Raw genomic sequence first — 56,890 nt, 5'->3', positions numbered from 1 at the left:
TCGATCCGCAGACCATGCAGGTCGTCAAGGACGACGGCGAAGTGATCCATGTCACCGGCGCCAGCATCCTGCTCGCGGTCGGCACCAAGCCCTTCCGTCCGGATTACATGCCCTTCGACGGCAGGACCGTTCTCGACAGCGACGAGCTGCTGGAGATCGAGGAGCTGCCACGTTCGATGGTCGTCATCGGCGCCGGCGTCATCGGCATCGAATATGCGACGATCTTCAGTGCGCTCGACACGCAGGTGACGCTGATCGATCCGAAATCGACGATGCTCGACTTCATCGACAAGGAAATCGTCGAGGACTTCATCTATCAGCTACGCGACCGCAACATGAAACTGCTGCTGGGGCAAAAGGCCGAAAAGGTCACCCGGCAGGACGGCAAAGTGGAGCTGTTGCTGGACAATGGCCGCCACATCGTCACCGACATGGTGTTGTTTGCGGCCGGCCGCATGGGTGCTACCGATACGCTCAATCTGGCGGCGGCCGGTCTGGAGGCGGACAATCGCGGCCGCCTCAGCGTCAATCCCGAGACCTTTGCCACCAACGTCCCCCACATCTTCGCGGCCGGCGATGTCGTCGGTTTTCCGAGCCTTGCCTCGACGTCGATGGAACAGGGCCGTATCGCTGCGCGCGTCGCCGTCGGCGCCATCGCCAAGGAGCCGCCGAAATACTTTCCCTACGGCATCTACGCCGTGCCGGAAATCTCCACCTGCGGCCTTACCGAGGAAGAGGTCAAGGAACGCCATATTCCCTATGAATGCGGCATCGCCCGTTTTCGCGAAACGTCCCGCGGCCATATCATGGGCCTCGATACCGGCCTCTTGAAGATGATCTTCTCGCTAAAGACCCGCCGCCTGCTCGGCGTTCACATCGTCGGCGAAGGCGCGACCGAACTCGTCCACATCGGCCAGGCGGTGTTGAACCTCAAAGGCACGGTCGAATATTTCGTCGAAAACACCTTCAACTACCCGACGCTCGCCGAAGCCTACAAAATCGCAGGCCTCGATGCGTGGAACCGGATGGGCGATATCAAGTCGGAGCTTTGAGGGGTCTCCGCAGTTGTCGAGACAGTCCCCTCTCCCCGCCTGCGGGGAGAGGGTTAGGGTGAGGGGCATTTCTCGGGGACACTCAGTTTGCGTGGCCCTAAATCGGAAACGACACAGATAGCCCAAAGCTTTGGTCCGAACCGCGCGACCGTCAACGGCTTTATGTTCGTTCGGCAATATCCCACTGGACCATACTTTGCCGATTTCGCCCCAGGGAGAAACGTCTCGCTGTGGAACTCGATGGAAGCCAGCATCTCGATAGTTCTCGGGATCTACGGCGCGATGCCTTTATGAATGAGGAAGACTGGTCGTCGTTAGCTTTTGGAATGTCGATGTCCTTATCGCGATATCGAAACAGACCATAGGTCTCCAGCAAGCCTATAGCTCTGCCCCTCACCCCAGCCCTCTCCCCGCAGGCGGGGAGAGGGAGCTTTTCTTTTCTCCAACCAACAAAAAAGGCCCCGCCGCGAACGGCAGGGCCTGATTTCGTTACGGAAGAGAACCGAGTTATTCGGCGCTGTCTTCAGCAGCCTTCTTCTTCGGAGCGGCCTTCTTCTTTGGAGCAGCGGCAACTTCTTCGCCTTCGGCGGCAGCTTCGGTTGCTTCAGCCTTGGCAGCAGCCTTCTTCTTCGGAGCAGCTTTCTTTGCTGCCGGCTTGTCTTCGGTTTCGGCTTCGTCGTCAGCCAGCAGCGCTTCCTTGGAAACGGTCTTGTCGGTGACGTCGACTTCGGTCAGCAGGTGGTCGATGACCTTTTCTTCGAAGATCGGCGCGCGCAGGTTGGCGGAAGCGCCGGGCGTGTTGCGGAAGAATTCCAGGATTTCCTTTTCCTGGCCCGGGAACTGCTGAAGCTGCGAATAGAGCGCGCGCTGCATTTCGTCTTCGCTCACTTCAACGCCGGCCTTTTCGCCGATTTCGGAAAGAACGAGGCCCAGGCGAACGCGGCGTTCAGCGAGCTTGCGATATTCTTCGCGTGCCTTTTCTTCCGTCGTGTCTTCGTCTTCGAAGGTCTTGCCCGATTCATCCAGATCGGTCTGGATCTGGCGCCAGATGCTGGCGAATTCGGCGTCAACCAGCTTCTGCGGGGTGTCGAACTGGTACATCTCGTCGAGCTGGTCGAGGATCTGGCGCTTGACCTTCTGGCGGGTAACAGAGCCGTACTGGCTTTCGATCTGGCCGCGGACGATTTCCTTCAGGCGGTCGGCGGATTCGAGGCCGAGCTTGGAGGCGAGTTCGTCGTTGATTTCGATATCGCCGGGAGCAGCAACTTCCTTCACCTTGATGTCGAAGGTGGCTTCCTTGCCGGCAAGGTTCTTGGCCGGGTATTCGGCCGGGAACGTTACGGTGATGGTCTTCTCGTCGCCAGCCTTGAAGCCAACGAGCTGCTCTTCGAAGCCCGGGATGAAGCGGTTGGAGCCGAGGACGAGCTGAGCGTCTTCGTCCTTGCCGCCGTCGAAGGCAACGCCGTCAACCTTGCCGAGATAGTCGATGGTAACGCGGTCGCCATTGGCGGCCTTGCCCTTCTTCGTCTCGTAGCTACGCGCGCTTTCGGCGATCTTGAGGATCTGTTCGGTGACTTCGTCCTCAGCGATTTCAGCGACTTCGCGGGTAACCTTGATGCCCTTGACGGACTTCAGTTCGATCGCCGGGATGACTTCATAGGAGAGCGTGAATTCGAAATCGGCCTGAGCGGCGAGGATCTTTTCAGCCTCGTCCTTGTCCTCGGTCATTGCGATTTCCGGCTGGGTTGCCGACTTTTCGCCGCGCTCAGTCAGGATTGCCGGCGGCTGGTCACGAACGATCTCGTTGACGAGGTCGGCCATGATCGACTTGCCATAGACCTTCTTCAGATGCGCAACCGGCACCTTGCCCGGACGGAAACCGTTGATACGGACCTTGTCCTTGACCTCGGCCAGGCGCTCGTTCATGCGAACTTCCATGTCCTTGGCCGGGATGACCACCTTGATTTCGCGCTTCAGCCCTTCAGCGAGCGTTTCGATAACCTGCATTGTCCTACCTTCATTCATGGCGGCCGTGCCCAGACAGCCGTTCGTTTCGATGAGCACGACGCCGGAAAATCCCGAGCGTGGCTTGCATGCAATTCCTCATCATTCTGCTAGAGCGCCGCGCGTTCGAACGAACGCGCAAAAGGTCGCTCTCCCCTCTCGGAATCTAGGGCATCTTGTCCACTTTCCACTAGAAAGCGGGATGCTCTAGGCAAAATGGCGCCTCCAACAGCGGGTCAGGAGACAGGCCGTTAAGCCTCTCCCGTCCACAAGGCAGCCTTGGTGCGGGTAGAGAGACTTGAACTCCCACGCCTTGCGGCACCAGAACCTAAATCTGGCGTGTCTACCAATTTCACCATACCCGCGTTCCCAAAAGCATACGGCAATGCCTGCCCATGAGGCCTTCCGGAGCGCGGCGTCTCTATATCACCCGTTTTAAACCACGCAAAGGAAAAATGACGGTTCCACGACCGTCCATGGACCTTGTTTGGTTTTCTGCGGAAACCCGGTCAGTAAAGCGGCTCTTCGTAGACGGATTTACCGTCCAGGAGCAGGCTTCTGATATGCGCTTCGCCATCCGCCGAGACGCGGGCGGCAATGGCGACGCGGTCCTGATTGCGCGCATCCTCGATGGTGCGGCCCTCGCCTTCCGGCACATAATAGCGCTCGATGCCGTATGTGACTGGGATCGTCGCCGGCGGGGGCGCGCTATCGCCATAGGAAAAATAGTCGAAAGGCAGGGTTTTGAGAACGACGGTGTCCGGTTTCGGTTCCAATGGTCCAAAGGACGATTCGACAATGCCCCAATAGCCGTCATCCTGCTTTTTCAGGCGGACGGACAGAACCTGGTTTTGTCGGCTCTCCGGCGGCGCCCCGCCGATCAGGGTCGATACCGGCACCCGTGAAATATCGTAATTCAGCGTCACATAGTCGCCGCGCAGCAAATCGCGGGGATCGATCGGTGCGGTTTTCAACAGGACTTCGACGCCGCTCCTCAGGCCCCAAGCCCGTTCGCCAACCATATAGCCGAGGATGGCCGTCTGCAGCGCTGCGACAATAATGGCGGCGATCCACATGCGTCGGCTGAGATCGCGTGCAACGGTGCCCGTCTCGGCTGTCATCGTCATGCCTGCACCTCCTGACTCTCACTCCGCGGGCCATCATGATGGGAAAATCGCCGCTCAAGGCGAATGACCAGCCAGGCGGCGATGGCGACCAACACGCCGCAGATCAGGAAGAAGCCAGACGTGCCGATGATCGAACCGACAGTTTCGCTCGCGAGATAGAGGATCTCCCAGGCAAAAACAGCGTAGGCGAGATAGCGTACCGCACCGTTGTCGCGGCCGCTCAGAATGATCGCAACGACGGCACTTGCCAGCGTCGCGAAGGCGATCGCGATGAGAGGCAGCTTGTTTTCAACCCATATATTATTCTCAAAAATACCACTACCGATCTCCCCGTGGATTGCGAAGAGGCCGATGGCGGCGATGAGGAAGGAATAAAAGGCCGGCGCAGCACCGGCGGTCCGGGCGATCCGCATCAGGGGCGAAACCGGCAGGCTGACAGCCAGGAAGGCAATCATGCCGGCGGCGGCGAGCACGATAGCCGCGTGCAGGCTCTCATACTGCGCGAAAATCCATGTCAGCCAGCCGACAAGCATCAGATAGGCAAGATGCCGGGACCTCGGCGCATCGACGTATCTGACGAGAGCGATCAGCACGGCCGCCATAACCGGCGGCGCCCAGGGCATGAGGCCGTACCACTGGTCATAATGATCCCAAAGATAGAAGCCGCAAAAGCCCCAAGCCAGGAACCCGGCAAGAGCGACCTGCGCGCTTGAGCGGAACAACGCGGCGGCGATGCTGGCGATGGCGAACCAGACGATCATCATCATCAGTTCATCGCCGGACATATTATACATCTGGCCGACCAGCGACATGGCGCCGCCGAAACTCATCGTACCGAGAATCAGCACCGCCGAGGCCAGAATCGAGTGCCCGCGCACGAATGAATAGGCGCCGCCGAGATAAAAGGCCCAGATCATTGCTATAAGCCCGAAGAGCCTGATGATCCTTGGAATCGCCTCCCAATTCGACGCGACGAAAAGCAGGATCGCGACGCCGACCAGCAGCGCCGCCATGACGGCCAGCACGCGGCCGAGGCTGAAGCTTGCAGGACGGCTGTCATATTCGCTGAGAATCGCTGCCGCTGTCGGTGCGTCAACCAGCCCCTTGTCCACCCAGATCTTTATATCGCGTTCCAGCCTAGCCCGGTACATCGCGCGCCCCTGACAGCGATTCCCTCATCCCAGAGTGTCTTATCACATATTGAGGACCTTCGAGGTCGCTCTTTCGTGTCTCAGATCAGGGCGAGTTTTCAGCAAAGCCGCACCCCGTTAATGCGGGATTAAGGCTTCATGCCCTAGACTCACGGATTGCCCAAAGATACCGTCTCAAGCTATGCGCAATTGACATATCTCCCATGAAATTATTGCGCTGCACAAAAATCAAAAGTCATACTATTTTATAAGCATTGAAGGACGGCGGTGCCGCGCCGCTTCGGCGAAAGCCGGAAAGAGCCTGAGGATGTATTCCTCATACAGAATTCGGAGCCGCACACTCCTCCTCCCAGTGCGCTCCGATGGATTGACGACACTCCTCCTCCCAGTCGTCAATCACCACAAATGACGCCCACCGCATCCTCCTCCCGCGGTGGGCGTTATTTTTTTATCCAGTTAAATCGCTTAACTCCCGGAGAATCGCCCGACACAGTCGGCACGCTCCTTTTCTGCCGTCTAGGACATTGGAAGAGCGTAGAGAGTGCGGCGACGGGATTTTTTCGCTCACTGAATGCCCCGGCAAATGCTCCAAACCAGCAAGGCTTACGGGATGGCACGAATTGCCCCCGACGGCTGACAATATTGAGCAATTGCTCACGATCTACGCACAAGATCACAATCTCGACCGATATCCCGTCGAATGCTTGCTTTCATACTATTGCGATGTGCACATAAAGCAGTCACCCATTTAACCAAATCACCATAGTGAATTGCATCATACGCATAGGTGGCATGATGCATTCGCTCTTTTAGTTCTTGCAGCGCAGCATATATTCACAATCATCAGATCAAGGACGGAACCAATCGCGGAACCGGCGAGATCTCCAGACCCTCGAAAGGGATTTAAAATGAACCTGACCCGCTCTTTCAATAACTGGCGCAAGTATCGTCAGACCGTTAACGAACTCGGCCGCATGAGCACCCGCGAACTGCACGACCTCGGTATCGATCGTTCGGACATCCGTCGCGTAGCTCGCGAAGCCACCGGCCTCTAACTACCGGATTGGCTTCGCTAAATAGCGACAGCCTACACAACGCCCGTTGCGGACAACCGCGGCGGGCGTTCTTTTTTGCGTTGTTTTTTTGCCGTCATTCGCGCCTGCAGTAACCCTCAAGCTGCTTCAAGCCATGCGCCTCGCACAGGTCACATAAATTTTGGGCACTGATGGCTTTTTGGGCGTCATATTGCACAAATGCATAGCAGACGCATTTTATTTGCACTGCAAAATATTCGTGCGCGCGCCTATATAAGTGCCAAGCGCTGAGGCGGCAATCGTGCCGCTCGCAACTAGAATGACTAAGGACAAAACAATGAACCCGCTTCGTATCGCCAAGAACTGGATCAGCTACCGCCGCACCCTGAACGAGCTCGGCAACCTTTCCAGCCAGACCCTGTCGGATATCGGCGTTAGCCGCTACGAAATCCGCAATATCGCTTCCCGCTCTTTCCGTTAATACAACGGACCAAGTGGACTGCCTCAAGACGGCGCCCTTCGGCGCCGTTTTTGATTCCGGCGACTAAAGCGCACTGCGATCTTTCAGATTCGCTCTTTGCGCTTTAAGTTTTTGATCTTGCGCATGTCGTATCGCAAAACCGCAGCACACTTTTGCGCGAGATGCTCTAGCAAAGCAATTGGATCACCGGCGTGCCCGTGGTAATGACGCGCGCATGACAAATAGCAGCTCTTTTTCTCCCATCCATGTCATCGGCGGCGGTCTTGCCGGCTCGGAAGCCGCATGGCAGATCGCCAGCGCCGGCGTGCCCGTCATCCTGCACGAAATGCGCGGCGTGCGCGGCACCGAGGCACACAAGACCGACGAACTGGCGGAACTCGTCTGTTCCAACTCCTTCCGCTCCGATGATGCGACCAGCAATGCGGTCGGCGTCATCCATGCGGAAATGCGCTTGGCCGGCTCGCTGATCATGGCTTCGGCGGATAAGCATCAGGTTCCTGCCGGCGGCGCGCTGGCGGTGGATCGTGATGGATTTTCGGCGGCAGTCACACAGGCGATCGAAAGCCACCCGCTCATCACGATCGTGCGCGAAGAAATTCAAGGCCTGCCGCCGAAAGAGTGGGATCAGGCGATCATCGCCACCGGGCCGTTGACCGCACCGTCGCTTGCCGGCGCCATTCAGGCCGAGACCGGCGCGGACGCGCTTGCCTTTTTCGACGCCATCGCGCCGATCGTCTATCGCGACAGCATCAATATGGATATTTGCTGGTATCAGTCTCGCTACGACAAAGTCGGGCCGGGCGGCACGGGCAAGGACTATATCAACTGCCCCATGGACGAAGCCCAATATAACGCCTTCGTCGACGCCCTGATCGCCGGCGATGCCGTTGGCTTCAAGGAATGGGAAGGCACGCCCTATTTCGACGGCTGCCTGCCGATCGAAGTCATGGCCGAGCGCGGGCGCGAGACGCTGCGCCACGGACCGATGAAGCCGATGGGCCTGACCAATGCTCACAACCCCGGCGTCAAAGCCTATGCAGTCGTCCAGCTACGCCAGGACAATGCGCTCGGCACGCTCTACAACATAGTCGGTTTCCAGACGAAGCTGAAATATGGTGCGCAGGCCGAGATTTTCCGGCTGATCCCAGGCCTGGAGAATGCCGAATTCGCGCGGCTTGGCGGTCTGCACCGCAACACCTACATCAATTCGCCGACCCTGCTCGACCGCTCGCTGACGCTGAAATCGCGGCCGGGCCTGCGCTTTGCCGGCCAGATCACCGGCTGTGAGGGTTATGTCGAAAGCGCTAGCATCGGCCTGCTCGCCGGTCGCTTCGCCGCTGCCGAGCGCAAGGGCGAGTCACCGTCCCTGCCGCCGCACACGACGGCGCTGGGTTCGCTGCTCAATCACATTACCGGCGGCCATATCGTTTCCGATGAAGAGCCGGGCAAGCGCTCCTTCCAGCCGATGAATATCAATTTCGGGCTGTTTCCGGAATTGGAGCCGGGTTCGATCGTCAAGCCGGAGGGCGTCAAACGCTTTCGTGGCAAGGACAAGACGATCATGAAACGGCAACTGATCGCCAAGCGGGCGCTGGCGGATTGCGCCGGGTGGCTGGGCGTTCAGGCGCCGGCGATCACCAAAAGCGCCTGAGCCTTTCTCAGGCCTTTGCAGCCGGCTTGGTTGCCGAGGACTTGGGATCATCGCTCGCAACATAATTGCCGAGCAGCCAGAGCGAGACCTCGGCGGCGTCCGCGGGCGTGGCGAATTCGAATGTGCCGTTATGGTGTGGAGCGTCTAGGAAATCGACGGTCAAGCCGCGGCCAGTCCCCGAATCCTTGGCACGCGCCCTGCCCGGCTCGATCAGATGAACGGCAAAATGATTGCGCAGGCTCCGCATGAAGCCGGCCTTGTCATCATGCAGACGCACGAAAACCGCCTGGCCGTTGGCCGTGGTCTGCAATTGCCGGATCGCCTCCGTCGGAAAAGCGCGGCCGAATTCAAGAATGGCAAGACCGGTATCGTGCAAACCGTCCTCCTTGTTCTGCGACGCCATGCGCGTTGCGAAGAAGGCAAAGAAAACGACGATCGCAAAGAGTATACACCAGACGATGATGCCCATAGCGGCTCTCCTGGGATGCGGGCAGATGTTCAGCGGTCTCTATAGACCCCGAGACTTGCGCGAGCGTGGTCGATTTCAGATTTTCCGGGTCATGGAGGCGAGCGCCATGCGCATCTGCCGGCGCCATTGCGGCTGTAGGAAAGATTGCTCGAACACCTTGGCGCCCAGCGCCTGCGCGCGCTTCAGCACCGGCTCCGCCAAAACGACCGGCAGGAAAGCCGGAAACACCGCCGGCGAAATACCACCGGCAGCTCTCACCTTCGCCAGATGTTCGCGGCCGAGGCCGGCGAAAGCCTCAATGGCGGCGGAAATGCGTGCCTTGTCCTCGCCAGCGAGGAAGGCATTACGATCAAGGCCCGTTGCCGTCAAGATTTCCAACGGCAGATAGAGCTGCCCGCGGCGGCGGTGCAGCGGCATCAGCAACAGCAGCCCGGCAATCGCCTGTGCCACGCCGGCATGACCGGCGGCTTCCGCCGAGCGACGGGCATCCTCCGGCGACAGCACCAGGCTCGCGAGCTGAATCAGCGCCGACGCCGTCTCGCCGGCATAGCCTTCCAATATGCCGCGCGTTTCCATCGGGTCGTCGTAGAGATCGAAGATGCGCGCATCGATCATATCGATCAACGTTTGACGCGGCAGGCGATGCAGTTCGATCGCGGCAAGCAGCTCGGCTGCCACGGGATTGGCCGCGCTCGACCCATGCGCCTGCCCCTCGAGCAAATCGCGCCAATATTGCATGCGCACTTCGCCCGGCAATGGCTCGTGCACGAGATCGCGGATGCGCGCCAGCTCGGCATTGAAGGCGTAGAGTGCGGCGAGTGCGCCACGCTTATCCTCCGGTGCCAGCAGGCAAGCGAGATAACGATCACGATCGGTGTCGCGAAGCGTCGCCAGGCAAAGATCCTGGTTGCTACGGGGCGCAGCTAATGTCGTCATGCCCAGTCTGATCCTCGTCAAACGGCGATCAGCGCCGCGGCCACGGCGCGCGACTCGGACAGCATGATGTTGAATGTGCGCACCGCCGCTCCCGTATTCATCGAGTCGGAAGAAATCTGCTTGGCGCGCAACACCGCCCTCAGTTCTGAAGGCAAGGGCCGCAATTCCATGCCGGTGCCGACCAGCAGCACTTCGATCTCGGCAGCTTCATCGAGCACTTTCTGGAAATGCGCCGGCGTCAGTGCATCCTCCGACGTCATGTCCCAGCCATAGATGCCCGAGGGCAGGCAGAGCAGCGATCCGCGATGTGACATATCGGCAAACCGGAAGCCGCCATTGCCATAAGCGTCGATCGGTGCGCGGCCGGGAAAATGCGCGTTCCGTATTTCTATGCCTTTTGCCACTCTGTCACACCGCTGGTTTGCCTGATTGCACGTCGTTTCCTGCCTGTCCCTTGTTTTCACCGCCAGCCTGGAATTTGTCCGGGCGCAGCTTGAAGACGATCAGGACCGGGGCCGCAATATAGATCGACGAGAAGGTGCCGACCGCGACGCCGAAGAGTAAGACGAAGGTGAAGGAGCGGATCACCTCGCCGCCGAACATAGAGAGTGCAAGCAGCGCCAGCAAAGTCGTCGCCGAGGTCAGAACCGTGCGTGACAGCGTCTGATTGATCGAGGCGTCGATGAGAATCGGTAATGGCATCTGCGAATAGCGCCTCAGATTCTCACGCATCCGGTCATAGACCACGACCGTATCGTTCAACGAATAGCCGACGATGGTCAAAAGCGCGGCAATGCCCGTCATGTTGAATTCCATGCCGGTCAGCACGAAAAGGCCGAGCGTCAGGATGACGTCATGCAGTGTGGCGACGATCGCGCCAACCGCAAACTGCCATTCGAAACGCAGCCATATATAGACGAGGATCGCAGCCAGTGCCGCTAAAACCGCAAGCGAAGCCTTCGTGCTGATTTCGCCGGAGACGGCGGGGCCGACGACCTCGACACGGGAGAAATCGTAATCCTTGCCCAGTTCGTCGCGCACGAGGGTTACGGCCGATTGTTCGGCATTCTCGCCGCCCTGCTGCGCATGCACCCGGATCACTGCACTCAGCCGATCGTCCAGCCGTTCGACCTGCACATCGCCCGGAACCACGTTCTGCAGGCGCGATTGAATATTGGCCGGATCGACAACACCCTGCTTGGCGCGAACTTCGATGATCGACCCGCCGGTAAAATCGATGCCGAGATGCATGCCGATCGTTGCGAAGGCAAGCAGGGTTGCGACCGACAGCGCCGCCGACACCGTGAATGAATAGCGGCGGATACCCATGAAGCGAATGTTCGCGCCATCGAAGATGCCGCTTCGCACACCCGCCAGCAACACGCGCGGCTTGCGATGCGAAATCCAGGCGTCGACGAGGGAGCGCGTGACGAAACAGGCGGTGAAGAAGGTGGTGAAAACGCCGGTTATCAACGTTGCGGCAAAGCCGCGAACCGCGCCGCTGCTGACATAAAAGAGGATGGCGGCGACGATGAGCACCGTGAGATTGGCGTCGGCTACGGTGGCGGCCGCCCGGTTGAAGCCATGGCGCAACGCATCGACGAGAAGATGGGTCTTCTTTTCTTCTTCCCGGACGCGCTCGTAGATCAACACATTGGCGTCAAGCGCAATGCCGATGACGAGAACGATGGCGGCAATTCCAGGCAGGGTCAGCGTGATGCCGAAAAGCCCCATGATCGCCAGAACCATGATGATGTTGATGACAAGCGCAATCGTCGCGGCAACACCGAGCAAGCCATAGAAGCCGATCATCAGCGCGGCAACGAAAATACCGGCGGCAATGCAGGCGGTGATGCCAGAGCGCATCGTTTCATTGCCGAGGCCGGGCTTGATGGTCCGCTCTTCGACCGTGGTGAGCGTCGCGGGCAAAGGCCCGGACTTCAGCATGACGGCGAGATCCTGAGCGCCCTGCGCCGTGAAATCGCCGGGTATATCGATATCGCCCGTGGTGATTGCCGTCTTCAATGCGGCCGCCGAAATGACTTGATCGTCAAGCACGACAACGACATTCTTGCCGAGATTGGCAGCCGTCGCCTGCGCAAAACGGCTGGTCGCTTCCGCCGTCAATTTGACGGAGATATTGCCGTCATTGTTCTGGGTATTGGATACCGCAACGGCATCGGCAAAGTCGATATTCGAAAGGAGGGGCTGCTTCTGGACGAGATAGCCGACCGGCGGATCATCATCGGAAAACAGCACTTCCGAACCGGCAGGCGGTCGGCCATTGATGGCATCCTGCACCTGCATGGATTGATCGACCAGACGGAAACTGAGCTGGGCAGGCTGGTTTAGAAGGTTCTTCAGGCGCTGCGGATCGGCAAGGCCAGGCACCTGAATGATGACGCGATCCGCGCCCTGCCGGCGGATCATCGGCTCGCCGACGCCCAACTGAGCGATGCGATTGCGGATGACGTTGAGCGAGCGCGTCATGGATGCGGAGACACGCTCATTGATGCCGGCATCGGTGATATCGATGGTAAGGGCACCATTGTCGCCTTGCGACAAGGTCGCTTCCGCCTTGCCGCTGGTGATTGGCTTCAGGGCGTTAACCGCCGCCTGAACCTGAGCGGGATCATTGATGCGGAGCTGGATCTTCTGGCCGGTACCGGTCAGACCGGAATAGCTGATATTGACCGTGCGCAGCCTGGCGCTGATATCGCCGACCACAGTCTCCAGTCGATTCCGGACGACATCGCCACGCTCGATCTTCAGCATGATATGCGAGCCGCCCTGAAGATCGAGTCCGAGCCCGACTTTCCGTTGCGCGAACCATGCCGGAAAAGAAGAAAGCTGCTGATCACCGAGCAGATTGGGCACGGCAAGGAGAACGCTCAAGAGAACGGCGAACCAGATCAGGACGGTCTTCCACCAGGAGACGTGCAGCATCGCTCTCTCGAGTTTTGGCTTCTTACTGCGCCCCACAACCACCGGGGCACATAAAGGCGCAGTAACACTTTGAATTTGCGCACAGTTCTCTACGAAAGTCGAATCCGATTTTCGAAACTGCGCGCTAACGTGGCAAGCCGCTTCGGCCCGCCTACCCGCCAAGCTTACGCAGCGTCAGCCTTGACAGGCTCGCCCTTGACGCGGACTTCCGAGATAGCGCTGCGGACAACGCGGATGCGGACGCCTTCGGCGATTTCGACTTCCAGTTCCTTGTCGTCGACGACCTTGGTGACCTTGCCGACGATGCCGCTCGTGACGATCTGGTCGCCGCGGCGGATATTCTTCAGGACTTCCTCACGCTTCTTCTGCTGCGCGCGTTGCGGGCGGATAAGAAGGAAATACCAAACCACCATCAGCGGCACAAACAGGATGATCATTTCAAAGCCGGAACCGCCGAAGACGCCTGCGGCTGAATCTGTCGCGCTCTGCGCATATGCGTTGGTGATAAACATCGAGAACTCCCTTGAACTCCTTGCGGGAACAGGCCCCGCGTCAGGTGGCCGGAATATAGTTGTGATCATTGCGAATGCAACAAAAACAGCCGCGAACCGTACTGTTTTCCAGGCCTCTTAGCCTTTCGGGGCCAGAAGGAGCATGGTACCCGGCAGCACAGGGAGCATTTTACTCTTTTCCCGACTAACGTTCTGGAGGAAAAACGGTGACCGAAGATCAAAACACGCTGATCCTTGCAGAAGTCCGCCGTCTCGCCGACGCGCTTGAACGCCTCGCCGGCCCGGCGCCGGCTGTCAACGATTGGAACGCCGCCGATTGCTTCGTCTGGGTACCTGCCCGGCTCTATCTGCAGCCCGTTGCCCGGCCGAACCGCGTGGCACTGACCCTTATCCGAGGCGTCGACCATGTGCGCGATATTCTACACGAGAACACGCTGCGCTTCACCGAAGGCTTCGCCGCCAACAACGTGTTGCTTTGGGGCGCGCGCGGAATGGGCAAGTCGTCGCTCGTCAAGGCCGTGCATGAGGATGTACGCCGCGCCACCGGCGTCTCGCTGAAGCTGGTCGAAGTGCATCGCGAGGACATCTCCTCATTGCCGGTGCTGCTCGATATCCTAAAAGCCGCGCCACATCGCGTCATCGTCTTCTGCGACGACCTTTCCTTCGATCACGATGATACCGCCTACAAGTCGCTGAAGGCGGCGCTGGACGGCGGTGTCGAAGGCCGGCCGGACAATGTGCTGTTCTACGCCACATCGAACCGCCGTCACCTGCTGCCTCGGCATATGATGGAAAACGAGCAATCGACGGCTATCAACCCTTCGGAGGCCGTCGAGGAAAAGGTATCGCTCTCCGATCGCTTTGGCCTCTGGCTCGGTTTCCACAAATGCAGCCAGGAAGATTATCTACAGATGATCGACGGCTATGCCGACTACTTCAAGCTCACCCTCGACCGCGCCCAGATGCACCACGAGGCGCTGGAATGGGCAACGACACGCGGCGCCCGCTCCGGGCGCGTGGCGTGGCAGTATATCCAGGATCTCGCCGGCCGGCAGCGGATCATGCTGGAGCGGGATTGACCTCCGCCTTCCAAGGCTCAGAACGACAAAAAGCCCGGTGGTAGCCGGGCTTTTTGCAGACTCCTTGAGACGCACTACCTATTCAAGGAACGTCATTGGGTTGACCGGGGCCGAATTCTTGCGGACTTCGAAGTGAAGCTGCGGCTGCTTGACATCACCGCTCATGCCGGAGGTGGCGAGCGTCTGGCCACGCTGAACCTTCTGGCCACGGGCGACGCTGAGCGCATCGGCATGGCCGTAGACCGTGACCGTACCGTCGTCGTGACGGACGAGGACGGTGTTTCCAAGTTCCTTCAGGCCGTTGCCGGCATAGATGACGACGCCGTTTTCGGCGGCCTTGATCGGCGTACCTTCCGGAACCGAGATGTCGATACCATCGTTGCGGCTGCCGTTGACGTTGGAGCCATAGCCGGCGATGACCGCGCCACGGACCGGCCAGCGATATTTGCCGATGCCGGTCGCTTCCGGTGCATCAGCCTGCACGTCGGCCTTGGCGGCGGCGTCGCCGACGGACTGGGTCGGCGCTGCGGATGCAATCGCCTGCGGCTTGGCGGCATCGGATGCCGGCGCTGCGGCCATGGCCTTGGGCGCTGCCTTTGCTGCCGGTTCTGCGGCTGCGGTCTTCGCAGCGGCGGTTTTCGCACCCGGCTTTGCGGTCGGCTCAGCAGCGGCCTGCTTCGGCTCCATAGCCGGAACGGCAACCGACTTGACAGCGGACTTCTGCGGCTCGATCGAGGCGGTTTTCACCGGATCGGGCTTGACCGGCGCGGCTTCGGCGATCGCGCCACCATGCGGCAGCTTCAGCGTCTGGCCGATACGAATGCCGCCGCCCTGCTGCATGTGATTTGCTTGCTTGAGCTCATCGACGCTGACGCCAGCGCTCTTGGCGATCCTGGCGAGCGAGTCACCCGGCTTGACGATATAGGTACCGTCGCCCTTCGGCAGCGGACCCTTGCCGTTGCCGGCAGCGAGCTTGCTGGGATCGGCGAGGCCAGCCTGTGACTTGCCGCGCATCTGGCCGTTGGAAGGTAGCACGACGGCGTCCTGCTCCGGAGTCTTGACCGGCGCCGGCATCTTGCCGCCCTTAGAAAGGTCGGTCGCTTCCGAGGCCATTTTGGCCGGGCTCGGGGCGCCTGCGCCGTTCATGGTCGGGATGATGATCTGCTGACCCGGCTGGGCGCTGGCGCTGTTCTTCAGGCCATTGGCGCGCAGGATTTCCTTTTCCGGAACGCCATAGCGGCGCGACAGCAGGTTTATGTTTTCGCCCGGACGCAGCGTGACGCTCGGCGCATTGACCGCTGTCCAGCCGGATGAAGATGCCGCGGCGGGCGCAGCCTTGATCGTGCCGGTCGGCATCGCATCAGGAGGCAGAGCCGGCTCAGCGCGGGAAACTGCTGCCTTGCCACGCGATGCGGGGAACGGCTGCGCCAGCGCTTCGGCTTCCCCCTTGGAGGCGACATGCGTGCGCACCGGCGCTGCGGAGGCAGTCGGGGCTGCAAGCTCGGTACGCTGGATCGCAACGGGAGCGGTCGATACGCGAGCACTCGAATAGGATGGATTGTACCGGGCCGGAGAATTCGGATAAGGCCGCGTAACCGGTGCGTTCTGCTGCGAGTAATCCTGCTGCTGATAGCCGCTGCCCTGAGCGAGATCGACACGCGGCACGGGATCGCCGTCCGGCCCATTCAAGCCGCGACGGTTGATCGAACCGGTCGTCACCTGATCAGGAGAGCCCGCAAAGAGCCCGCTGAAGCGCGTCGTGTCCGAACTACAAGCTGTCGCGGTGCTCGCCAGGAGAATGGCCACCAGGACTTTCCCTGCCGATTTACCGAAGTTTGACGAAAGACTGAAACCCATGACTCGACCCACTTGAGACGCAACCGATTTGTGGGTCAATTAAAGCGCGTTAATCTTACCATGCGGTTAAAGCACTGGTGCCGCATGTGTTTTTTTGAGGAATTGCTAACCATAGAAGATGAATCCCGCATTCGCAGGGATCCTTCGAAGGATTTCAATCTAAATTAGGCCTCAAAGATAAGAGGCGAGCATCGGCACGATCGGCTGATAGGGAACGTCGAACAGTTCCTCGCGCTCAAAGCGGCTGCCGGTCTTGGTGAGACGCACCATACGGCAAACATTGTCTGAAAGTATCAACGGCGCAATCATCGACCCGCCGGAAACCAGTTGCTCCGCAAAGAAGCGTGGCATGGTGGTGAAGGCCGAGGTCACCAGGATACGATCGAAGGTACCCTCACCCGGCATGCCGACGCTGCCGTCAGCCTGGCGGATGATGACGTTGCGCAGGCCGAGCGTATCCATGCGCTGCTGCGCTGCCGTCGTCAGGGTCTTGTAGCGATCGACCGTCAGTACCCGCTCGACGATGCGGCCCATGACGGCGGCAGTGAAGCCGCTGCCGGTGCCGACCTCGAGAACGCGATGGCCGGGCTTGACCTTCAGACTATGCAGAATGCGGACGACGAGATCGATGCCTTCCATGAAGGCACCGCATTCGATCGGAATCGTTCGGCTGGAATAGGCATCATCGGAAAATTGCGGCGGCACAAAAGGAAGGCGCGGCGTCTGTTCGACGGCCGTCATCAGATCGATGTCCAAAATGCCTTCGGCTCGCAGCCGCAGCACAACGGCTGCAAAGCCTTCCTTCTCGAGCAAACGAGCTGTCAATCCGCTACTCCGTACCCGAGCGCCCGCGCCACGCGGTCTTGCGCTGAATAATCCGTCAAATCGAGTTTCAAAGGAGTTACCGAAATACGATTTTGTTTCAAGGCATGGATATCGGTGCCCGGCCGAAAGATGCCGCTGCGTTCGCCGAAGCGCAACCAGTAATAGGGGAAACCACGGCCGTCTGCCCGTTCCTCGACCTGGAGGTTGAAGGCAAGATTGCCCTGCGCAGTGACCTCGGTGCCCGAAACTTCGTCCGGCCGGCAGTTCGGGAAGTTCAGATTGAGAAAGGTACTATCGGGCAAATCAATATCGATGAGCTTGCCGAGAAGCGCCGGCGCATACGCCTCGACCACTTCCCAGGGAACGACGCGTGTCCCATTCTCGTACACATAGGCCTGGCTTAGCGCGAAGGAGCGCACGCCCTGCAACGTGCCTTCGATGGCGCCGGCAATAGTGCCCGAATAGGTGACGTCGTCGGCAACATTGGAGCCGGAATTGACGCCCGAGAGCACCAGGTCCGGCTTGATATCCATAACCTGACGGATGCCCATGATGACGCAATCCGTCGGCGTACCGCGCAAAGCATATTGCTTGTCGGAGACTTTGCGCAAGCGCAACGGTTCGGAAAGGCTCAGCGAATGGGCAAGGCCGCTTTGATCCGTCTCCGGCGCAACGATCCAGACGTCATCGGACATGGTGCGGGCGATGCGCTCCAACACGGCCAATCCTTCGGCATGAATGCCGTCGTCATTGGTCAGAAGTATCCGCATTGCCCCCACCGCTCAAAACATGACCTCGAAAAGTGCGAAGCGGTTTTCGGACAAGATCATGTCACGTCAAATCAGGCTGCGCGCTCGATTCTCTTCAGACCACCCATATATGGCAGCAGTGCGTCCGGAACAGTGACCGAACCATCCTCGTTGAGATAATTCTCGACGACTGCGATCAGGCAGCGGCCGACGGCGGTGCCGGAACCGTTCAGCGTGTGCACGAATTTCGTGCCCTTGTCGTCCTTACCGCGATAGCGGGCGTTCATACGTCGCGCCTGGAAATCGCCGCAGACCGAGCAGGAGGAAATCTCGCGATAGGTGTCCTGCCCCGGCAGCCAGACTTCCAGGTCGTAGGTCTTGCGGGCGCCGAAACCCATATCGCCGGTCGAGAGCGTCATGACACGGTAATGCAGGCCAAGGCGCTTCAGCACTTCCTCGGCGCAGGCGGTCATGCGCTCGTGTTCGGCAATCGAGCTTTCGGCATCGGTGATGGAGACGAGTTCGCATTTCCAGAACTGGTGCTGACGCAGCATGCCGCGTGTATCGCGGCCGGCCGAACCCGCTTCTGACCGGAAGGACGGGGTCAGCGCGGTGAAGCGCAATGGCAGCTTCTCCTGATCGAGGATTTCGCCGGAGACGAGATTGGTCAGCGTCACTTCGGCGGTCGGAATCAACCAGCGGCCATCCGTGGTCTTGAACAGGTCTTCGGCGAATTTCGGCAATTGGCCGGTGCCGAACATGGCCTCGTCGCGCACCATCAGTGGAGAGCTGACTTCGGTGTAGCCGTGTTCACCCGTATGAAGATCCAGCATGAATTGGCCGAGCGCCCGTTCCAGGCGCGCAAGCTGCGAGGTCAGCACAGTGAAACGTGAGCCGGAGAGCTTGGCAGCGCGCTCGAAATCCATGTAGCCGAGCTCTTCGCCGATCTCGAAGTGTTCCTTCGGCTTGTGATTCCAGGTCGGCTTGGCGCCCCAGGCATGCTTGACGACATTGTCATGTTCGTCCTTGCCGACCGGCACGTCATCGAGCGGAATATTGGGAATGCGCGACAGGGCGTCGTTGAGTTCGGCCGTCAGAACGCGCTCTTCTTCTTCCGCTGCCGGCAGCAACGTCTTGATCTCGGCGACTTCGGCCTTCAGCTTTTCGGCAAGCTCGGTGTTCTTCTGCGCCATGGCCGCGCCGATTTCCTTCGAAGCGGCGTTGCGGCGAGACTGCATATCCTGGACGGATTGAATGACGGAGCGGCGCTTCTCGTCGAGCGCAATGAGGCTTTGCGACAAAGGCTCGGCCCCGCGCTTGGCAAGCGCTGCATCCAAAGCCTCGGCATTCTCACGAATCCATTTGATATCAAGCATCGTCGTTCCAGGTCGTTGCACATGAGCATAGCTCCGACCGAGATTTCGGTCGGAGATCGAACCGGCAAAACCCTATGAAAAGACGATGCAGACCTGCCGCTCAGACACTATCCGTCTTGGCGACATCGGACCTTTCGCCACTCTCCTCGAGAGCTTGCCGGGCACGCTGGCGTTCCACGAGTCGCGCCGCGTAGATGGAAATCTCGTAGAGAAGGATTGTCGGCAGTGCAAGGCCGATCTGGGACATCGGATCCGGCGGCGTCAGCACCGCGGCAACGATGAAGGCGAAGACGATCGCGAACTTGCGCTTTTGCGCCAGCCACTGCGAGGTCAGCAGGCCAACGCGCGCCAGCAGCGTGGTGATGACCGGAAGCTGGAAGACGAGACCGAAGGAGAAAACCAGCGTCATAATGAGGCTGAGGTATTCCGAGACCTTCGGCAACAGCGCAATGCCCACCTGACCCTCGGCCGGCGCCTGCTGCATCTTCAGGAAGAACCACATCACCATCGGGGTGAAGAAGAAGTAGACGAGCGCTGCGCCCATCAGAAACAGAATCGGCGATGCGATCAGGAACGGCAGGAAGGCAGAACGCTCATTCTTGTAGAGCCCGGGCGCAACGAACTTATAGATCTGTGCGGCGATGATCGGGAAAGAGATCACTAGCGCACCGAACATGGCGACCTTCACCTGCGTGAAGAAAAACTCCTGCGGCGCGGTATAGATCAGCTCGGCCTTGGTGACATCGAGATGCGCCCAGACGACAGCCCATTTATAGGGGTAGACCAGATAGTTGAAGAGATGCTTGGCAAAGGCAAAACATCCGATGAAGGCAATGAAAAACGCCACCAGCGACCAGATCAGCCGCGTGCGCAATTCCATGAGGTGTTCGATAAGCGGCTGCGGCTTATCGTCGATATCACCCGTCATGCCTGGTCCTTCTTCTTAGGCGTTGTTTTGCTCGCCGTCGGGCGCTTCCTGGGAGCTACAGCGGCGGCAGCAGGAGCATCGACAGTGGCCGCCGCGACCACCTTGCGGGGCGCACGCTTCGGCTTTTCCGCGACAACCGAGGTGTCCACCACCGCAGCGGCGACCTCGTCGGTCTTGCCCGGCGCTTTTGCCCGAGGCTTGCGAACGGTTTTCGGCTTGGCAGGTGCTTGTTCAGCAACGACGACCGGTTGCGGCGGCGTCACCGAAGCTGGCGAAGCAACCGGCGCTGCCTCACTGGCTGCGGGAATGATCGGAGGCATTTCCGGCAGCCCCATTGATGGCTCGGAAACGGGCTCCCCCGGCGTCGATGTTGCCGCAGCAGGCGTCGAACGCTGCAGGTCGGCCTTGATCTCGTTGCCCATCTGCCGCAGCGGGTTCATTGCTTCCCGCAATGAATTGACCGGATTGAGCTTTTGAGCATCGGAGATCGTCTGGCGCACATCGTCCAGCTCCGCCTCGCGCATGGCCTCATCGAATTGTGCACGGAACTCGCCCGCCACTTTTCGCGCCCGCGACGTCATCTTGCCGATTGTCCGCAGCGTTGTCGGCAGTTCCTTAGGGCCAATGACCACAAGCGCCACGACAGCGATAACCAGCAGCTCAGACCAGCCTACGTCGAACATGAAAAGGCTCCTGGGCCGACAGCGAGCATTTCAGCTCCCTGCGTGCCCGACATGATTATTTCGATTCGTCGGCCTTGTGTTCAACCGTGCGGGACGTCGTCTGAGTTGGCGTCTCATCCTCGTCGCTCATGCCTTTTTTGAAGCTCTTGATGCCCTTGGCTACGTCACCCATCAGCTCCGGGATCTTTCCACGGCCGAACAACAACAGCGCGATGGCCAGGACAATCAGCCAGTGCCATATGCTTAGAGAACCCATTGCGATAACTCCCAATTTCAACGTCTTCCCGATGTAAGACGTTTACAGATGTTTTTCAAACACCAAAATGTACTGCATCGGCGCATATGGGGATAGCGAACGCCAAAGCCACGGCCGAGCATCCCCAACTGAAGAGAACGACTTTCATATTAGTCTCTTCTAATGGCAAAACCGAGACTTGACATTACTGCCTGGAAAAAAGCTTTACCGCAGCCGATCGGCCCGTGGATGTGCTGGCAATGCCCGCTTCAGTCGTCCGAAGCGCCGCCTGGCGCCAGGAGACCGAGTTCCTCCAGATCCAGTTGCGTGATCGGATCTTCGTCCTCGGTCAATTCGTCGCTCATCAATGGCGACGGAATATTGAAATTGGCGGGAATACGGCCCGAAAGCAGCCCTGCCCCCTTCAATTCCTCGAGACCCGGCAGGTCGCGCAGCTCTTCCAGACCGAAATGATCGAGAAAATCTCGTGTCGTACCCAGCGTCACCGGCCGGCCCGGCGTGCGCCGCCGGCCGCGAAAGCGCACCCAGCCGGATTCCATCAGCACGTCCAGCGTCCCCTTTGACGTCTGGACGCCTCTGATATCTTCGATCTCGGCGCGCGTCACCGGCTGGTGATAGGCAATGATGGCCAGGACTTCGAGCGCGGCACGCGAGAGCTTCCGCACCTCATTGTCATCGCGGCGGATGACGAAGGAAAGATCGGCGGCGGTGCGAAACGCCCAGGCGCCGTCGATCTGTATCAGATTGACGCCACGGCTCGCGTAATCAGCCTTCAGACGCTGCATGATGGAGTGGACATCGACGCCGCGCGGGACGCGATCAGCGATGAAGCCTTCGGACACCGGCTGGGCGGACGCGAAGACAAGGGCCTCTGCGATGCGTTCGGCCTCACGGAAAAGGCCGGTGTCATCGTCCCGCACTGCCGGTGCAGCCGGTTCATCGTCCATGCGGTGATCGTCGTCCGGGCCGCTCACATTCGCTCCTGTTTTATTCCGCCGCCTCGAGTTCAGCATGGTTCGGTCCGCGCCGCATATAAAGCGGCTGAAACGCGCCGTCCTGGCGAATTTCCAGCTTACCCTCGCGCACGAGCTCCAGAGAGGCCGCAAAGGCGCTCGCGATGGCGGTAACCCGCTCGCTCGCGCTGGTCATATAGCGCAGCAGATAGTGTTCCAAGGCCGTCCAATCGGTGATCTCACCGATCATGCGGCTGAGAATCGTGCGGGCATCGACCAGCGACCAGACGCGGCGGCGCTCGATCGTCACCTGCGTGATCGCCTGACGCTGGCGCAGGCCAGCATAGGCGGTCAGCAGATCGTAGAGGCTGGCGTCATAGGCCGATTGGCGACGGTCGGGGATATGTTCGGGCGCTCCGCGGGCGAAGACGTCGCGGCCGAGACGATTGCGGTTGACGAGGCCAGTCGCCGCATCCCGCATGGCTTCGAGACGCTTCAGCCGGAAAGCGAGCGTCGCGGCCATTTCTTCGCCGGTCGGACCGTCTTCCTTGCTCTGCTGCGGAATGAGCAGCTTCGACTTGAGATAGGCGAGCCAGGCAGCCATGACGAGATAATCGGCCGCAAGCTCAATCCGGATCCGGCGGGCACGTTCAATGAACAACAGATATTGCTCGGCAAGCGCCAGCACGGAGATGCGCGACAGATCGACCTTTTGATTGCGGGCAAGATGCAGCAGAAGGTCGAGCGGGCCTTCGAAGCCGGCAATATCGACCACCAGCGCCGGCTCATGCATGCCGCGCTCGGTGCCATTGTCCTGCCACAGCTTGTCCATCGGCGCTTGCGCATGCAGGCTCTTTTCCGTGCCGTCCACCTTGTTCACCCGTCAGATCCCTGGAGTTCGGTCCTATGCCACTGCAAACATCGCGTCGAATTCGGCGCGGATCGAAGCCTCGTCGGCGCCGTCATTGCGGCCAAAAGCCGCCTCGACCGCTTTCGCGCGCGAAAGCGAGGTGCCGGTCAATGCCGGAACATTGCGCACCACCTGCCGCATCTCATCCATGACGCCGTTGCAATGCAGCACGATATCGCATCCGCCCGCAACAATATTCGCCGCACGCTCGCCGATTGTGCCGGCAAGAGCGTTCATCGAGGTATCGTCGGAGAGCAGCAGCCCCTGGAAGCCGATATGGCCGCGGATGATCTCGTCGATGACCTTGCGCGACGTGGTCGCCGGATTAGTGGGGTCGATATCGGTAAAGACGACATGGCAGGTCATTGCCATCAGTTCGTCCTTAAGCGCCACAAAAGGCGGAAAATCATGCGCCTCCAGCTCCGCGCGCGAGACCGTGACGACCGGCAATTCATGATGCGAATCGGCAAAACCACGGCCATGGCCCGGCATGTGCTTCATCACCGGCAGCACGCCGCCGGCCTTGAGCCCTTCGGCGGCAGCGCGTCCCATCTCCGTCACCGTCACGGGATCGCCGCCATAGGCGCGATTGCCGATGACGTTGCTCGATCCTTCGACCGGGACATCAAGCACCGGCAGGCAATCAACGTTGATGCCGAACTTCAGGAGATCGAAAGCATGCAGCCGCGACATCAGCCAGGCGGCGCGCAGGCCCTGTTCGCGGTTCTGGCTATAGATATCGCCCAGCGCCTGACCGGACGGATAGTGCGGTAGGATCGGCGGGCGGATGCGCTGCACCCTGCCCCCTTCCTGGTCGATCAACACCGGCGCATCGCGGCCGACGCTGTCGCGCAACGAAGCGACGAGATCGGCGATCTGCGCAGGCTCGGAAATGTTGCGTCCAAAGAGAATAAAGCCCCATGGCTGTTCCGACTGATAGAAGGAACGCTCTTCGGGCGTGATGGAATGGCCGCTACAGCCGAGGATCATGGATTTTGATTCGGTCATGTTCGAATCATAAAGGCCGCCCCGCGAAATGCGAATAACCTCAAACCGAGATACACAAAAGAAAACGGCGAGCCTTAGCCCGCCGTTTTCCACAATCGTTCGGCCTTGATCTCTTACTTCGAGATCAGGCAGGTGCCGCCTGCGGCGCGGTAACGCTGGCAGATGTCGGCAGCTTCATCCTTGGAGCCGGCGACGACGCGGACGCGATAGTAGGTGCCTTTCCCGGCGATATCGGCTTTACGAATTTCGAGCGGGTGGCCACCGATAACGCTGGCGAACTTGGTCTTCAGGTTGGCCTGCGACTTCTGCGCTTCCGCCTCGGAAGGCAGCGAAGCGATCTGCACGCCGTAAGCACCACCGGCACTTGCCGATGCAGCCGGAGCCGGCTGGGCCGCAGCCGGGGTCGCCGATGCGACCTGCTGAGGCTTCGGTTGAGCCGGAGCCGGGCGAGCGGCGGCATTATTCGTGGCAACGGCAGGGGCAGCCGCGGGAGCCTTGGCGGGCTGCTGTGCCGGACGCGATGTGGGAACCGGAGTGGTCTTCACAACACGGATCGGCGTGCTTTCGGCACTGGCCGCATCGCCATCGTCCGACTGAGCAGCGGCCGGTTGCGAGGCCTGCGTGTCTGCCGTCGACGGGCGAAGATCGGCGGAAGCGACCTGACTACCGACCGGCGGTTTTACGGCGGGCGTCTTCGGTGTCGAAGCCGGAGACGCTGCCGTCGTCGTATTGTCGACAGCCGGCTCCTCACGAGCAACCAGCGAGCCATCCGGCTTGACGATCATCGTGCGCACCTTGCGCGGCGACACCGAGGGGACCTGGGCGTCGTCGTTGGCGGCAGTGTTGGCATTGTTGCCGTTCTGGTTCGGCAGCAGCCTCGGATCCTCGGTTTCGCCGACCGGCGTCGGAGTGACCTGATCTTCGCTGCCATCGTCAGGCGACACGGATTCGGGGATCAAGGTCTTCTGGACGACATCTACCGGCTGTTCGTTGGAGGAAACCAGTTCCTTCTGCTTCGGCGCAGCAGTGCTGTCGCCGGCTACGCGGTCGTAAACAGCCTTGTCCTGATTGGGAACAACCGTGCCGCCTGGATTTTCCGGAGCGACCTTGACCGGATCGGCATCGGCCGTGATGACGCGCGGCTCGCCGGAGAAGCTCGAAATCGGCGAACCGTGACGAACCCAGCCGTAGACGCCGTAGGCGCCGAGACCCAGAACAGCGATGACCGCAGCGGCGGTCGCCATGCCACGGAACGAACGCGCCGGACGACGGCCGGCTACAGCCGCCGGGTTCAGCGTCATGCGGGCGACGTTGTCGACCGGATTGGAGGCTTCACGGTAGCTGCGGCGGAAGTCCTCTTCCAACGCCCGTTCGAACTCGTCGAACTCTTCGGCAGGCTGTTTGGCCGTCGGAGCGGGTTTTGCAGCCGCATTCTTGGACCAGGATGGAGTCGTCGTGCTGCCCAGGGCCGCGGCTACAGCCGGCTTGATCGGCTCGGGAGCAACTTCCTTGGCGGGCGAGCCAAATAGGCTTGCCATCTCCGAATCGATGTCGAAATCATATTCCGGCGGCACCACGATCGGCTCTTCCGGCTCGACCGGCGGCAGGTTCGGAACATGGGAGCCTTCGAAATTCTCGACGCGCTCTTCGGTATCGGAGATTTCGGACGGATCGAACGGCAGGGCCTGATCGGCATCGAGAACAGGCACGGCCTTGCGCGTCACCGGCGCTGCGGCAACGGCAGCCGGCGGAGCCGTATGCTGCGGAGCCGGCTCTGGGCGCGGGGATTGCATGAGGCTGGGCGCAGCCGCTGCGGCAGTCATTGCGGCGGCCGTGGCGACGGGAGCCGCTAGAGGCGCAGCCATCGGCGTCGCCCGAGAGACAACTGGAGCAGGCTGCGGCGCGGCCATGGGAGCAGGCGCCGGCTGCGGGATCGGAGCAGACTTGCTCGTTTCGGCGAAATCGAGCTCGGCGAGCTCCATCTCGATATCCGCGAGGTCGAACTCGAAGTCCTGGCCGGCGAAGGGATCGTCGGCTTCCAGAGCGATCGGTTTCGGCTCTTCGCGCTGCGGAGCCGAAACAACGGGAGCAGTCACTACTGCAGCGGGGACGTGCACAGGTGCTGCCGGCGCCTTGGGCTGCAGGTCGAAAATATCGAAGCTCGGTTCAACCTTCGCTTCCGGTGCGACGCCTCTGGCAGGAACCGGATAGCGGTCGACATCGGCCAGCAGATCGTCGATTTCAGCAGAAAGAGCCGCAGCATCCATCGGGACCGGCGCGACGGGCTCCGGCGCCTTGGCGAACGGTACGTCCGGTTGAGCCGCGACTGGCTGGGACTGAGGGGCGTCCAGCATCATCGGCAGATCGAAATCGAGCGCCGTTTCGATGGGTGATTGCGCCTGGACAAGAGGCGGCGCGACCGGAGCTTGCGCCACAGGCTTTGCTTGCGCCGGAGCCGCGACGGTGAAATTGGCAATCGGCAGCCGCACGGTGGCGGCAGCGGACTGCGGCGTCGGCGCAGGCTTTGGAGCCGGAGCTACCGCCTGCGGGGCCGGAACAGGCTGCGGAGCCGGTGCGGGCTGCAAGGCCGGCGCGATCGACATTTCGAGTTCGTCGATCAGATCGCGTGCACCGACCACTGGCTTGGCTGGAGCCACGGCCTGTGGCAACTCGACAAACTGGGGTTCCGTGCGCGCCGGCTCTACCGGATGCGAGAGCTGAGCTTCGCCGGCAAAAGGCTGATCTTCCGGCGAAACCGGAATGTCATCAGCAGGACTCAAACGAGGCGCATCATAGCGTTCGAATTCTCGCAAGAGTTCATCTTCGAGATCGAAGGCCGGCTCTTGTCGCTGAGTTGCGGGCGCCGCCTGCGCGGCAGGCCGCGGCTCGAAACCGACGATGCGGGCGAGTTCGGCAAGCGGATCATCATCCGCAAAGAACTCGTCGTTTCCGCTTGCGCGATACGCCAACTGTTTTTCTGCCATCACCCAATCCACTCGCAAACGCTACAGATAAATGCCAGCGCAATGTGGGTAAATGGTGACGTTTATCGCATTTCATCCGGTGCTGCGGTCCCGGTTATACCAAGACCTGACTTCAAAACCGACGCGACAGCGTGCACCAGCCCAAGTCTGGCAATGCTTAATTCTCGGTTCTTATCGTTAACAAATCGTAATTCAGGTAAATCTTTACCTTTATTCCAATGTCCGTGGAAGGAACTTGCCAGATCGTAAAGATAAAAAGCGATGCGGTGAGGCTCCTGCGACTGAGCTGCAGCCTCGACGATTCGCGGGAATTCCGCAATCTTCGCAATCAACTGTAATTCGGCCGGATCGGAGATCGTGCCGCTGACCGCTTTTGCCAGATCGAGCGAGGCAATATCGAGATCCGGGAAGGCTTCCTTAGCCTGCCGGAAGACCGACATGCAGCGCGCATGGGCATATTGCACGTAGAAGACCGGATTGTCCCTGGACTGTTCCGTCACCTTGGCGAAGTCGAAGTCCAAGGGCTCTGAATTTTTCCGGTACAGCATCATGAACCGCACGGAATCACGGCCGACCTCTTCGACGACATCACGCAGCGTGACGAAATCGCCGGAGCGCTTCGACATCTTCACTGGCTCGCCGTTGCGGAACAGCTTGACGAGCTGGCACAGCAGCACCGTCAGCTTCGCCTGACCATCCGAGACCCCGCGCGCCACGGCTTCCAGCCGCTTGACGTAGCCGCCATGGTCGGCGCCGAGAATATAGATCATCTCGTTGAAGCCGCGGTCGAACTTATTCTTGAAGTAAGCGACATCGGCGGCGAAATAGGTATAGGAACCATCCGACTTGATCAGCGGCCGGTCGATATCGTCACCCACTTCCGTCGAACGGAACAGGGTCTGCTCGCGGTCTTCCCAATCTTCCGGCAACTGTCCCTTCGGCGGCGGCAGCGCACCCTTGTAGACATATCCCTTAAAGGTCAGGTCGTTGATCGCAGTGCGGATCAGGGCCGCGCCATTGGCGTGCAACGTCCTCTCGGAGAAGAAGACGTCATGATGGACGTTCAACGCTTCCAGGTCAGAACGGATCATCGCCATCATCGCATCGATGGCACGCTCCTTGATGATCGGCAGCCACTGGTCTTCCGGCATGCCCCGAAGCTTGGTGCCGAATTCCTTCGCCAGCGCTTCACCGACCGGAACAAGATAGTCGCCGGGATAAAGGCCCGCCGGGATGTCGCCGACCTGCTCGCCGAGTGCCTCGCGGTAACGGAGGAAGACCGAGCGCGCCAGCACGTCGATCTGCGAACCGGCGTCGTTGATGTAATATTCCTTGGTGACATCATAGCCGGCAAAACCGAGCAGATTCGCCAGCGCATCGCCGACGACGGCGCCGCGGCAATGGCCGACATGCATCGGCCCCGTCGGATTGGCGGAGACATATTCGACATTGACCTTCTGGCCGGCACCAAGGGTCGAGCGCCCGAAATTCTGGCCTTCGGAGATCATCGTCGCCAGCAGGCGCTGCCAATAACCGACCGAAAGGCGAATATTGATGAAGCCTGGGCCGGCTACCGAAACCTCGGCAACATCGGCATCTTCTTTCAGCTTGGTGATGATGATCTCAGCGAGCGCGCGCGGATTCGTGCCGAGCGGCTTCGACAGCACCATGGCCGCATTGGTGGCGACATCGCCATGGCTAGCGTCTCGCGGCGGCTCCACGCCGACACGTCCGAAGTCGAGTTCGGATCGCTTTTCTTTCACAATATCAATTTGTTCCAGAGCGTTCTTAATTCTGACTTCGAAATCGGTGAAAAGGTTCATCATATTGTCCACGCATAGCTTGGGCGGGCCCTGTCGGCCCGACGCCGCCGCTGCCTACCGCAAATCGGGAGTCTGGTCAAACAAACGCCTGTGGGCACTGATGGCATAGGTATCGGTCATGCCGGCCAGGTAGTCGCCGACATGACGGGCCTTGGCGGCAACGGCGAGGCCGGCAATATGGTCTACCCAATAGTGGCTCTGCATCTCCTGCGGATTGCCCATATAGGCTTGGAACAGATCAGTGACGATCTGCGCGGCACCGGCGCGGATGCGCATGATATCCGGATGGCGGTAGATGCGCTTGAAGAGCATCTGCTTGATCTGCTTGTCCGTCTCGGCCATTTCCGCAGAGAAGGTGGCGATGATGCGGCCGGCGGCGCGGATATCGGCAACGCTGCCCGGTCTGATCTCGCTGAGCGCTTGTTGCGAAACGGAGATCACGTCCTCCACCATGCGGGTGATTTGCCGGCGCATGATCTCATGGGTGAAGCGGCTCGGCTCCAGATGCGGATAGAGCGCCCTCACCTCGGCCATCAGCGCCGAAAGAAATGGAATTTCCTCCAGCATATCGAAGTTCAGATAGCCGGAGCGCAGGCCGTCATCGATGTCATGCGTATTGTAAGCGATGTCGTCGGCGATCGCCGCGACCTGGGCCTCGAGGCTGGCAAAAGTCGCGATTTCCAGATCGTGGATTTCGCAATAATCGAGAATCGGTTGCGGCACCGGGCCGCGCGTTCCCTGGCCATCTGATGTCAGCAGCGGACCGTTGTGCTTGACCAGTCCTTCCAATGTCTCCCAGGTGAGGTTCAAGCCATCGAATTCGGCGTAACGCCGCTCGAGCTTAGTCACGATCCGCAGCGATTGCGCATTGTGGTCGAAGCCGCCATAGGGCAGCAGCACCTCGTGCAGCGCGTCTTCGCCGGTATGGCCGAAGGGGGTGTGGCCAAAATCGTGGACGAGCGCCACGCCTTCGGCGAGATCCTCATCGAGCTTCAGTGCGCGCGCCAAGGCGCGGGCAATCTGCGCCACCTCGATAGTATGCGTCAGACGCGTACGGTAGTGATCGCCATCCTGCGCGATGAAGACCTGCGTCTTGTGCTTCAGCCGCCGGAAAGCGGTCGTATGGACGATGCGGTCGCGGTCGCGTTGGAAATCGGAACGCGTCGGGCTCGACCCCTCTTCGTAAAGCCGTCCACGCGATTCCCTGGGATCGGTCGCATAGATAGCCCGCTCACCATAACCGAAACCCAATGCATGCCTGTCGATCGTCATTATCCATCCATTCCGGCTTCAGAACGCCGCATTCGATTGAACGCGCAAAGGCCGCTCCATTCCCTCTAATCCAAAGCATCGTCTCCGCATTTTGATGATGCCATTCCAATACGGGATGCTCTGGCCCATTGACGCCGCTTTACGGCCTTCATACCTATACCGGAGAGAAACAGCAAAATGGCGCATGGCTCAACCCTATAACCATAGCTGTCACCGAGCGCACTTTCATGATAAAGGCTATGGATATCAGCCGTTTGAAAGTCGGACGGCCCATTGGTTCTCTCCGGATCTTGACCCCGGCAGGAGGAAGGCATGACTGAGACAAGTGTAACTCTATCGGACGCAGCGGCAAAGCGAATCGCCGCGATCGTCAGCGCCGAGGCCGGCAAGCGAGCGCTCCGCGTCGCCGTCGAAGGTGGCGGCTGCTCCGGATTCTCCTATAAATTCGATCTTGTCGACGGACCACAAGACGATGATATCGTTGTCAAAAAAGACAACGCTACGGTCCTGATCGACCAATTGTCGCTGGTTTACATGGCGGGCTCCGAGATCGACTTCGTCGACAATCTGCTTGGCCAGTCCTTTCAGATCAAGAATCCGAATGCGGTCGCAAGCTGCGGCTGCGGCACGAGTTTTTCGATCTAAGGCTCCTGTTTTTCCAACGATGAATCACCGGCCGGAAGCTGTTGCTTACGGCCGGTTTTCGTTTGAACGGGTGGCCAAGGCCGTCTGCTGCGGATAAAAGAAAAATCAAAGCAGAGGAGCCTTCCCTTCATGAAGATCGCCACCTGGAACATCAACGGCGTCAAGGCGCGTATCGAGAACCTATGCCAGTGGCTGAAGGACTCCGATCCGGACATCGTTTGCCTGCAGGAGATCAAGACAGTCGACGAAGGATTTCCGCGCTTCGAGATCGAGGCGCTCGGCTATCACGTCGAAACGCATGGCCAGAAGGGCTTCAACGGCGTCGCGATCCTGTCCAAGATGAAGCCCGACGAAGTGACCCGTGGCTTGCCCGGCGACGAGGCCGACGAACAGTCCCGCTTCATCGAAGCGGTGTTTTCCGTGCCGGAACATGGCGCGTTTCGCGTCTGCTGCCTGTATCTGCCGAACGGCAATCCCATCGATACGGAAAAATATCCCTATAAGCTCGCCTGGATGGAGCGCCTGCGGAAATTCGCAGTCAGCCGCCTGGCACTGGAGGAGCCAACAATCCTCGCCGGCGACTATAACGTCATTCCGGAACCGCATGATTGTTTCGATCCCAAGGTCTGGGAAAACGATGCGCTGTTCCTGCCGCAAACCCGGCAGGCTTTTCGACAGCTCGAACATCTCGGCTTCACCGATGCGGTGCGCGCCACAACGGATGAGATCAAGCTCTATTCCTTTTGGGATTACCAGGCCGGCGCCTGGCCGAAGAACAACGGCATTCGCATCGATCACCTGATGCTATCGCCGGAAGCGGCCGATCGCCTGACCTCGGCTGCAATCGAAAAGCATGTGCGCGCCTGGGAAAAGCCGTCGGACCACGTTCCCGTCATCGCGCACTTCGATTTCTAGAGCAATTCCAGGAAAAGTGCGAAGCGGTTTTCCGCCTGGAATGCGTAAAAACAAAGAGATAGAGCGGGAAAGCGATTCCGTTAAACGCTGAACCGCTCTAGGCCTGAAATCGGAGATTATTCGGCGCCGGCGACATCCAGTTGATGCGCCATGGACACGGCGACGCGACGGTCATCCTCGTTGGCGATCGAGAAGGCCTGCTCCTGCAGGTCCTGCATCCACGTACAATCCTTCGGCTTGCACTTGTCGAGCGCCGCCGTCATGAAGGCGAGGCCACGCACGGACTGGCCCTCCTGGAAGAGAATATTGCCGAAGACGGCCATTGCGCCGGGATGGCCGCTCTTACGGGCCTGGTTCAGCCACTTCTTGGCCTGCTGCACATTGGCTGCGCCGCCCTCACCCGCCAGCATCATCTGCGCAAGCTGGAACTGCGCCTCCGGAACGCCAAAGGTCGATGCGACCTGGAAATAGAGCTGGCGTGCCTGATTGAGATCGATCTTGACCGGGCTGTTGGCAATGCCGGTCTTGTAATAGTTGGCGAGTGCGAGCAGCGCGTTGATGAAGAAGCCGGTATCTTCGGAGCCGGGCTCCACACCCTGCTGGGCGATCTCGCTATAGATCTTGAAGGCCTCGAAATTGTCCTGGGTCACGCCATCCCCGTCGGCATACATATTGGCGAGCGCCCAACGCGAGCCAGTGTGGCCCTTCTCGGCGGCGTAACGATAGGCTTCGACCGCCTCTTCCTTCTGGCCGTTCTTGTAGGCCCGGAAGCCGAACTTGAAGAGATCGAAAGGCCCCGATTCCTTGGTGACACCCGCATTGATGTCGAATGCCAGGGCCTGGCCTGCGAGCGCCACCGAAGTGGCAAGCGACAGGCTGAGCATCATCATTCTCGCTGATATGAACTCGGACTTAAACATAACAGTCGATTTCTTTCGCTCCATTCGCATCCGCAACGGTGATCCCACCTGCACCGTAAGGCCTGCGAATGTATTCCCTACCGGCACGTAAACCAGCGAGATCCCCATTTAAGGAAGTCTGCAGGGTACCAGCCCAACACCGTTCGCCACATTTCCGAGCGTAGTCTGAAATTATGTCCAAACGAGCATCCACGCTGGCACGATCACATTTCGCTCTTGAAGCAGCCCGCCGCTTTACTGTCGAAAAAGAGAGACTTGCGATCGAACGAGTTCTTGATTCCTTCGGGAAATAATGCGTTTCCGGCGGCATCGTGAACGCCGTCGTTCCGATCCCGGATTGCTCTTTTTCCTGAGGTGTAAACTGACCCATCAACCGTTTACGCACTTTCCACTAAGGCTTGCCCCTTTGCCCGCATAATCGGTGCTCCCCATTTGTGGCGGGAAATGGACAAATTGGGCGCCGGATACACGCCCGTAATCTGTTGAAATAAAGTGTTGCCGATTCGTCACAAAGAGTTTGCCGATCTTGAGGTTTCGTTAACCACGAAACGGTAGGCGGGACGATTTTGCGGGTCGTCTTTGAGAATGGCTGAGCGCTGAAGCTGGTATTAAAACGCCGCGAGACCGAAAAGGGCTCGCGGCGCGGGAATCGCTGGAAGCGGCGAGGATCAACCCTCGGAACTTGCTTCAGCTCAATGGTTTAGGCTCAGAATCTGACCTTCATCGACGTCGACAGCGCAGCGACCAAATCGTTGCCGAAGCTATAGGTCGCATCATCGCCATAGGTGATGCCGTTGGAGGTGATTTCGCCGGATTTGCCGCTGGTCAGCAGGCCCAGCGCGCCGGCGAAGGTGAACTCGACATGCTCGGTGGGTTTGTAGGAAACGCCGGCGCCGAGCGTCCAGGTGTCCGAGCTCAGGCCGTAACCCTGGCTGGTGCCACGATCCCAGCTCAAGCTGAGCGCGCCGCTCCATTGGTCATTGAACTTGTGGCCGATACCGCCGGTGATCGTCCAGCCGTCCTGATAGAGCAGATCGAGTGAGGTGAGCTCAGTCGCACCACCCGTATGGCAGGATATGCCCCGCGTCGAGGTCGGGCAAAGCGCGATGCTCTGCAGAACGCTCCAGTTGGTCCATTTGACCGAACCGAATGCCAGCCAGTCCGGCGCGATGCCGGTCTGCACCTTCCATTCCAGCGAGTCCGGCGCATCGGCTGAACCGAAGACAGAGGTGGATTTGCCGAAGAACGCACGGACGGGCGGCAGTTCCGTCAGATCGACGGTGCCCTTGAGGTTATCGTATTTGACCCGGCTGTTATAAACGAGGCTGGTACGGAGGGCGTATTCCGGGATCTCATAAGCGAGACCGGCGCGCCAGCCCCAGCCATGGCCATCGACATCCAGCGAGCCGACACCATCATAGACAGCGGAAAACGGAGCAGGAACGACGGAAACCAGACGGGACTTGAAGCCGCTGACTTCCTGATAGAAGCCGCCGCCGATCAGGCGCAATTGACCCGGACCGGCATCGAACTTGTAGGAGCACGTCGCCGCGTAATTGTGCGTACGCACCTTGGTTTCGATTTCATTGTTGGCGCCGGCCCAGTTCAAGCCCGGATTTGTATGGGCGCCGAACGGCTCGGAATAATCGGCCATGCAATCGATGTCGTCGGTGATGCCGATCTTGAAGCCGATATAGGGCACGGCGTAATTTTCGGTGGCATCGGCCGAATTCGGGCGGCCATTGAGGTTGCCGTCCGCCGCATTGATGTCCTTTGCATTCTTCAGCTTGCGATCGGGCATTACATAGGTCACGCCGGACTCGAAAACGTAACGCCCCTTATCGAAGAGCAAGTCGATATCGTAGCCAGCACGATCGAGCCCGCCCGCAAAAGCGGCGCTGGCGAATGACGAGCTGATAATGAATGCAAATGCGCCCCTCAGCGCAATACGAAATGCCATTGTGTCTCCCCCACTTGCGTATTCGTTGATCCGATTGTTGCGACGATCACCCGAATTGGCAATGCGGCGCCGGCTATCCACAATGTTGCGACATATTGACTGACTTACGTAAGAAAGTGATCTGCACGCCCAATCACAGCCAAGTTTAGGCATTTTTGCTTCTCTAATGTTTATTAGGGGCCCCAAGTAGATTATTATTCCTCATAGCAACAGTTCTGTTACAATCTGACAACAGTCTTGCTTTTCAAGAAACCCTACCAATTTAGGGGTAACCATTCTTACCTGTGCGAAGCTGGAGCGCCCCAAAAAGCGACGCAATTTTTTTGACGCTTGCCGCCGAATCAGCAGCGCAACAAAAAAGGGCACGCTGCCCTTGGCAGCGTACCCTTAAATCAAGATTGTTACAGGTTCTTCAGCCGGCTTCGCTGACCCTTTCAAGCGCCACTTTGAGGCTCGAAAGCTGGCCTTCGAGTTCGCTCAGGCGCTCGCGTTCGGCGGAGACGATATCCGGATTGGCATTGGCGACGAACTTCTCGTTCGAGAGCTTGCCGACGATGCGGGCAATCTCCTGTTCGTTCTTGGCGATCCCCTTTTCGAGACGTGCCTTTTCGGCAGCGAGGTCGATGAGACTGCCGAGCGGCAGGCAGGCGGTGGCTTCGCCGACGACGATCTGGGCTGCGCCCTTCGGTGCTGTGTCGGAAAGCGAAATCGCCTCGACACGCGCCAGCCGCTTGATCGCCGCGTCGTGGCGGAACAGCCGCTCCCGCGTCAGGCTATTGGCGCCAACGAGCACCAGCGGCGCGGTGGCGGCGGGCGGCACGTTCATTTCCGAGCGTACGGAGCGCAAACCTGAAACGAGATCGATCAGCCAGTTGATCTCATCGGCGGCGACATCGTCGGCATAGGACGGTGCCGGCCAATCGGCATGGCAGATCAGGCCATCGCGTTCCCTGCCTTCGCCTGCCGTATGCGCCCACAGCTCTTCCGTCATGAAGGGCATGAAGGGATGCAGCAGCTTGTAGGTTTCTTCGAGAACGTAGGCGGCGCAGGATTGTGCTTCCGACTTGGCGTTCTCATCGTCACCATTGAACACAGGTTTCAGCAGTTCAAGATACCAGTCGCAGAACTGATTCCAGATGAAGCGATAAAGCGAACCGGCGGCATCGTTGAAGCGATAGGCTTCCAACGCTTCGGTAACGTCCCGCTCGGTGCGGGCCAGTTCCGTCAGGATCCAGCGATTGATGGTGAGCTCGGCGGCTTCCGGCACGAAATGCGGATCGCTCTTGGCACCGTTCATCTCGGCGAAGCGCGTGGCGTTCCACAGCTTGGTGCCGAAATTGCGGTAACCGGCGATACGGGCCGGATCGAGCTTCACGTCGCGGCCCTGCGCCGCCATGATCGCCAGCGTAAAGCGCAGCGAATCGGCGCCATACTGGTCGATGAGTTCGAGCGGATCGATGACGTTGCCCTTGGATTTCGACATCTTCTGCCCGTTCTTGTCGCGCACCAGGGCGTGAACATAGACCGTGCTGAACGGCTCGACGGGGTCGCCGTTTTCGTCTTCCATGAAATGCAGGCCCATCATCATCATGCGGGCGACCCAGAAGAAGATGATATCGAAGCCGGTGACGAGAACATTCGTCGGATAGTAGCGCGCAAGCTCCGGCGTCTTGTCCGGCCAGCCGAGCGTCGAGAACGGCCAGAGTGCCGAGGAGAACCATGTATCGAGCACGTCTTCGTCGCGCGTCAGGATTTCGCCCGGCTTGAAGTTCTCCAGCAGGTCCTCGACATAGGCCTTCATCGGCCCTTCATGCGACAGATAGTGCTGGATAGCAGCCTGCAGCGCCTCTTCCTCTGTCTTTTCGACGAACACCTGACCATCCGGGCCATACCATGCCGGGATCTGATGCCCCCACCAGAGCTGGCGGGAAATGCACCAGGGCTGAATGTTCTCCATCCAATCGTAATAGGTCTTGTCCCAGCTCTTCGGGACGAGCTTGGTACGCCCTTCGCGAACGGAGGCGATCGCCGGTTCGGCAAGCGTCTTGGCATCGACATACCATTGTTCGGTCAAGCGCGGTTCGATCGGAACGCCACCACGGTCGCCATGCGGAATGGTGTGCTTGTGCGGCTCGATCTTGTCGAGCAGGCCGGCCTCTTCGAAGATGCGGACAATGATCTTGCGGGCTTCGAAACGATCCTTGCCTTCAAGCTCATCCCAGGCACCATGTAGTGCTGCCGGATTGTCGAGACCTTCGAGGAAATCCTCGTTGTCCTTGATGGTGACGCGGGCATCCGGCGTCAAGATGTTGACGACGCGAAGGCCGCGACGCTTGCCGACGTCGAAGTCGTTGAAATCATGCGCGGGCGTCATCTTGACGGCGCCCGTGCCTGCGGTCGGATCCGGATATTCGTCGGCAACGATCGGGATGCTCCGGCCGACGATCGGCAGGATAACGTGCTTGCCGACGATTGCCTTGTAACGCTCGTCACTCGGATGAACGGCTATGCCGGTATCGCCGAGCATGGTCTCCGGGCGGGTGGTGGCGACGACGAGATAGTCGCGCGTCTCCCATTCCGTCGGCTTGCCTTCTTCATTGAAAGCGATGGGATGCTGATAGGTAACGCCTTCTTCGAGCGGATAGCGCAGATGCCAGAGATAGCCGTTGACCTCATGCTGCTCGACTTCGATATCCGAAATCGCCGTCAGCATTTTCGGATCCCAGTTGACCAGCCGCTTGTCGCGATAGATCAGGCCTTCCTTGTAAAGCGTGACGAAGACTTCAAGAACTGCCTTTGACAGGCCCTCGTCCATGGTGAAGCGTTCGCGCGACCAGTCACAGGAGGCCCCGAGGCGCTTCAACTGGTTGAAGATCAAACCGCCCGATTCCGCCTTCCATTCCCAGACCTTTTCGATGAAGGCGTCACGACCCATGTCGCGGCGGCCCGGCTGCTGCCTCTCCATCAACTGGCGCTCGACGACCATCTGCGTAGCGATGCCGGCATGGTCCATGCCCGGCTGCCAGAGCACATCCTTGCCCCGCATGCGCTCGAACCGCACCATGATGTCCTGCAGCGTGTTGTTCAGCGCATGGCCCATATGCAGCGAACCGGTGACGTTCGGAGGCGGAATGACAATCGCGAAGGTTTCCGCACCTGGCTTCGCGTTCGCACCGGCGCGAAAGGCGTCGGCATCATCCCATTTCTGGGCGATTTTCGGTTCGACGGCGGCGGAATCATAAGTTTTGTCGAGCATTTGGGGACCGGATCTGGAGGGTTCGGTGATGCGGGTTGTAAATAGGATGGTCGCGGGCAAGTCAATAAAAAAGCCGCCCCGGAAGCCGGAGCGGCGGATCGTCTAACCCGAGCTCAGACTGTCAACGGCGCGGGCCGCGGGCCACTCGTTCGATTTCTTCGCGCACGAGACGCTCGACGAGAGTCGGCAGATTGTCGTCGAGCCATTCCTGCAGCATCGGCCGCAGCATTTCCTGGGCGATCTCGTCAAGCGAACGGCGCTCGCTGCCATCGATGGCGGCTGTCAGCTCGCCAAAGGAACGGGCAACCTGCGCACCGGCTGCTTCCGACATCAGCGAGGATGTAAGCTCAGCCTGCACTTGCGGGAGGTACCGATCAGCGGCTGCGGTAGACGGCGCCTGCTGCGGCTGAGTGAAAACCGGCATCTCGACGGGAGCGGGAGCGACCGCAGCCTTCGGCTCTTCCATCGGTTCAGGCTGTGGTTCAACCTTGGCTGGGGATACCATCACTTCGGCGAGAAGAGCGGCTGCAGGCGGGGTTACGACCGGCACCGGCGCTTCGGCGATCGCGCTGCGCAAAGGAACCTCGGCGACCGGTTCGACACGCGCCTCAGCAAGACGCGCGGCCATGGCCGGCGGCAATTCGCGCAGTTGCGGCGCTTCGCGTGCCGAATTCAGTTGTGCGGCATTGCGCTCGGAAGCGGCGCGAACGCGGGCGGCGACATCGGCGAGTGACAGGGTGCGGGCAGATGATTCCGGCTCGCGCGCCGGAGCCTGTGAGTTGGCGGCGACGAAACGCGGATCGGGGGCAGCAGCGGCGGCCGGTGGTACATCATCTATATCAACAGCAGCAAATTGGTCGTCGACCGTGAGGTGGATATCGTCATCCTGCTCATCGTCGGCAACGGTGTAAACAGCAGGCAGGGACGGCGAAATGGACTTACCGGCGCCGGGCTCGTTGCTTTCGATGATCCGGCGGATCGACGCCAGAATCTCTTCCATGGACGGTTCACGCACTACACTTGGCTGAGCCATATTCATCCCCGTTTTCCCAAACAACGACCCGAATCCTGCCAAAGCAGCGCCCGAATCAGGGCCAGCGTAGAATACTAGCCTTGGGAAAAAAATCACCGCGACAGCACTAAGCCATCTGATGCACAGTTTTGTTACGGTGGCTGCGAATCACCTGATATTGTGGACTTATCCACCGACAATGCCCAACGAAAAACGGGCGCCCGAAGCGCCCGTCTCAATGGAACAGTTCAGCGGCGTAACCGGTCAGAACACGAATTCCTTGGCCTTGGCAAAGCCCGGCAGCGGCTTGACCGAGGCGTTGAAGAAGACGTTTTCGGAAAGAGCGCCACGCTCGCGCCTGAAGACCGTGGCGCGCGCAGCATGGCCATAACCGAGGACGACAATCAACCGGCCGCCTTCGCCAAGCTGATCAAGAAGCACCTGCCGCACCTCTTGGACCGAGCCATTGACGAAAATCACGTCATACGAACCGCTGCCCGCATAGCCCTTTTCCAGCTCGCCGGTGACAACCGTCACATTTGCCTGGCCGAGCGCGGCGAGATTGGCCTTGGCCTCAGCGGCCAGCGCCTCATCGGATTCGAGCGCGACGACCGTACCGGCGAGGATCGACAGGAGTGCCGCGACGTAACCCGTGCCGCAGCCGACGTCGAGAACCTTATCTTCCTTGGTGATTTCACCGAGCTGCAGAAGCTTTGCCAGCGGCGAGGCTTCCATCAGGAAGCGCGCCGGCTTGCCCGAAGCTGCGGGGCTCACCTCAATGTCATTATCGATATAGGCGAGAAGCTTCGACTTCTCCGGCACGAAATTCTCGCGCGCTACCGTCAGAAACGCATTCAACACGGAATGGGAGGTGACATCCGTCGTGCGGATCTGGTTCTCGACCATTTTCACGCGTGCTGCTTCGAAATCCATCATATCCTCTCGCGCCCAAAGGCAAAGCCGGGGTTGCTGCTATGCTCAGCGTGTCTTAATCGCGTGCGGCTGCGCTTTCAAGGCATCGTAGCAACGGGCGCAGAGATTCATGATAATACGTCGCGGCGCGACAACAGCCGCTCCCCTTATCGCGTAAGGTCAAACCGCTTTCTTTGGACGGCGCCAATCGATCGATTGTCGCCGGTGCATCAAGCTCAATAGAAGGGAATTTGGAGGCCTCGCCCGGAATCGAACCGGGATTCAAGGATTTGCAGTCCTCTGCGTAACCACTCCGCCACGAGGCCATCCGATTTATAAAGGCGAGTGATGGCGGGCGTTTAGAACGAATCTTATTGGAGCGCAAGACCTATCGAGGCTGATGATCAAATAACTTGATTTCCAGCCCTCGCCGGCCGGCAAGGCGCCGCCAAACCTTAACGATTTATTAGCGCCAACTAAGCCTTTGAGGGCGACCATTTGGCGGATTGCGTCATTTTTGCAACAAGATTTTTTTTCGAGTAGGGCACGAATAGTTCGCCTCTCTTAGTATCTTGTCAAATCAGCGAGACGGGTTCAGGAAATAGTTCGCGAGGCTTATTACTTCGCACCTACTGATAGGGAACATGAACGGGATGGGGTTGGGCACGTCGACTTTTCGGCGCGATATCTCATGCCCAATCACGAACAGATTGGAGTTATTATGAACATCAAGAGCCTTCTTCTCGGCTCCGCTGCCGCGCTTGCAGCAGCATCCGGCGCTCACGCAGCCGACGCCATCGTCGCCGCTGAGCCGGAGCCGCTCGAATACGTTCGCATCTGCGACGCCTATGGTGCAGGCTACTTCTTCATCCCTGGTACCGAAACCTGCCTCAAGATCGGCGGCAAGGTTCGTACCGAAGGTGAGTGGTACAATGCTTACAACCGTGACAGCAAGCAGGGCACGCTGTGGCACACCCGTGCAGAGCTGAACGTCGACACCGCGACGGACACCGAATACGGCCCGTTGAAGACCGAAACCATCGTTCGTTGGGACTGGAACGACGGCAACTCCACCAGCACCAACCTGCTGTGGTCCTACATCAGCCTCGGTGGCTTCACCGTTGGTAAGAAAGACTCGGCCTACAACCTCTACATCGGTTACGCCGGCGACGTCATCAACGACGACGTGATCTATGATGGTCCGTACGAACTCAACCAGATTACCTACAACTACGATGCCGGCAACGGCTTCACGGCTGTCGTCTCGGTCGAAGACTCCAACTCCAGCGGCTCGGGCGCTTCCTACGGCGCAAGCTGGTGGACGGATGACAAGGCCAACCACTACGCTCCGGACGTTGTGGCCGGCGCTGGCTACAAGGCTGGTGCATGGTCCTTCAAGGTTGTCGGCGGTTATGATTCGATCGTCGAAGAAGGCGCTATCAAGGCTCGTGTCGATGCAGACTTCGGTGCCTTCTCGGCCTTCTTGATGGGCGGCTGGAACACCGATGGCGACAAGCTCAACAAGTATGCCGGCACCAACCAGGATATCTCTGCTTGCACGGCGCCGAACGGCACCGTGAACGAATCCAAGTGCGGTTGGGGTGACTGGGCTGTTTGGGGTGGCGTAGGCGTTCCGATCAACGAAAAGCTGAAGTGGAACGTACAGCTCGCCTACACCGACTCGAAGATCTTCGAAGCAACCTCGAACCTCAAGTTCAATCCGGTCAAGGATCTGCTGATCGAGCCGGAAGTGACCTACGTTCACTATGATTATGCCAAGGACGATACCGTCTCCGGCATTCTCCGCTTCGAGCGCAACTTCTGACCTGATCTGAATTGACCTCCGATCAGAGAAGAGAGGGGCCCAGCTTTCCCTGCTGGGCCCCTTTTCTATGTCGACCGCCTCCCGACTTTATATCGCCTCGGTCTCACCCTGCCCCTCACCGGCACAGCGGACCATGCCGCTATCGGCAGACGGCAATTGCCTCAAATCTCGCAGTTGTCCTCGTATCACACGTTGCAATCGCCACTCACATCAACCTTAAAGGGGAACATTTGCCCTCATCGCGGCGTTAAGCCGTCAAAGGGACAATTGGTCCAACACAGGAGTCGGTGATTTGATACATTTTGCTTCGATGGCCTTGGCCGCCTCACTTGCCATGGGAACAGTATTGGCGGCCGCGCTTCCAGCAACGGCAATGCCGTTGACAAATTCGCCCTCGCCCAGCGTTTCCGGCGTCATTCTGGTTCAGGAGCACGGATCCCGACGAAACCAGGATTGGTATGGGGGACGTCGATATTATTGGCGTGATCATCATTATGATCACCGCTACTGGCGCGACAGCCGCTGGGATCGCCGCCACTATTGGGATGATGATGATGACTGGCGCTACCGTCGTTACCACCATCGCCACGGAGGCATCTATTTCGAAATCCGCTAATCCCTAGCGGCGGATTCTTCTGCTCATACCCTAAAAACATTCCGGCCGTTGCCGACGAAATATTCGGCAACGGCCGGGCCTATTTTGGCCGCGACAAAGGTCAGCGGCTCGAAGCTGCTACCGGATCAATGGCAGACGCGTTCCTTGCGGACAACCCAATGGCCATGAACGTGATGCCGTACGGTCTTCACGACGCAATGATGGTGATGATGATGGTCATCGACATGCACAACTGTGGCCGCTTCAGACTGCGTGCTGATGCCAACGAAGGAAGCCAGGGCAACGGCGGAAGCAAGAATCAGGTTTTTCATTTCGAACCTCTAAAGCATTTGGGGGAATATGCTGCGCGATAGCGCACAACGTTCATGCGCCCACCCAGATTAACGATACATGAATGCATCCTCACATTTTCGAGAGCAGCCGGATGTGACGGGTGAGTGTGTCAGAACGCCGTGTATAGCGCCCGCGTCATGCCTTCGATACGCTCGCGATCGAGCGGTTTTCCGACGCGTCGCCAACAAGGCTAGAGGTCGCAGTCATCCAAATCCTGTGAGAGCCGAATCCAGCCAGATGGATCGACCCATGGCGGCGTTGGAGGATCTTGCGAAGCGCGCTCCTCGCCGCGCGAATGCCAGTCGGTGTGAGTGAAATGGCCGGAAATGAAAAAGCCACATTCCCCGCTAGGTGAATGTGGCTCTTAGAAACTGGCTCCCCGGGCCGGATTCGAACCGGCGACCTGTCGATTAACAGTCGAATGCTCTACCGCTGAGCTACCAGGGAATACCGCTTGGCGCGGTGTGAGCGGGGTAATACAAATGCTTTCCCGATTTGCCAAGCGGTTTTTTCAAAAAAATCCATTTCCCTTGTATTATTTCGTCGCCTTACCATTTCCTGTGGATGACCGATCAAGGCAGAACCAGAGAAAAGACCGATCGCAACGGCAACGGAAAGACGCGGCGTTTCGGGATAGATCATACCACATATGAGCTTGTCATTGGCTCCCTTCGTATTCCGCTTCCGCGATCGAGACTTGCCCGTCTTGGCGTCGGCCTGGCGTTGATCTTCGGCGGATGTCTTGGCTTCCTGCCGGTCCTCGGCTTCTGGATGTTGCCGCTGGGCTTCGTGGTGTTGTCCCATGATCTGCCGCTCGTGCGGCGCTGGCGACGGCGCCTTGCGGTATGGTGGACAAGACGGCGGCGCCCCGCGGATTGATGTCACCTATCTGGCGGCCAAAGCCCTTGCGGGATTGCCGATCACGGTCGTGCCCGCATCGACATTCCTGGTGACGACCGCGCCTGCCCCGACGATCGCGCCATCGCCGATCGTCACGCCGCCTAGGATGATGGCGCCGCCACCGATCCAGACATCCCTGCCGATCTCAACCGGCCGCGCGATTTCCAGTCCTGTGCGTCGCTGCGTCGGATCCTTGTGGTGTTCGGCACAATATATATGAACGCCCGGCCCCAGCATACTGCCCTCGCCGATGCGCACCGGAGCGGTATCGAGAATGGTGCAGCCGGCATTCAAATAGACGCGCGGGCCGAGCGAGATGTTCATGCCATAGGCGCAATGAAAGGGCGCTTCGATGAACACGCGGTCGGCCACACCGGCAAAAAGCATGGACAGCGCCGGGCCGATACCGCCGCGCTGGCCGGGCGGCATGGTGTTATGCTGATGCACAGCCTCCCGAGCAAGCACGCGCAGGGCATCGAGTTCCGCATCGAAGCAGCAATACCATTCCCCCGCCGCCATTTTTTGCCGCTCGCTTAGGCCCATTGATTCCCTCCCCGACGCCTTCGTCACGATGTGGGGAGATCATGCACACGATCCGTGCGGGCGACAAGAAGAGCTCATGGGCCAGTTCAAGCCCTTCAATATCCTGCAATCAGGAGCGCCAAGGGGCCAAGCGCCATCAAGGTAAGCGCCGCCATGATCAGCAGCAGTTCCCTCATTATATATCGTTCCATCCTGATGAGGCGCGGGGATCGACGACCCATGCACGACTCCTCCCCATGCCAAAATATTAGGCGCACCTTATTCTATGCTTAAAGCGCCGTCTCCTACTCCAAAAGAATTAATCCGCGATAGCCCTTTAAAAGCGTTAGCAAAGGCGCAAAACTGCCTGTGGCTGCGAGATTTTCACCCACAACAAACTGTCACACAGCTTGTCTATAACGCCGCTGCCGCGGACTTGCGCAAGGCCACCGGATCCGGGCTTTCAAAAGGAAATAGGGATATGTCCAAATTTTATAACTGCATTTCGGCGGCTGCCGCCGGTGTCATGAGCTTAGCGCTGGCCCTGCCGGCTGCTGCTGCTCCGATCAAGTTCGATTTCTGGTTCGGCCTGTCCGGCGATCTGGAGCGTGTCGTTCAGACCCTGTGCACGAACTTCAACAATTCGCAGAAGGACTATGAAGTTTCCTGCGTCGGCCAGGGCAATTACGACGCCGCTCTGCAGAACACCATTGCCGCCTTCCGCGCTGGCAAGCAGCCGGCAATCGTGCAGGTTTATGACGTCGGCACGGCAACCATGATGCTCTCCGGCGCCTATTATCCGGTCGGCAAGCTGATGTCGGAAAACGGCTACAAGGTTAACTGGGACGACTATTTCCCGGGCATCGCCCGCTACTACGCCACCTCGAAGGGCGAACTGCTTTCCTTCCCGTTCAACTCCTCGACCGCCCTGCTCTACTGGAACAAGGACGCCTTCGCCAAGATCGGCAAGACCGCCGCTCCGAAGACCTGGGAAGAAGCCGCCGACGATATGAAGGCGCTGAAGGGCGCTGGCTATGATTGCCCGATGGCTATCAACATCTCCGGCAACGAAAGCTGGCAGTTGATGGAACAGTTCTCGGCCATCCACAGCGAGCCGGTCGCTACCCAGAACAACGGCTATGATGGCCTCGATGCCCGCCTGACCGTCAACAAGACCAAGTTCGTCAAGTACGTCACCGACCTCAAGAGCTGGTACGATGCCGGCCTCATCAAGATCAAGTCCAAGGATCTCGGCCAGGATATGGTTCAGGCCTTTGCAGCGGGCGATTGCCAGATGATCATGACCTCGGTCGGCGACCATGGCACCGTCGGCAAGACGCAGAAGGCCGGCATGAACTGGGATGTTGCCGAACTTCCGGTCTACGCTGGCACCGAGCGCAAGAATTCGCTCGTCGGTGGCGCTTCGCTTTGGGTTCTCTCCGGCAAGTCGGCTGACGAATACAAGGGCGCAGCAGCGTTCCTCGACTTCATCGGCAAGCCTGAAACCGCACTCTTCTGGTCGACCAACACCGGCTACATCCCGGTCAGAAAGTCGGGCTTCGATTTCATGAAGTCCAACGGCTTCTACGACAAGGCTCCGTATAAGGGCCGCGAAGTCGCGATCGCCAGCCTGACCGCTTCTGAGCCGACCCCGATCACCCGTGGCGTCCGCCTCGGCAACTTCACGCAGATCCGCGCCGAATTCGGCAACCAGATGCAGGCCATCTTTGCCAACAAGGTCAGCGTCCAGGAAGGTATCGACAACCTCGTCAAGAACGGCAATGCTGTTCTCGATCGCTTCGAAGCTACCTACAAGGGCAAGCAACTGCCGTAAGCAGTTAGCGCAGAAATAGACGACGTCCGTCGGGAAATCCCGGCGGACGTTCGTTATGACCGCAATTGGCACTAGAGTATCCGCTTTCGGTTGGTTTCATCTGAAACGGACGAGATGTTCTCGATTCAAACGGTAGAGCGTCCTTTATGCGTTCAGATGACCGCGCGGCGCTCAGGGGTCCAAGCCGGAAGAAGCAATGGAAAAGCGTACGACTTTCAGCAAGTGGAGCGTTGGCATCCTGTTCGCAGTGCCGCAGCTCCTCCTCATCTTCACCTTCTTCTATTGGCCGGCTGGCCAGGCGATCTTCTGGTCGCTGACGCTGCAGCAACCTTGGGGCGGCGGCAATATCTGGGTCGGGCTCGACAACTTCAAATCGATTCTCGCCAGTGCCGATTACTGGAACTCGGTGACGATCAGCATCATCTTCGCGGCAATCAGCACCAGCATTTCCATGGGCGTCGCGCTGATACTGGCCGCTCTCACAGATCGGCAGCTCCGTGGCTCGAAGTTCTACAGCGTCGTGCTCATCTGGCCTTACGGCATCGCGGCGCCTGCTTCGGCAATGGCCTTCCGTTTCATCCTGGCACCGGAAGCCGGTTTCATGTCCATCGTCAACCACTATTGGCCGGGCCTCTGGGACCCGGGCCTCAACGGTGCGGACGCCATGGCCACCATCATTATCGCCTTCTCGTGGAAATATATCGGCTACAGCTTCATCTTCTTCCTCGCCGCCTTCCAGGCCATTCCGCGCTCGTTGATCGAAGCAGCGGCGATGGATGGCTCCGGCGTGCTCCGGCGCTTCTGGGACATTCAGTTCCCGCTGATCACGCCGACGATCTTCTTCCTGCTGGTGATCAACATCACCGAGAGCTTCCAGGATTCCTTCGGCATCGTCGACATCATGACCGCAGGCGGCCCGCACAACTCAACCAATCTCATGGTCTACAAGATCTATTCCGACGGCTTCAAAGGCCTCGATTTTTCCGGCGCGGCGGCACAAAGTATCATTCTGATGCTGCTGATCATCGTGCTCACCGTCTTCCAGTTCCGCTTCATCGAGCGGCGCGTGCATTACCGTTGAGGCTGACATGGTCGAGCGCACACCTATTCTCAATTTCTTCACCCATCTGATCCTGTTCATCGGTTTCGTGGCGGCTGCGGGACCGATAGCCATCGTGGCGATCGCCGCATCCCACAATATGACCGACGTCAATCAGGTACCAATGTCGCTGATTCCTGGCACAGAATTCTGGGCTAACATAACGACGGCATGGACCACGGCCAATCTCGGCCCCAAGCTGCTGAACAGCTTGATCTTCGCCACCGGCGTGGCCGCAGGCAAAGTGATCGTTTCGGCGCTCACCGCATTTTCGCTTGTCTATTTCCGGTATCCCGGCCGCCATTTCATCTTCTGGCTGGTCTTCATAACGCTGATGCTGCCGCTCGAAGTGCGTATCGTGCCGACCTATGCGGTCATAGCGAACGTTCTGTCGCCCTACCAGGGGCTTCTCGACATCACTGGCCTTACCTGGCTCATCGAGAAGGTTACAGACATTCAGGTCTCTCTGGATCTGGGGCTGCTTAACTCCTCTCTCGGCTTGATCCTGCCGCTGGTCGCCACGGCGACCGGTACTTTCCTCTATCGTCAATTCTTCCTGACGATACCGGACGAACTGACGGAAGCCGCGCGCATGGACGGCGCCGGATCGCTGCGCTTCTTCTTCGATATCCTGTTGCCGCTGTCGCGCACCAATATGGCTGCGCTCGGCACCATCATGTTCCTCTGGGCCTGGAATCAATATCTGTGGCCGCTGCTCATCACCACCGATCCGGCGCATGGGACCGCGGTGACCGAGCTCAAGCAGCTCATCCCGAACGTCGGCGGCCTTCCCGAATGGCACATCGCCATGGCTGGCACGCTGATCGTCATGATCCCGCCGCTCCTCGTCGTCGTTCTGATGCAGCGCTGGTTCGTTCGCGGTCTCATCGCCACCGAAAAGTGATCGGATTGCCTGCCGCGTTTCCTGAGGGAATGCGGCGGCTTCCAGTACCCCGCCTATTGCTGAGAGCACCGTGTGTTCATTTGAACGCACGGTGCTTTCGTTTTAGAATCCAGAGATATTGTCCGATTGGATGATTTAATCTGAAAGCGGGATGTTCCGGGCAGCAAAAAGCCCGGAAATCGGTAGGGATTTCCGGGCGCTCTTGCTGAAAATTGATGTCTGAAAATTAGTTTGCGGCAACCTTGAGAGGTGTGACCGAGGCAATGGTGTCGAGCCGCAGGCCGGTGTCCTGGGCGAAGAGATGCGTATGCTGCTGGGCAAGCTCCAGGCCGACGGCGTCACCCGTTTGCCCGGTGGTATGATCGGCGACGGCAACGGCGAAGCTGGAGCCGTTGATATCGCAGTGAATGACGCGGCCAGCGCCGAGTTCTTCGACGAAATCCACCGTGGCGGGAACGGCGCCCGGCGTGCCGGCCGGCACGAGACGCGCATGTTCCGGGCGGATGCCGAGCGTGACCGGCAGGCCGGCGTGGCGCTTGCCGATGTTGGCGTCGATGGCGATCGGCAGGCCATCAAAGATAAATTGCTCGCCGTTCGCCGAGAAGGAGCCTTCGAGGAAATTCATTGCCGGCGAACCGATGAAGGAACCGACGAAACGGGTGCGCGGCGTGTTGTAGACCTCAAGCGGCGTGCCGACCTGCTCGACATTGCCCTTGTACATGACCACCAGCTTGTCAGCGAGCGTCATCGCCTCGACCTGATCGTGGGTGACGAAAACCGAGGTGGCCGACAGGCGCTTGTGCAGGCGGCGGATTTCGACACGCATCTGCACGCGCAGCTTGGCGTCGAGGTTGGAGAGCGGTTCGTCGAAGAGGAAAACCTTCGGTTCGCGGATGATGGCGCGGCCCATGGCGACGCGCTGGCGCTGACCGCCCGAAAGCTCGGATGGCTTGCGGGCCAGGAAATCTTCCAGGCCGACAATGCGGGCCGTTTCCTTGATGCGACGCTCACGTTCGGCGCGCGGCACGCCGGCCACCTTGAGCGCGTAGCCCATGTTGGCGGCGACATCCATGTGCGGATAAAGCGCGTAGTTCTGGAAGACCATGGCGCAACCGCGCTCGCGCGGCTCGAGTTGATTGACGACCTTGCCGTCAATAATAATTTCGCCCGAGGTAATATCCTCAAGGCCGGCGATCATGCGCATCAGGGTGGACTTGCCGCAGCCGGAAGGGCCGAGAATGACGACGAACTCCCCGGAGCGGAAGGTCAGATCGACGCCGTGCACGACCTGATTGCGTCCATAGGCCTTGCGAACTTGCTCGATCCGGATTTCCGCCATGTTATTCTTCCCCGCCTATTTAATTCTGGGTCGTCAATCGCGTGGACTGCTAGCGAATTTGCATTACAGAACAGTGACAAGCATCCTCTATATCACAAGCCGCATCCAGATTTCCTCACGAGAGTTGCGGGTACTATTTCCCGATGAAACGCGCATGGGTGGAACTATTTTGCGACCGACATCATATACTGGTTCCGGCAGCGACAAATCCTGCGAAGAAACAACGGGCGGTCGGCTGGCCAGGCCATGACGACATCGAAGAAAGAGCCGGCAGCTTTGGCGGCACGGCTGGATGCATAATCGCGTCCGCATGATCACGGCCTCGTTCCTGATCAAGGATCTGCTGATCGACTGGCGCGAGGGGGAGTCCTGGTTTCGCGATACGCTCGTCGATGCCGATCCGGCGGCCAATACTGCAAACTGGCAATGGGTGGCGGGCTCAGGCGCCGATGCCTCGCCCTTCTTCCGCATCTTCAATCCGGTGCTGCAGGGCGAGAAATTCGATCCGGATGGTGGCTATATCAGGACCTTCGTGCCGGAGCTGGCAGCTCTCGACAGCAAATACATCCATCGGCCATTCGAGGCGCCGGATACGGTGCTGAAGCGTGCGGGCATAGAACTCGGCAGGGACTTTCCCCGGCCGATCGTCGATCACACCGCGGCGCGGCAGCGTGCGCTCGATGCACACGCATCACTGAAGAAGGATGATTAAGCGCTATTCGGCCGGATGCGGCGTTACGCGCGGCCCGACCGACTGGTGCTTATGGCCGCTGCCGAGAAAATATCGCAGCACCCGGAAATAGAGGCTGTAGGGCAGAAACTTCAAAAGCTTTGCCCGATAGACCAAGCCCTTCGGGAAGCTGATGTCGAAGGCCGGCGATTTCAATCCGGCTGCGATCGTGTCCGCAGCCTGCTGCGCCGATACCACGTCCGGCATCTCGAACTTGTTCTGTGCGGTCAATGGCGTATCGACATAACCGGGGGTGACGAGCTGGATGTGAATGCCCATCCGTTCCAGCTCGAACTTCAGGCTTTCGGCCATGTTGATCAGCGCAGCCTTGCTGGCGCCGTAAGCAGCGCCACCGGGCAGGCCGCCATAACCAGCCACCGAAGACACAAGGGCAACCTGCCCGTATCCCCTGGAGCGCATATGCCGGACCGCAGGAACGAGGCAGTTGACGACACCGTGGAGATTGACGGCAAAGCTTCGTTCGAACACCTCGTGATTGAGGTCCTCGCCCCGCGCCGGCAGATAGATGCCAGCATTCAGAACCGCCAGGGCGACGGGGCCGTGCTGATATTCGATGGCGGCAACGGTGTGCTCCATATCTTCAGCGCTGGTAACATCGCCGTCGAGCACGACGATGCTGCCGGCAAGCGCGCTTGCCTCGGCCTGCAACTCAAGAAGCTTTTCATGACTGCGAGCCGTAACGGCGACTTTATATCCTTCTTCGGCCAGTTTCAGCGCGAGCGCGCGGCCCATACCGGAACTGGCGCCGGTAATCCAGACGACTCCGTGTTCGGGGCGTGCGATGAACGGGCTCATGGCTCTTCTCCTTGGCTGGCGGTCGCTTACATCAGACACTTATTCGCGGCCGTCCGTGGCATTTTAGAGATAGCGCATCATTGTGGCCGCTTTCGGCCGGATTAAGGGCCCGATATGGAAAACAATGTCACCAATTGGAGACACGCGGACCGGATCGAAGATTGCGGCCAATGAGGTCGCCAAGTCGAATTTTGCGGCACGAACAAATAGCGAGGAACAGAATTTCTTGCCTATGCCGCCTTGTGAAGGGAAAAGACCGTTCTTACAGTAGTCCCGAACAGAAGGCAGAGATTCCATGACCGTCCATCCCTCCGTCCTAGAAGCGATCGGCAACACGCCACTGATCAAACTCAAGGGTGCCTCCGAGGCGACGGGCTCGACCATCCTCGGCAAGGCGGAGTTCCTGAACCCCGGCCAGTCGGTCAAGGATCGCGCCGCGCTCTACATCATCCGCGATGCCGAAAAGAAAGGCCTGCTGAAGCCCGGCGGCGTCATCGTCGAGGGGACTGCGGGCAATACCGGCATCGGCTTGACGGTGGTCGCCAAGGCGTTGGGCTACCGCACCGTCATCGTCATTCCGGAAACACAGAGCCAGGAAAAGAAGGACGCGCTGAAGCTGCTCGGCGCCGAGCTGGTGGAAGTGCCGGCCGTTCCCTACAAAAACCCCAACAACTACGTGAAGGTTTCCGGCCGGCTTGCGGCGGAATTGGCGAAGACTGAGCCGAACGGCGCGATCTGGGCGAACCAGTTCGACAACGTCGCCAATCGCCAGGCGCATATTGAAACGACCGCCAAGGAAATCTGGGCTGACACCAACGGCAAGGTCGACGGCTTCATCTGCTCGGTCGGCTCCGGCGGCACGTTGGCGGGCGTCGCCATGGGTCTGCATGGTTTCAACAAGGACATCAAGATCGGCATCGCCGATCCGGAAGGGGCGGCACTTTACGAATTCTACAAGAACGGCGAGCTGAAATCCTCCGGCTCTTCGATCACCGAGGGTATCGGCCAGGGCCGCGTAACTGCAAACCTGGAAGGTTTTACGCCTGATTTCGCCTATCAGATCACCGATGCCGAAGCCCTGCCCTATGTCTTCGATCTGGTCGAACACGAAGGTCTCTGCCTCGGCGGCTCGACGGCCATCAACATTGCCGGCGCCGTGCGCCTTGCCAGGGATCTCGGCCCCGGCCATACGATCGTGACTATCCTCTGCGACTATGGCAATCGCTATCAGTCCAAGCTTTTCAATCCGGACTTCCTGAGATCGAAGGGTCTGCCGCTGCCGGCATATCTGACGACGACTTCCAATATTCCTATTCCTTACGAAAACCTGGCGTGATTTTATGTCGGTGAATGCCCTTTATCGTGACGATTTCTATCTCTCGACTGCTGAGGCTGTCGTAACCGCAATTCACGAGGATGGGGGCATAGAGCTCGATCAAACCTGCTTCTACGCGACCTCCGGCGGACAGCCGGGGGACACCGGTTTCTTCGAGCGCGCCGACGGTTCCAAAATCGTGCTTGGCCAGACCAAGCACGGGGCGACGAAGGATATCATCATCCATGTGCCGCAGGAGGGCGCAGCGCCGCCTGCCCTCGGCGAGAAGCTGGTGCTGCATGTCGACTGGCCGCGCCGCTACCGGCTGATGCGTATGCACACCGCTTGCCATCTGCTCTCGGTTGTCTGCCAATATCCGATCACGGGTGCGGCGGTCGGCGAGGATGAAAGCCGCGTCGATTTCGACATGAGCGAGACGATCGACAAGGACGAGGTGACGGCGAAGATGATGGCGCTCGTCAGCGAGAACCATCCCGTTTTCGTCCAGTGGATCACGGATGAGGAGCTTGCAGCCAATCCGGGTATCGTCAAGTCGAAGAATGTGCGCCCGCCGATCGGACTCGGCCGCGTCAGCCTTGTCTGCATCGGCGAGAACTCCGCCATTGACAGCCAGCCCTGCGGCGGCACACATGTGTCGGAGACGCAGGAAGTCGGGGCAATCTATATCGCCAAGATCGAGAAGAAGGGCAGGGAGAACCGCCGCTTCCGCATCCGTTTCGGCACGCCCACCGACGACGCCTAAGCCGGCGGTTTCTGGAACAATAAGGCCCGATATAAATCAGGGAGAGATCATCATGACAGCGGAGAAGAGCCGTTTCGTCGTATCCGCCGATTGGCTGCAGAGCGAACTGGGCGCCAAGGATCTGCGTATCCTCGACGCATCCTTCTATCTGCCGGCGCAGAAGCGCGATGCCAATGCCGAATATGCCAGCGGTCATATTCCCGGCACCATCCGCTTCGATCAGGACAAGATCGCCGATCACTCTACCGGCCTGCCGCATATGGTGCCTTCGCCGGAAGTCTTCGCAGCCGAGGTCGGCAAGCTCGGCATCAGCGAGACCGATCGCATCGTGGTCTATGATGGCCCCGGCATCTTCGCATCACCGCGTGTCTGGTGGCTATTTCATGTCGTCATGGGCGCTGCGAATGTCTTCGTGCTCGACGGCGGCCTGGATGGCTGGAAGGCCGAAGGGCGACCGCTGGAAATCGCCCTGCCCGCATATGCACCGGCCACCTTCAAGCCGAATTTCAATGCGGCCCGCATTGTCCCCTTCGATGAGATGCGCGAGGTCGTCGACAGCGGCTCGCTGCAGATCGCCGATGCCCGCAGCGCCGGCCGTTTCGCGGCCACCGAGCCGGAACCGCGCGAAGGCATGCGCTCCGGTCACATGCCGGGCGCAAAAAGCCTGCCGTCCGGCAGCTTCGCGGTGAACGGCAAGTTCAAATCCCTGCCGGAACTGCGCGAAACGATCGAGAAGGCCGGTATCGATCTTGAAAAGCCTGTCGTGACCACCTGCGGCTCCGGAATCACCGCCGCCATCATAACGCTGGCGCTGGAATCGCTCGGCCATGGCGCCAACCGGCTCTATGACGGCTCCTGGTCGGAATGGGGCAGCCGGCCGGACACGCGTATCGTCACTGGCAAAGACTGAGCGGCACCGTCCCCGTGAAAACCCCATCGTCGCTCAAAGTCCATATCACCCGGCTGGAAATGACCGCGCCGCCCAAGGCGAGCCTGCCTGTGCCCGTCAACATCCAGACGGCAATCATGCGCTCGCCCGGCATTCCCCTGCCCTTCTACCGCTATCTCTATCGCCAGGTCGGCGCGCGCTGGCATTGGGTCGACCGGCTTCGCATGCACGACGAGGAGCTGACGGCAGTTTTGCACGACCAGCGCAACGACATCAGCGTACTCTATGTTAACGGCGCTCCGGCCGGCTTCTTCGAATATTTCCGTGAGGATGAGGAGACGATCGAGCTCAGCCATTTCGGCCTGATCGAGCACGCTCTCGGTCTCGGCATCGGCAAATGGTTCCTGTTGCAGGCGCTCTACGCCATGTGGACGCTGAGCCCGCAACGCATCACCGCGACCACCAACAATCTCGACCATCCGCGGGCGCTTCAGCTCTATCAGATGTTCGGCTTTTCCCCCGTCTCGACCGGCGAAGGCATCGTAAGGCCGCTGAGCGACAAGGAATTGCTGGAGCTGGCAAGGAAAAGCTAGCCGCAGGAATCGGGTGGCTTCTCCTGCCGTCGCGGCGCATCACATGACAAATCGTAAAAAGGAGATTTGTCATGCCCTCCATTGCCTTTGCCGCCATGCCCACGTCGGATGCCGAAACCCTCTGGAATGGTGGCACGGATTCCTATGGTCACCTACCAGAGACAACGATCTCGGACGGCCCGGGCCATCCCTGCCGCCATTGCCTGCGGAATATCGATGCCGGCGAAGAGCTTTTTGTTTTCGCCTATCGGCCGTTTCCAGAGTTGCAGCCCTATGCCGAGACCGGGCCGGTTTTCCTGCATAAAGCGCCTTGCCGGCGTTATGAGGCCGAGGAAATCCTGCCGCCCGTACTGACCACCAGCCCGGATTTCATTGTGCGGGGCTATGGCGAAAACAACCGCATCGTCTACGGCACCGGCGCCGTGACACCGACCGATGACATCAAAGCCTATGCTGCCGACCTCCTGAGCCGCGAAGGCATCGCTTATGTGCATGTCCGCTCGGCGCGCAACAATTGCTATCAGTGCCGGATCGATCGGGCGTAGTAGCTCAATGGAAAGAAGCGCCGGCATGTAAAATGCCGGCGCTTCCATTCAACGCAGCGCGATGGGATTTACGCTACGTTCAAGACGCTTTCCGGAGCGTAGGCTTCGTAGCCGAGCGCTTCGGCGACGGGCCTGTTGGTGACACGGCCCTTGTGGATATTGAGGCCATTGCGCAAGTGCTTGTCCTCGGCAATGGCGCGCAGGCCGCGGTCTGCGAGGGCGAGGCCGTAATAGATGGTGGAATTGTTCAGCGCATGCGCCGAGGTGACCGGAACCGCACCCGGCATGTTGGCGACGCAGTAGTGGACGATGCCTTCGACCTCATAGGTCGGTTCGGAATGGGTCGTGGCATGTGAGGTTTCGAAGCAGCCGCCCTGGTCGATGGCGACGTCGACAATGACGGCACCCTTCTTCATGCCGGAGAGCATTTCGCGCGTCACGAGCTTCGGCGCTGCAGCACCCGGGATCAACACGGCACCGATGACGAGATCGGCGGCAAAGACCTCTTCTTCCAGCGCCTGAATGCTGGAATAGCGCGTGTGGACACGGCCGTTGAAGATATCGTCGAGCTGGCGGAGGCGCGGCAGCGAACGATCGAGAATGCTGACATCGGCGCCGAGCCCTGCCGCCATCTTGGCGGCGTGAAGGCCGACGACACCGCCGCCGATGATGGCGACCTTGGCCGGCAAGACGCCGGGCACGCCACCAAGCAGGATACCGAGGCCGCCATTGGCCTTCTGCAGCGCGGTGGCACCCGCCTGGATCGACAAACGGCCGGCAACTTCCGACATCGGCGCAAGCAGCGGCAGGCCGCCGCGCTCATCGGTGACGGTTTCATAGGCGATGGCGGTGACGCCGGAGGCGATCAGGCCCTTGGTCTGCTCCGGATCGGGCGCGAGGTGCAGATAGGTATAGAGAAGCTGGCCGTCGCGCAGTTGCACCCATTCGGAAGGCTGCGGCTCCTTGACCTTCACGATCATGTCGCACTTTTCGAAAATGTCCTTCGCGGTGGCGGCGATCTTGGCGCCGGCGGCGATATAGGCATGATCATCGGCCCCGATCCCTGCACCCGCTTTGGTCTCGACCCAGACCTCATGACCATGGGCGACATATTCGCGAACGGATGCGGGCGTCAAACCGACGCGATATTCATGATTCTTGATTTCTTTCGGACAACCAACACGCATTTTGCTTCTCCCTGAATGCTTATTCGGTTTGCAACTGTTCCGCTGAGAATGAGACCACCTTCGCGCTGAAATGTCCTTGCAAAGACAATTTGCCGAACCAGCTTTTTTCGTGGATTATTGCGCCAAAGCGAGATTTTTCGAAGGATCTTCGAATGCCTGACATAGACACCATCGATCGTTCGATTTTGCGCGTGCTGCAACAGAACGCCAGGATCACCAATGCCGAACTTGCCGAAAAGGTCGGCCTGTCGCCTTCCGCCTGCTCACGCCGGCTCGACATTCTGGAGAAGGACGGCGTGATCGGCGGCTATCATGCAAGGCTGTCGCACAAGGCGCTGGACTACAAGATGATCGCCATCGTGCACATCTCGCTGTCCGGCCAGTTTGCCAAGACGCTGTCGGAATTCGAAACGGCGGTGAAACGTTGTCCGAACGTGCTCGTCTGCTATCTCATGTCCGGCGAATACGACTATATCCTGCGCGTCGCCGCGCGCGATCTTGAAGATTACGAACGCATCCACCGTGACTGGCTCTCCGCACTGCCGCATGTGGTGAAGATCAATTCCAGCTTCGCGCTGCGCGAAATCATCGACCGGCCGAATGTCGGGCTCTGAGCCTCACGGCCGGCAGAGCTATCGCAGGTCCAGCAGCAAGGCGCGGTGATCGGAGACTTCCGGCTCGGCGACGGCGTCGAATGCAATCACCTCCACCGCCGATGTCACCAGCATATAGTCGGCATAACGCGGCTCCTTGCGATAGTAGGAGGTCCGTGTGTCGCGGTGACCGCGCGAGGTGACGAGGTCGAAAAGCCCGAATGTGCTTAGGGCATCGAAGGTGACGCTCCCCGGCAGGACATTGAAGTCGCCACAGACGACGAGCCTCTCATCGCCCTGGTGAACCTGCCGGATAAGTTCCACCAATGCCTTCGCCTGGGTGTGACGGGCCGGTGTGTCGCCTTTGCCTTCTATATCGCGCAGACCATGCATCTGCGCGA

General features: G+C 59.4%; 52 protein-coding genes, 3 tRNA genes and 1 pseudogene (2 of these 56 running past the window's edge). 21 read left to right on the top strand and 35 right to left on the bottom strand.

Annotation, left to right across the window (positions count from 1 at the left end):
- Together sthA and GGD50_RS33470 are read left to right on the top strand one after the other, a co-directional pair.
- On the top strand, positions 1–1,052 hold the 3' portion of the coding sequence (gene sthA / locus GGD50_RS04860; RefSeq protein WP_107107900.1) for a Si-specific NAD(P)(+) transhydrogenase. 352 nt of this gene lie to the left of the window's left edge; 1,052 of the gene's 1,404 nt are visible here — the last part of the coding sequence; its start codon lies beyond the left edge, outside the window; the stop codon is at positions 1,050–1,052.
- A gap of 230 nt (positions 1,053–1,282) precedes the next feature.
- Positions 1,283–1,417 carry a hypothetical protein gene (locus tag GGD50_RS33470; RefSeq protein WP_414123940.1) on the top strand — a complete coding sequence of 45 codons (135 nt, stop codon included), beginning with the start codon at positions 1,283–1,285 and terminating at the stop codon, positions 1,415–1,417.
- A gap of 142 nt (positions 1,418–1,559) precedes the next feature.
- Here GGD50_RS33470 and tig read toward each other — a convergent pair whose 3' ends face one another.
- The 4 genes from tig to GGD50_RS04835 form a co-directional block, all read right to left on the bottom strand.
- A complete protein-coding gene (gene tig, locus GGD50_RS04850) occupies positions 1,560–3,059 on the bottom strand; it encodes a trigger factor (protein ID WP_107108135.1) in 1,500 nt (499 codons plus the stop codon).
- 277 nt (positions 3,060–3,336) lie between these two features.
- Positions 3,337–3,421 (bottom strand) — tRNA-Leu (locus GGD50_RS04845).
- Positions 3,422–3,565: 144 nt separating this feature from the next.
- Positions 3,566–4,183 (bottom strand): GDYXXLXY domain-containing protein, encoded by a 618-nt coding sequence (locus GGD50_RS04840; RefSeq protein WP_107107899.1) that lies wholly within the window; start codon positions 4,181–4,183, stop codon positions 3,566–3,568.
- On the bottom strand, positions 4,180–5,334 hold the full coding sequence (locus GGD50_RS04835; RefSeq protein ID WP_107107898.1) for a DUF2157 domain-containing protein: 1,155 nt from the start codon (positions 5,332–5,334) through the stop codon (positions 4,180–4,182). The genes GGD50_RS04840 and GGD50_RS04835 overlap by 4 nt, the downstream gene beginning before the upstream one ends.
- A 908-nt stretch (positions 5,335–6,242) precedes the next feature.
- On the opposite strand from GGD50_RS04835, the gene GGD50_RS04830 reads away from it, so the two are divergent.
- The 3 genes from GGD50_RS04830 to trmFO all read left to right on the top strand — a co-directional run bounded on the left by GGD50_RS04830 (position 6,243) and on the right by trmFO (position 8,500).
- A complete protein-coding gene (locus tag GGD50_RS04830) occupies positions 6,243–6,389 on the top strand; it encodes a DUF1127 domain-containing protein (RefSeq protein ID WP_107107897.1) in 147 nt (48 codons plus the stop codon).
- A 316-nt stretch (positions 6,390–6,705) separates the two neighbouring features.
- Entirely contained in the window at positions 6,706–6,849 is a 144-nt protein-coding gene (locus tag GGD50_RS04825; protein ID WP_065091553.1) for a DUF1127 domain-containing protein, read from the top strand.
- A 214-nt stretch (positions 6,850–7,063) separates the two neighbouring features.
- Positions 7,064–8,500 carry a methylenetetrahydrofolate--tRNA-(uracil(54)-C(5))-methyltransferase (FADH(2)-oxidizing) TrmFO gene (gene trmFO / locus GGD50_RS04820; protein WP_107107896.1) on the top strand — a complete coding sequence of 479 codons (1,437 nt, stop codon included), beginning with the start codon at positions 7,064–7,066 and terminating at the stop codon, positions 8,498–8,500.
- Positions 8,501–8,507: 7 nt separating this feature from the next.
- Here trmFO and GGD50_RS04815 read toward each other — a convergent pair whose 3' ends face one another.
- The 5 genes from GGD50_RS04815 to yajC all read right to left on the bottom strand — a co-directional run bounded on the left by GGD50_RS04815 (position 8,508) and on the right by yajC (position 13,363).
- Positions 8,508–8,969 (bottom strand): hypothetical protein, encoded by a 462-nt coding sequence (locus GGD50_RS04815; RefSeq protein WP_107107895.1) that lies wholly within the window; start codon positions 8,967–8,969, stop codon positions 8,508–8,510.
- Positions 8,970–9,044: 75 nt separating this feature from the next.
- The gene (locus GGD50_RS04810) at positions 9,045–9,905 is read right to left on the bottom strand and encodes a phytoene/squalene synthase family protein (protein ID WP_107107894.1); all 861 of its coding nucleotides are present in this window, start codon (positions 9,903–9,905) and stop codon (positions 9,045–9,047) included.
- 17 nt (positions 9,906–9,922) lie between these two features.
- The gene (locus GGD50_RS04805; RefSeq protein ID WP_107107893.1) at positions 9,923–10,309 is read right to left on the bottom strand and encodes an Mth938-like domain-containing protein; all 387 of its coding nucleotides are present in this window, start codon (positions 10,307–10,309) and stop codon (positions 9,923–9,925) included.
- Between the two features lie 4 nt (positions 10,310–10,313).
- Complete coding sequence (secDF, locus tag GGD50_RS04800) at positions 10,314–12,851, bottom strand: protein translocase subunit SecDF (protein WP_107107892.1); 2,538 nt, start codon at positions 12,849–12,851, stop codon at positions 10,314–10,316.
- 164 nt (positions 12,852–13,015) lie between these two features.
- Complete coding sequence (gene yajC / locus GGD50_RS04795; protein ID WP_107107891.1) at positions 13,016–13,363, bottom strand: preprotein translocase subunit YajC; 348 nt, start codon at positions 13,361–13,363, stop codon at positions 13,016–13,018.
- A 206-nt stretch (positions 13,364–13,569) separates the two neighbouring features.
- On the opposite strand from yajC, the gene GGD50_RS04790 reads away from it, so the two are divergent.
- Positions 13,570–14,442, top strand: a complete 873-nt coding sequence (locus GGD50_RS04790) for an ATP-binding protein (RefSeq protein ID WP_107107890.1) — start codon at positions 13,570–13,572, stop codon at positions 14,440–14,442.
- Between the two features lie 78 nt (positions 14,443–14,520).
- Here the strand turns inward: GGD50_RS04790 and GGD50_RS04785 are convergent, their stop codons facing one another.
- The 13 genes from GGD50_RS04785 to GGD50_RS04725 form a co-directional block, all read right to left on the bottom strand.
- The gene (locus GGD50_RS04785; RefSeq protein ID WP_107107889.1) at positions 14,521–16,299 is read right to left on the bottom strand and encodes a LysM peptidoglycan-binding domain-containing M23 family metallopeptidase; all 1,779 of its coding nucleotides are present in this window, start codon (positions 16,297–16,299) and stop codon (positions 14,521–14,523) included.
- Positions 16,300–16,470: 171 nt separating this feature from the next.
- Positions 16,471–17,124 carry a protein-L-isoaspartate(D-aspartate) O-methyltransferase gene (locus GGD50_RS04780; RefSeq protein WP_107107888.1) on the bottom strand — a complete coding sequence of 218 codons (654 nt, stop codon included), beginning with the start codon at positions 17,122–17,124 and terminating at the stop codon, positions 16,471–16,473.
- On the bottom strand, positions 17,121–17,894 hold the full coding sequence (gene surE / locus GGD50_RS04775) for a 5'/3'-nucleotidase SurE (RefSeq protein WP_107107887.1): 774 nt from the start codon (positions 17,892–17,894) through the stop codon (positions 17,121–17,123). The genes GGD50_RS04780 and surE overlap by 4 nt, the downstream gene beginning before the upstream one ends.
- Before the next feature lie 71 nt (positions 17,895–17,965).
- Positions 17,966–19,249, bottom strand: coding sequence for a serine--tRNA ligase (gene serS / locus GGD50_RS04770; protein ID WP_107107886.1), 1,284 nt, complete (start codon positions 19,247–19,249; stop codon positions 17,966–17,968).
- Positions 19,250–19,349: 100 nt separating this feature from the next.
- Entirely contained in the window at positions 19,350–20,177 is an 828-nt protein-coding gene (gene tatC / locus GGD50_RS04765; protein ID WP_107107885.1) for a twin-arginine translocase subunit TatC, read from the bottom strand.
- Positions 20,174–20,860: a Sec-independent protein translocase protein TatB gene (gene tatB, locus GGD50_RS04760; RefSeq protein WP_107107884.1), complete on the bottom strand. Its 687-nt coding sequence runs from the start codon at positions 20,858–20,860 to the stop codon at positions 20,174–20,176. The genes tatC and tatB overlap by 4 nt, the downstream gene beginning before the upstream one ends.
- 55 nt (positions 20,861–20,915) lie before the next feature.
- Entirely contained in the window at positions 20,916–21,116 is a 201-nt protein-coding gene (locus tag GGD50_RS04755) for a twin-arginine translocase TatA/TatE family subunit (protein WP_107107883.1), read from the bottom strand.
- Between the two features lie 248 nt (positions 21,117–21,364).
- Entirely contained in the window at positions 21,365–22,063 is a 699-nt protein-coding gene (gene scpB / locus GGD50_RS04750) for an SMC-Scp complex subunit ScpB (RefSeq protein WP_107108134.1), read from the bottom strand.
- Between the two features lie 40 nt (positions 22,064–22,103).
- On the bottom strand, positions 22,104–22,949 hold the full coding sequence (locus tag GGD50_RS04745) for a segregation and condensation protein A (RefSeq protein ID WP_107107882.1): 846 nt from the start codon (positions 22,947–22,949) through the stop codon (positions 22,104–22,106).
- Between the two features lie 24 nt (positions 22,950–22,973).
- Positions 22,974–23,987: a beta-N-acetylhexosaminidase gene (nagZ, locus tag GGD50_RS04740; RefSeq protein ID WP_107107881.1), complete on the bottom strand. Its 1,014-nt coding sequence runs from the start codon at positions 23,985–23,987 to the stop codon at positions 22,974–22,976.
- A 113-nt stretch (positions 23,988–24,100) separates the two neighbouring features.
- Positions 24,101–26,971, bottom strand: coding sequence for an SPOR domain-containing protein (locus tag GGD50_RS04735; protein ID WP_107107880.1), 2,871 nt, complete (start codon positions 26,969–26,971; stop codon positions 24,101–24,103).
- 62 nt (positions 26,972–27,033) lie between these two features.
- On the bottom strand, positions 27,034–28,794 hold the full coding sequence (argS, locus tag GGD50_RS04730; RefSeq protein WP_107107879.1) for an arginine--tRNA ligase: 1,761 nt from the start codon (positions 28,792–28,794) through the stop codon (positions 27,034–27,036).
- Between the two features lie 54 nt (positions 28,795–28,848).
- A complete protein-coding gene (locus GGD50_RS04725) occupies positions 28,849–30,066 on the bottom strand; it encodes a deoxyguanosinetriphosphate triphosphohydrolase (protein WP_107107878.1) in 1,218 nt (405 codons plus the stop codon).
- A 312-nt stretch (positions 30,067–30,378) separates the two neighbouring features.
- On the opposite strand from GGD50_RS04725, the gene erpA reads away from it, so the two are divergent.
- Both erpA and xth read left to right on the top strand, forming a co-directional pair.
- Entirely contained in the window at positions 30,379–30,711 is a 333-nt protein-coding gene (erpA, locus tag GGD50_RS04720) for an iron-sulfur cluster insertion protein ErpA (RefSeq protein WP_107107877.1), read from the top strand.
- A 129-nt stretch (positions 30,712–30,840) separates the two neighbouring features.
- Complete coding sequence (gene xth / locus GGD50_RS04715; RefSeq protein ID WP_107107876.1) at positions 30,841–31,626, top strand: exodeoxyribonuclease III; 786 nt, start codon at positions 30,841–30,843, stop codon at positions 31,624–31,626.
- A 116-nt stretch (positions 31,627–31,742) separates the two neighbouring features.
- Here xth and exoR read toward each other — a convergent pair whose 3' ends face one another.
- The 6 genes from exoR to GGD50_RS04685 all read right to left on the bottom strand — a co-directional run bounded on the left by exoR (position 31,743) and on the right by GGD50_RS04685 (position 40,012).
- Complete coding sequence (exoR, locus tag GGD50_RS04710; RefSeq protein WP_107107875.1) at positions 31,743–32,546, bottom strand: exopolysaccharide production regulator ExoR; 804 nt, start codon at positions 32,544–32,546, stop codon at positions 31,743–31,745.
- A 706-nt stretch (positions 32,547–33,252) separates the two neighbouring features.
- The gene (locus GGD50_RS04705) at positions 33,253–34,506 is read right to left on the bottom strand and encodes an OmpP1/FadL family transporter (protein ID WP_107107874.1); all 1,254 of its coding nucleotides are present in this window, start codon (positions 34,504–34,506) and stop codon (positions 33,253–33,255) included.
- Between the two features lie 412 nt (positions 34,507–34,918).
- On the bottom strand, positions 34,919–37,762 hold the full coding sequence (locus GGD50_RS04700; protein WP_107107873.1) for a valine--tRNA ligase: 2,844 nt from the start codon (positions 37,760–37,762) through the stop codon (positions 34,919–34,921).
- 121 nt (positions 37,763–37,883) lie between these two features.
- The gene (locus GGD50_RS04695; RefSeq protein ID WP_107108133.1) at positions 37,884–38,795 is read right to left on the bottom strand and encodes a DUF2497 domain-containing protein; all 912 of its coding nucleotides are present in this window, start codon (positions 38,793–38,795) and stop codon (positions 37,884–37,886) included.
- Positions 38,796–39,038: 243 nt separating this feature from the next.
- Positions 39,039–39,710, bottom strand: coding sequence for a protein-L-isoaspartate O-methyltransferase family protein (locus GGD50_RS04690; RefSeq protein ID WP_181316042.1), 672 nt, complete (start codon positions 39,708–39,710; stop codon positions 39,039–39,041).
- Positions 39,711–39,938: 228 nt separating this feature from the next.
- Positions 39,939–40,012: transfer RNA gene (locus GGD50_RS04685), tRNA-Cys, on the bottom strand.
- Between the two features lie 395 nt (positions 40,013–40,407).
- Here GGD50_RS04685 and GGD50_RS04680 point away from each other — a divergent pair.
- Together GGD50_RS04680 and GGD50_RS04675 are read left to right on the top strand one after the other, a co-directional pair.
- Entirely contained in the window at positions 40,408–41,511 is a 1,104-nt protein-coding gene (locus GGD50_RS04680) for a porin (protein ID WP_107107871.1), read from the top strand.
- 292 nt (positions 41,512–41,803) lie between these two features.
- Positions 41,804–42,127, top strand: coding sequence for a hypothetical protein (locus GGD50_RS04675; RefSeq protein WP_107107870.1), 324 nt, complete (start codon positions 41,804–41,806; stop codon positions 42,125–42,127).
- A gap of 125 nt (positions 42,128–42,252) precedes the next feature.
- Here GGD50_RS04675 and GGD50_RS04670 read toward each other — a convergent pair whose 3' ends face one another.
- Complete coding sequence (locus GGD50_RS04670; RefSeq protein ID WP_107107869.1) at positions 42,253–42,438, bottom strand: hypothetical protein; 186 nt, start codon at positions 42,436–42,438, stop codon at positions 42,253–42,255.
- Positions 42,439–42,832: 394 nt separating this feature from the next.
- Positions 42,833–42,907: transfer RNA gene (locus GGD50_RS04665), tRNA-Asn, on the bottom strand.
- 117 nt (positions 42,908–43,024) lie between these two features.
- Here GGD50_RS04665 and GGD50_RS32680 point away from each other — a divergent pair.
- Positions 43,025–43,339 (top strand): hypothetical protein, encoded by a 315-nt coding sequence (locus GGD50_RS32680; RefSeq protein ID WP_107107868.1) that lies wholly within the window; start codon positions 43,025–43,027, stop codon positions 43,337–43,339.
- Positions 43,340–43,345: 6 nt separating this feature from the next.
- On the opposite strand, the gene GGD50_RS04655 is transcribed toward GGD50_RS32680, so the two are convergent.
- Positions 43,346–43,903, bottom strand: coding sequence for a sugar O-acetyltransferase (locus tag GGD50_RS04655; RefSeq protein ID WP_107107867.1), 558 nt, complete (start codon positions 43,901–43,903; stop codon positions 43,346–43,348).
- A 460-nt stretch (positions 43,904–44,363) separates the two neighbouring features.
- Here GGD50_RS04655 and GGD50_RS04650 point away from each other — a divergent pair, with 460 nt between their 5' ends.
- The 3 genes from GGD50_RS04650 (at position 44,364) to GGD50_RS04640 (ending at position 47,719) form a co-directional block, all read left to right on the top strand.
- Positions 44,364–45,716 (top strand): extracellular solute-binding protein, encoded by a 1,353-nt coding sequence (locus tag GGD50_RS04650; RefSeq protein WP_107107866.1) that lies wholly within the window; start codon positions 44,364–44,366, stop codon positions 45,714–45,716.
- Between the two features lie 196 nt (positions 45,717–45,912).
- Positions 45,913–46,797, top strand: a complete 885-nt coding sequence (locus GGD50_RS04645) for an ABC transporter permease subunit (protein WP_107107865.1) — start codon at positions 45,913–45,915, stop codon at positions 46,795–46,797.
- Between the two features lie 7 nt (positions 46,798–46,804).
- On the top strand, positions 46,805–47,719 hold the full coding sequence (locus tag GGD50_RS04640; RefSeq protein ID WP_107107864.1) for an ABC transporter permease subunit: 915 nt from the start codon (positions 46,805–46,807) through the stop codon (positions 47,717–47,719).
- Positions 47,720–47,945: 226 nt separating this feature from the next.
- Here the strand turns inward: GGD50_RS04640 and GGD50_RS04635 are convergent, their stop codons facing one another.
- Positions 47,946–49,058, bottom strand: a complete 1,113-nt coding sequence (locus GGD50_RS04635) for a sn-glycerol-3-phosphate import ATP-binding protein UgpC (protein ID WP_107107863.1) — start codon at positions 49,056–49,058, stop codon at positions 47,946–47,948.
- A gap of 268 nt (positions 49,059–49,326) precedes the next feature.
- On the opposite strand from GGD50_RS04635, the pseudogene GGD50_RS04630 reads away from it, so the two are divergent.
- Positions 49,327–49,770, top strand: a pseudogene (locus tag GGD50_RS04630) (FAD-binding domain-containing protein); the annotation flags it as partial.
- Positions 49,771–49,773: 3 nt separating this feature from the next.
- Here GGD50_RS04630 and GGD50_RS04625 read toward each other — a convergent pair.
- On the bottom strand, positions 49,774–50,604 hold the full coding sequence (locus GGD50_RS04625; protein WP_107107862.1) for an SDR family NAD(P)-dependent oxidoreductase: 831 nt from the start codon (positions 50,602–50,604) through the stop codon (positions 49,774–49,776).
- 295 nt (positions 50,605–50,899) lie between these two features.
- Between GGD50_RS04625 and GGD50_RS04620 the strand changes: the two genes are divergently transcribed.
- The 5 genes from GGD50_RS04620 to GGD50_RS04600 all read left to right on the top strand — a co-directional run bounded on the left by GGD50_RS04620 (position 50,900) and on the right by GGD50_RS04600 (position 54,709).
- The gene (locus GGD50_RS04620) at positions 50,900–51,940 is read left to right on the top strand and encodes a cysteine synthase A (RefSeq protein ID WP_107107861.1); all 1,041 of its coding nucleotides are present in this window, start codon (positions 50,900–50,902) and stop codon (positions 51,938–51,940) included.
- Between the two features lie 4 nt (positions 51,941–51,944).
- On the top strand, positions 51,945–52,682 hold the full coding sequence (locus GGD50_RS04615) for an alanyl-tRNA editing protein (RefSeq protein ID WP_107107860.1): 738 nt from the start codon (positions 51,945–51,947) through the stop codon (positions 52,680–52,682).
- Between the two features lie 52 nt (positions 52,683–52,734).
- Positions 52,735–53,592, top strand: coding sequence for a 3-mercaptopyruvate sulfurtransferase (gene sseA / locus GGD50_RS04610; RefSeq protein WP_107107859.1), 858 nt, complete (start codon positions 52,735–52,737; stop codon positions 53,590–53,592).
- 59 nt (positions 53,593–53,651) lie between these two features.
- Positions 53,652–54,164: a GNAT family N-acetyltransferase gene (locus GGD50_RS04605; RefSeq protein ID WP_107108132.1), complete on the top strand. Its 513-nt coding sequence runs from the start codon at positions 53,652–53,654 to the stop codon at positions 54,162–54,164.
- Between the two features lie 71 nt (positions 54,165–54,235).
- Positions 54,236–54,709, top strand: coding sequence for a DUF1203 domain-containing protein (locus GGD50_RS04600; protein ID WP_107107858.1), 474 nt, complete (start codon positions 54,236–54,238; stop codon positions 54,707–54,709).
- 68 nt (positions 54,710–54,777) lie between these two features.
- Here the strand turns inward: GGD50_RS04600 and ald are convergent, their stop codons facing one another.
- Entirely contained in the window at positions 54,778–55,896 is a 1,119-nt protein-coding gene (ald, locus tag GGD50_RS04595) for an alanine dehydrogenase (protein WP_107107857.1), read from the bottom strand.
- Positions 55,897–56,048: 152 nt separating this feature from the next.
- Here ald and GGD50_RS04590 point away from each other — a divergent pair, with 152 nt between their 5' ends.
- Complete coding sequence (locus tag GGD50_RS04590) at positions 56,049–56,510, top strand: Lrp/AsnC family transcriptional regulator (protein ID WP_107107856.1); 462 nt, start codon at positions 56,049–56,051, stop codon at positions 56,508–56,510.
- Between the two features lie 18 nt (positions 56,511–56,528).
- Here the strand turns inward: GGD50_RS04590 and GGD50_RS04585 are convergent, their stop codons facing one another.
- A protein-coding gene (locus GGD50_RS04585; RefSeq protein WP_181316040.1) for an endonuclease/exonuclease/phosphatase family protein crosses the window boundary here: on the bottom strand, positions 56,529–56,890 show its final stretch. 448 nt of this gene lie beyond the right edge of the window; the window shows 362 of its 810 coding nt (coding positions 449–810); its start codon lies beyond the right edge, outside the window — the gene reads right to left on this strand; the stop codon is at positions 56,529–56,531.

The sequence above is a fragment of the Martinezella paranaensis genome, assembly GCF_014200235.1.
Classification (GTDB): Bacteria; Pseudomonadota; Alphaproteobacteria; order Rhizobiales; family Rhizobiaceae; genus Rhizobium; species Rhizobium paranaense.
The sequence above is the reverse complement of the archived record's forward strand: the minus strand, read 5'-3'. Positions and strand labels throughout refer to the sequence as shown.

What these genes read in the sequence shown, in the direction of transcription:
- tig (WP_107108135.1), bottom strand. Translation starts at nt 3,059, where the DNA reads ATGCAGGTTATCGAAACGCTCGCTGAAGGGCTGAAGCGCGAAATCAAG.
- GGD50_RS04840 (WP_107107899.1), bottom strand. Translation starts at nt 4,183, where the DNA reads ATGACGATGACAGCCGAGACGGGCACCGTTGCACGCGATCTCAGCCGA.
- GGD50_RS04835 (WP_107107898.1), bottom strand. Translation starts at nt 5,334, where the DNA reads ATGTACCGGGCTAGGCTGGAACGCGATATAAAGATCTGGGTGGACAAG.
- GGD50_RS04830 (WP_107107897.1), top strand. Translation starts at nt 6,243, where the DNA reads ATGAACCTGACCCGCTCTTTCAATAACTGGCGCAAGTATCGTCAGACC.
- GGD50_RS04825 (WP_065091553.1), top strand. Translation starts at nt 6,706, where the DNA reads ATGAACCCGCTTCGTATCGCCAAGAACTGGATCAGCTACCGCCGCACC.
- trmFO (WP_107107896.1), top strand. Translation starts at nt 7,064, where the DNA reads ATGACAAATAGCAGCTCTTTTTCTCCCATCCATGTCATCGGCGGCGGT.
- GGD50_RS04815 (WP_107107895.1), bottom strand. Translation starts at nt 8,969, where the DNA reads ATGGGCATCATCGTCTGGTGTATACTCTTTGCGATCGTCGTTTTCTTT.
- GGD50_RS04810 (WP_107107894.1), bottom strand. Translation starts at nt 9,905, where the DNA reads ATGACGACATTAGCTGCGCCCCGTAGCAACCAGGATCTTTGCCTGGCG.
- secDF (WP_107107892.1), bottom strand. Translation starts at nt 12,851, where the DNA reads ATGCTGCACGTCTCCTGGTGGAAGACCGTCCTGATCTGGTTCGCCGTT.
- yajC (WP_107107891.1), bottom strand. Translation starts at nt 13,363, where the DNA reads ATGTTTATCACCAACGCATATGCGCAGAGCGCGACAGATTCAGCCGCA.
- GGD50_RS04785 (WP_107107889.1), bottom strand. Translation starts at nt 16,299, where the DNA reads ATGGGTTTCAGTCTTTCGTCAAACTTCGGTAAATCGGCAGGGAAAGTC.
- surE (WP_107107887.1), bottom strand. Translation starts at nt 17,894, where the DNA reads ATGCGGATACTTCTGACCAATGACGACGGCATTCATGCCGAAGGATTG.
- serS (WP_107107886.1), bottom strand. Translation starts at nt 19,249, where the DNA reads ATGCTTGATATCAAATGGATTCGTGAGAATGCCGAGGCTTTGGATGCA.
- tatC (WP_107107885.1), bottom strand. Translation starts at nt 20,177, where the DNA reads ATGACGGGTGATATCGACGATAAGCCGCAGCCGCTTATCGAACACCTC.
- tatB (WP_107107884.1), bottom strand. Translation starts at nt 20,860, where the DNA reads ATGTTCGACGTAGGCTGGTCTGAGCTGCTGGTTATCGCTGTCGTGGCG.
- GGD50_RS04755 (WP_107107883.1), bottom strand. Translation starts at nt 21,116, where the DNA reads ATGGGTTCTCTAAGCATATGGCACTGGCTGATTGTCCTGGCCATCGCG.
- scpB (WP_107108134.1), bottom strand. Translation starts at nt 22,063, where the DNA reads ATGGACGATGAACCGGCTGCACCGGCAGTGCGGGACGATGACACCGGC.
- nagZ (WP_107107881.1), bottom strand. Translation starts at nt 23,987, where the DNA reads ATGACCGAATCAAAATCCATGATCCTCGGCTGTAGCGGCCATTCCATC.
- GGD50_RS04735 (WP_107107880.1), bottom strand. Translation starts at nt 26,971, where the DNA reads ATGGCAGAAAAACAGTTGGCGTATCGCGCAAGCGGAAACGACGAGTTC.
- argS (WP_107107879.1), bottom strand. Translation starts at nt 28,794, where the DNA reads ATGAACCTTTTCACCGATTTCGAAGTCAGAATTAAGAACGCTCTGGAA.
- GGD50_RS04725 (WP_107107878.1), bottom strand. Translation starts at nt 30,066, where the DNA reads ATGACGATCGACAGGCATGCATTGGGTTTCGGTTATGGTGAGCGGGCT.
- erpA (WP_107107877.1), top strand. Translation starts at nt 30,379, where the DNA reads ATGACTGAGACAAGTGTAACTCTATCGGACGCAGCGGCAAAGCGAATC.
- xth (WP_107107876.1), top strand. Translation starts at nt 30,841, where the DNA reads ATGAAGATCGCCACCTGGAACATCAACGGCGTCAAGGCGCGTATCGAG.
- exoR (WP_107107875.1), bottom strand. Translation starts at nt 32,546, where the DNA reads ATGTTTAAGTCCGAGTTCATATCAGCGAGAATGATGATGCTCAGCCTG.
- GGD50_RS04705 (WP_107107874.1), bottom strand. Translation starts at nt 34,506, where the DNA reads ATGGCATTTCGTATTGCGCTGAGGGGCGCATTTGCATTCATTATCAGC.
- GGD50_RS04700 (WP_107107873.1), bottom strand. Translation starts at nt 37,762, where the DNA reads ATGCTCGACAAAACTTATGATTCCGCCGCCGTCGAACCGAAAATCGCC.
- GGD50_RS04695 (WP_107108133.1), bottom strand. Translation starts at nt 38,795, where the DNA reads ATGGCTCAGCCAAGTGTAGTGCGTGAACCGTCCATGGAAGAGATTCTG.
- GGD50_RS04690 (WP_181316042.1), bottom strand. Translation starts at nt 39,710, where the DNA reads ATGATGGATTTCGAAGCAGCACGCGTGAAAATGGTCGAGAACCAGATC.
- GGD50_RS04680 (WP_107107871.1), top strand. Translation starts at nt 40,408, where the DNA reads ATGAACATCAAGAGCCTTCTTCTCGGCTCCGCTGCCGCGCTTGCAGCA.
- GGD50_RS04670 (WP_107107869.1), bottom strand. Translation starts at nt 42,438, where the DNA reads ATGAAAAACCTGATTCTTGCTTCCGCCGTTGCCCTGGCTTCCTTCGTT.
- GGD50_RS32680 (WP_107107868.1), top strand. Translation starts at nt 43,025, where the DNA reads ATGACCGATCAAGGCAGAACCAGAGAAAAGACCGATCGCAACGGCAAC.
- GGD50_RS04655 (WP_107107867.1), bottom strand. Translation starts at nt 43,903, where the DNA reads ATGGGCCTAAGCGAGCGGCAAAAAATGGCGGCGGGGGAATGGTATTGC.
- GGD50_RS04650 (WP_107107866.1), top strand. Translation starts at nt 44,364, where the DNA reads ATGTCCAAATTTTATAACTGCATTTCGGCGGCTGCCGCCGGTGTCATG.
- GGD50_RS04645 (WP_107107865.1), top strand. Translation starts at nt 45,913, where the DNA reads ATGGAAAAGCGTACGACTTTCAGCAAGTGGAGCGTTGGCATCCTGTTC.
- GGD50_RS04640 (WP_107107864.1), top strand. Translation starts at nt 46,805, where the DNA reads ATGGTCGAGCGCACACCTATTCTCAATTTCTTCACCCATCTGATCCTG.
- GGD50_RS04635 (WP_107107863.1), bottom strand. Translation starts at nt 49,058, where the DNA reads ATGGCGGAAATCCGGATCGAGCAAGTTCGCAAGGCCTATGGACGCAAT.
- GGD50_RS04625 (WP_107107862.1), bottom strand. Translation starts at nt 50,604, where the DNA reads ATGAGCCCGTTCATCGCACGCCCCGAACACGGAGTCGTCTGGATTACC.
- GGD50_RS04620 (WP_107107861.1), top strand. Translation starts at nt 50,900, where the DNA reads ATGACCGTCCATCCCTCCGTCCTAGAAGCGATCGGCAACACGCCACTG.
- GGD50_RS04615 (WP_107107860.1), top strand. Translation starts at nt 51,945, where the DNA reads ATGTCGGTGAATGCCCTTTATCGTGACGATTTCTATCTCTCGACTGCT.
- sseA (WP_107107859.1), top strand. Translation starts at nt 52,735, where the DNA reads ATGACAGCGGAGAAGAGCCGTTTCGTCGTATCCGCCGATTGGCTGCAG.
- GGD50_RS04605 (WP_107108132.1), top strand. Translation starts at nt 53,652, where the DNA reads ATGACCGCGCCGCCCAAGGCGAGCCTGCCTGTGCCCGTCAACATCCAG.
- GGD50_RS04600 (WP_107107858.1), top strand. Translation starts at nt 54,236, where the DNA reads ATGCCCTCCATTGCCTTTGCCGCCATGCCCACGTCGGATGCCGAAACC.
- ald (WP_107107857.1), bottom strand. Translation starts at nt 55,896, where the DNA reads ATGCGTGTTGGTTGTCCGAAAGAAATCAAGAATCATGAATATCGCGTC.
- GGD50_RS04590 (WP_107107856.1), top strand. Translation starts at nt 56,049, where the DNA reads ATGCCTGACATAGACACCATCGATCGTTCGATTTTGCGCGTGCTGCAA.